The organism is Limimaricola soesokkakensis (assembly GCF_900172345.1).
Classification (GTDB): Bacteria; Pseudomonadota; Alphaproteobacteria; order Rhodobacterales; family Rhodobacteraceae; genus Limimaricola; species Limimaricola soesokkakensis.
The window spans coordinates 57,672-111,738 of the sequence record NZ_FWFY01000012.1; the positions used below are offsets into that span (position 1 = coordinate 57,672).

Annotated in this window: 57 protein-coding genes, 1 pseudogene and 1 riboswitch (2 of these 59 only partly in view); of the genes and pseudogenes, 32 read left to right on the forward strand and 26 right to left on the reverse strand. The window is 69.0% G+C overall.

Annotated features, from left to right (window positions below; genetic code table 11):
- Positions 1-102, reverse strand: partial view of a preQ(1) synthase gene (queF, locus tag LOS8367_RS16010; protein WP_085897549.1) — the start only. 366 nt of this gene lie to the left of the window's left edge; 102 of the gene's 468 nt are visible here — the first part of the coding sequence; its start codon is at positions 100-102; the stop codon falls past the left edge of the window.
- Positions 103-202: 100 nt separating this feature from the next.
- Positions 203-1,609, reverse strand: a complete 1,407-nt coding sequence (locus LOS8367_RS16015; RefSeq protein ID WP_085897609.1) for a phosphomannomutase — start codon at positions 1,607-1,609, stop codon at positions 203-205.
- A gap of 149 nt (positions 1,610-1,758) precedes the next feature.
- Here LOS8367_RS16015 and LOS8367_RS16020 point away from each other — a divergent pair, with 149 nt between their 5' ends.
- The 3 genes from LOS8367_RS16020 to LOS8367_RS16030 all read left to right on the forward strand — a co-directional run bounded on the left by LOS8367_RS16020 (position 1,759) and on the right by LOS8367_RS16030 (position 4,252).
- Positions 1,759-2,481: a hypothetical protein gene (locus LOS8367_RS16020; RefSeq protein ID WP_085897550.1), complete on the forward strand. Its 723-nt coding sequence runs from the start codon at positions 1,759-1,761 to the stop codon at positions 2,479-2,481.
- 80 nt (positions 2,482-2,561) lie between these two features.
- Positions 2,562-3,053 (forward strand): metal-dependent hydrolase, encoded by a 492-nt coding sequence (locus LOS8367_RS16025; RefSeq protein ID WP_207569281.1) that lies wholly within the window; start codon positions 2,562-2,564, stop codon positions 3,051-3,053.
- 77 nt (positions 3,054-3,130) lie between these two features.
- Complete coding sequence (locus tag LOS8367_RS16030; protein ID WP_085897552.1) at positions 3,131-4,252, forward strand: polysaccharide biosynthesis/export family protein; 1,122 nt, start codon at positions 3,131-3,133, stop codon at positions 4,250-4,252.
- Here the strand turns inward: LOS8367_RS16030 and LOS8367_RS16035 are convergent.
- Together LOS8367_RS16035 and LOS8367_RS16040 are read right to left on the reverse strand one after the other, a co-directional pair.
- Positions 4,249-4,629 carry a hypothetical protein gene (locus LOS8367_RS16035; RefSeq protein WP_133056351.1) on the reverse strand — a complete coding sequence of 127 codons (381 nt, stop codon included), beginning with the start codon at positions 4,627-4,629 and terminating at the stop codon, positions 4,249-4,251. The genes LOS8367_RS16030 and LOS8367_RS16035 overlap by 4 nt on opposite strands.
- Positions 4,626-5,588: a DUF2793 domain-containing protein gene (locus LOS8367_RS16040; RefSeq protein WP_085897554.1), complete on the reverse strand. Its 963-nt coding sequence runs from the start codon at positions 5,586-5,588 to the stop codon at positions 4,626-4,628. Before LOS8367_RS16040 ends, LOS8367_RS16035 begins: the two co-directional genes overlap by 4 nt.
- 239 nt (positions 5,589-5,827) lie before the next feature.
- Between LOS8367_RS16040 and LOS8367_RS16045 the strand changes: the two genes are divergently transcribed.
- The 3 genes from LOS8367_RS16045 to LOS8367_RS16055 are packed head-to-tail and all read left to right on the forward strand — an operon-like array spanning position 5,828 to position 7,763.
- Positions 5,828-7,060, forward strand: coding sequence for a urate hydroxylase PuuD (locus LOS8367_RS16045; protein WP_085897555.1), 1,233 nt, complete (start codon positions 5,828-5,830; stop codon positions 7,058-7,060).
- A gap of 53 nt (positions 7,061-7,113) precedes the next feature.
- Complete coding sequence (locus tag LOS8367_RS16050; protein WP_085897556.1) at positions 7,114-7,362, forward strand: type II toxin-antitoxin system Phd/YefM family antitoxin; 249 nt, start codon at positions 7,114-7,116, stop codon at positions 7,360-7,362.
- Positions 7,359-7,763, forward strand: coding sequence for a type II toxin-antitoxin system VapC family toxin (locus LOS8367_RS16055; RefSeq protein ID WP_207569282.1), 405 nt, complete (start codon positions 7,359-7,361; stop codon positions 7,761-7,763). Before LOS8367_RS16050 ends, LOS8367_RS16055 begins: the two co-directional genes overlap by 4 nt.
- Positions 7,764-7,767: 4 nt before the next feature.
- Here LOS8367_RS16055 and ocd read toward each other — a convergent pair whose 3' ends face one another.
- Complete coding sequence (gene ocd, locus LOS8367_RS16060) at positions 7,768-8,823, reverse strand: ornithine cyclodeaminase (RefSeq protein ID WP_085897557.1); 1,056 nt, start codon at positions 8,821-8,823, stop codon at positions 7,768-7,770.
- Positions 8,824-8,946: 123 nt separating this feature from the next.
- Here ocd and LOS8367_RS16065 point away from each other — a divergent pair, with 123 nt between their 5' ends.
- A complete protein-coding gene (locus tag LOS8367_RS16065; RefSeq protein WP_085897558.1) occupies positions 8,947-9,378 on the forward strand; it encodes an Lrp/AsnC family transcriptional regulator in 432 nt (143 codons plus the stop codon).
- 134 nt (positions 9,379-9,512) lie between these two features.
- Entirely contained in the window at positions 9,513-10,682 is a 1,170-nt protein-coding gene (locus LOS8367_RS16070; protein WP_085897559.1) for an acetyl-CoA acetyltransferase, read from the forward strand.
- Between the two features lie 53 nt (positions 10,683-10,735).
- Here the strand turns inward: LOS8367_RS16070 and LOS8367_RS16075 are convergent, their stop codons facing one another.
- A complete protein-coding gene (locus tag LOS8367_RS16075) occupies positions 10,736-11,179 on the reverse strand; it encodes a hypothetical protein (RefSeq protein ID WP_085897560.1) in 444 nt (147 codons plus the stop codon).
- Positions 11,180-11,581: 402 nt separating this feature from the next.
- Here LOS8367_RS16075 and LOS8367_RS16080 point away from each other — a divergent pair, with 402 nt between their 5' ends.
- Both LOS8367_RS16080 and LOS8367_RS16085 read left to right on the forward strand, forming a co-directional pair.
- A complete protein-coding gene (locus tag LOS8367_RS16080; RefSeq protein ID WP_242665624.1) occupies positions 11,582-12,157 on the forward strand; it encodes a hypothetical protein in 576 nt (191 codons plus the stop codon).
- A gap of 229 nt (positions 12,158-12,386) precedes the next feature.
- The gene (locus LOS8367_RS16085; RefSeq protein ID WP_085897561.1) at positions 12,387-13,073 is read left to right on the forward strand and encodes a hypothetical protein; all 687 of its coding nucleotides are present in this window, start codon (positions 12,387-12,389) and stop codon (positions 13,071-13,073) included.
- Between the two features lie 76 nt (positions 13,074-13,149).
- Here the strand turns inward: LOS8367_RS16085 and LOS8367_RS16090 are convergent, their stop codons facing one another.
- The gene (locus LOS8367_RS16090) at positions 13,150-14,778 is read right to left on the reverse strand and encodes an isocitrate lyase (protein ID WP_085897562.1); all 1,629 of its coding nucleotides are present in this window, start codon (positions 14,776-14,778) and stop codon (positions 13,150-13,152) included.
- Between the two features lie 66 nt (positions 14,779-14,844).
- Positions 14,845-16,368, reverse strand: a complete 1,524-nt coding sequence (locus LOS8367_RS16095; RefSeq protein ID WP_165761501.1) for an aldolase/citrate lyase/malate synthase family protein — start codon at positions 16,366-16,368, stop codon at positions 14,845-14,847.
- A gap of 158 nt (positions 16,369-16,526) precedes the next feature.
- Here LOS8367_RS16095 and LOS8367_RS16100 point away from each other — a divergent pair, with 158 nt between their 5' ends.
- The 12 genes from LOS8367_RS16100 (at position 16,527) to LOS8367_RS16155 (ending at position 26,273) form a co-directional block, all read left to right on the forward strand.
- Positions 16,527-17,963 (forward strand): helix-turn-helix domain-containing protein, encoded by a 1,437-nt coding sequence (locus tag LOS8367_RS16100; RefSeq protein WP_085897564.1) that lies wholly within the window; start codon positions 16,527-16,529, stop codon positions 17,961-17,963.
- 99 nt (positions 17,964-18,062) lie between these two features.
- A riboswitch (TPP riboswitch) is annotated at positions 18,063-18,163 on the forward strand.
- Positions 18,164-18,218: 55 nt separating this feature from the next.
- Positions 18,219-19,019, forward strand: coding sequence for a bifunctional hydroxymethylpyrimidine kinase/phosphomethylpyrimidine kinase (thiD, locus tag LOS8367_RS16105; RefSeq protein WP_085897565.1), 801 nt, complete (start codon positions 18,219-18,221; stop codon positions 19,017-19,019).
- Positions 19,016-19,990: an FAD-dependent oxidoreductase gene (locus tag LOS8367_RS16110; RefSeq protein ID WP_085897566.1), complete on the forward strand. Its 975-nt coding sequence runs from the start codon at positions 19,016-19,018 to the stop codon at positions 19,988-19,990. The genes thiD and LOS8367_RS16110 overlap by 4 nt, the downstream gene beginning before the upstream one ends.
- On the forward strand, positions 19,974-20,171 hold the full coding sequence (gene thiS, locus LOS8367_RS16115) for a sulfur carrier protein ThiS (RefSeq protein ID WP_085897567.1): 198 nt from the start codon (positions 19,974-19,976) through the stop codon (positions 20,169-20,171). The genes LOS8367_RS16110 and thiS overlap by 17 nt, the downstream gene beginning before the upstream one ends.
- A gap of 1 nt (position 20,172) precedes the next feature.
- The gene (locus LOS8367_RS16120; protein WP_085897568.1) at positions 20,173-20,943 is read left to right on the forward strand and encodes a thiazole synthase; all 771 of its coding nucleotides are present in this window, start codon (positions 20,173-20,175) and stop codon (positions 20,941-20,943) included.
- Positions 20,940-21,536, forward strand: coding sequence for a thiamine phosphate synthase (locus tag LOS8367_RS16125; RefSeq protein WP_085897569.1), 597 nt, complete (start codon positions 20,940-20,942; stop codon positions 21,534-21,536). The genes LOS8367_RS16120 and LOS8367_RS16125 overlap by 4 nt, the downstream gene beginning before the upstream one ends.
- Positions 21,533-22,495, forward strand: a complete 963-nt coding sequence (locus tag LOS8367_RS16130) for a HesA/MoeB/ThiF family protein (RefSeq protein ID WP_085897570.1) — start codon at positions 21,533-21,535, stop codon at positions 22,493-22,495. The genes LOS8367_RS16125 and LOS8367_RS16130 overlap by 4 nt, the downstream gene beginning before the upstream one ends.
- 82 nt (positions 22,496-22,577) lie before the next feature.
- Complete coding sequence (locus LOS8367_RS16135; RefSeq protein WP_085897571.1) at positions 22,578-23,762, forward strand: glycine C-acetyltransferase; 1,185 nt, start codon at positions 22,578-22,580, stop codon at positions 23,760-23,762.
- Complete coding sequence (gene tdh / locus LOS8367_RS16140) at positions 23,759-24,811, forward strand: L-threonine 3-dehydrogenase (RefSeq protein WP_085897572.1); 1,053 nt, start codon at positions 23,759-23,761, stop codon at positions 24,809-24,811. Before LOS8367_RS16135 ends, tdh begins: the two co-directional genes overlap by 4 nt.
- A gap of 157 nt (positions 24,812-24,968) precedes the next feature.
- Positions 24,969-25,187, forward strand: a complete 219-nt coding sequence (locus tag LOS8367_RS16145; protein ID WP_085897573.1) for a DUF1127 domain-containing protein — start codon at positions 24,969-24,971, stop codon at positions 25,185-25,187.
- Positions 25,188-25,348: 161 nt separating this feature from the next.
- Entirely contained in the window at positions 25,349-25,822 is a 474-nt protein-coding gene (locus LOS8367_RS16150; protein ID WP_085897574.1) for a hypothetical protein, read from the forward strand.
- Between the two features lie 139 nt (positions 25,823-25,961).
- The gene (locus LOS8367_RS16155; RefSeq protein WP_085897612.1) at positions 25,962-26,273 is read left to right on the forward strand and encodes a hypothetical protein; all 312 of its coding nucleotides are present in this window, start codon (positions 25,962-25,964) and stop codon (positions 26,271-26,273) included.
- Between the two features lie 19 nt (positions 26,274-26,292).
- Here the strand turns inward: LOS8367_RS16155 and LOS8367_RS16160 are convergent, their stop codons facing one another.
- Both LOS8367_RS16160 and LOS8367_RS16165 read right to left on the reverse strand, forming a co-directional pair.
- Entirely contained in the window at positions 26,293-26,967 is a 675-nt protein-coding gene (locus tag LOS8367_RS16160; RefSeq protein WP_085897575.1) for an SDR family oxidoreductase, read from the reverse strand.
- Between the two features lie 272 nt (positions 26,968-27,239).
- Positions 27,240-27,686, reverse strand: a complete 447-nt coding sequence (locus LOS8367_RS16165) for a hypothetical protein (protein ID WP_133056352.1) — start codon at positions 27,684-27,686, stop codon at positions 27,240-27,242.
- A gap of 297 nt (positions 27,687-27,983) precedes the next feature.
- On the opposite strand from LOS8367_RS16165, the gene LOS8367_RS16170 reads away from it, so the two are divergent.
- On the forward strand, positions 27,984-28,595 hold the full coding sequence (locus tag LOS8367_RS16170) for an autoinducer binding domain-containing protein (protein ID WP_165761502.1): 612 nt from the start codon (positions 27,984-27,986) through the stop codon (positions 28,593-28,595).
- Positions 28,596-28,673: 78 nt separating this feature from the next.
- On the opposite strand, the gene LOS8367_RS16175 is transcribed toward LOS8367_RS16170, so the two are convergent.
- From LOS8367_RS16175 to LOS8367_RS16200, 6 genes are all read right to left on the reverse strand, one after another.
- Complete coding sequence (locus tag LOS8367_RS16175) at positions 28,674-29,063, reverse strand: DUF1127 domain-containing protein (RefSeq protein ID WP_085897578.1); 390 nt, start codon at positions 29,061-29,063, stop codon at positions 28,674-28,676.
- Positions 29,064-29,104: 41 nt separating this feature from the next.
- Positions 29,105-29,683, reverse strand: a complete 579-nt coding sequence (locus LOS8367_RS16180; protein ID WP_085897579.1) for a hypothetical protein — start codon at positions 29,681-29,683, stop codon at positions 29,105-29,107.
- 43 nt (positions 29,684-29,726) lie between these two features.
- Complete coding sequence (locus tag LOS8367_RS16185) at positions 29,727-31,706, reverse strand: glycosyltransferase family 2 protein (RefSeq protein WP_085897580.1); 1,980 nt, start codon at positions 31,704-31,706, stop codon at positions 29,727-29,729.
- The gene (locus LOS8367_RS16190) at positions 31,706-32,926 is read right to left on the reverse strand and encodes an HlyD family secretion protein (protein ID WP_085897581.1); all 1,221 of its coding nucleotides are present in this window, start codon (positions 32,924-32,926) and stop codon (positions 31,706-31,708) included. The genes LOS8367_RS16185 and LOS8367_RS16190 overlap by 1 nt, the downstream gene beginning before the upstream one ends.
- A 162-nt stretch (positions 32,927-33,088) precedes the next feature.
- Positions 33,089-34,177: a HAMP domain-containing protein gene (locus tag LOS8367_RS16195; RefSeq protein ID WP_085897582.1), complete on the reverse strand. Its 1,089-nt coding sequence runs from the start codon at positions 34,175-34,177 to the stop codon at positions 33,089-33,091.
- A 247-nt stretch (positions 34,178-34,424) separates the two neighbouring features.
- Complete coding sequence (locus LOS8367_RS16200; protein WP_085897583.1) at positions 34,425-35,387, reverse strand: LysR family transcriptional regulator; 963 nt, start codon at positions 35,385-35,387, stop codon at positions 34,425-34,427.
- A 67-nt stretch (positions 35,388-35,454) separates the two neighbouring features.
- On the opposite strand from LOS8367_RS16200, the gene araD1 reads away from it, so the two are divergent.
- The 4 genes from araD1 to LOS8367_RS16220 are packed head-to-tail and all read left to right on the forward strand — an operon-like array spanning position 35,455 to position 40,628.
- Positions 35,455-36,438, forward strand: a complete 984-nt coding sequence (araD1, locus tag LOS8367_RS16205; protein WP_085897584.1) for an AraD1 family protein — start codon at positions 35,455-35,457, stop codon at positions 36,436-36,438.
- A 10-nt stretch (positions 36,439-36,448) separates the two neighbouring features.
- A complete protein-coding gene (araD, locus tag LOS8367_RS16210; protein ID WP_085897585.1) occupies positions 36,449-38,191 on the forward strand; it encodes an L-arabinonate dehydratase in 1,743 nt (580 codons plus the stop codon).
- Complete coding sequence (locus LOS8367_RS16215) at positions 38,191-39,135, forward strand: Gfo/Idh/MocA family protein (RefSeq protein WP_085897586.1); 945 nt, start codon at positions 38,191-38,193, stop codon at positions 39,133-39,135. The genes araD and LOS8367_RS16215 overlap by 1 nt, the downstream gene beginning before the upstream one ends.
- Positions 39,132-40,628 carry an aldehyde dehydrogenase (NADP(+)) gene (locus LOS8367_RS16220; RefSeq protein ID WP_085897587.1) on the forward strand — a complete coding sequence of 499 codons (1,497 nt, stop codon included), beginning with the start codon at positions 39,132-39,134 and terminating at the stop codon, positions 40,626-40,628. Before LOS8367_RS16215 ends, LOS8367_RS16220 begins: the two co-directional genes overlap by 4 nt.
- Positions 40,629-40,789: 161 nt before the next feature.
- Here the strand turns inward: LOS8367_RS16220 and LOS8367_RS16225 are convergent, their stop codons facing one another.
- A complete protein-coding gene (locus LOS8367_RS16225; protein ID WP_085897613.1) occupies positions 40,790-41,326 on the reverse strand; it encodes a GNAT family N-acetyltransferase in 537 nt (178 codons plus the stop codon).
- 182 nt (positions 41,327-41,508) lie between these two features.
- Here LOS8367_RS16225 and LOS8367_RS16230 point away from each other — a divergent pair, with 182 nt between their 5' ends.
- The 3 genes from LOS8367_RS16230 to LOS8367_RS16240 all read left to right on the forward strand — a co-directional run bounded on the left by LOS8367_RS16230 (position 41,509) and on the right by LOS8367_RS16240 (position 45,992).
- Entirely contained in the window at positions 41,509-42,666 is a 1,158-nt protein-coding gene (locus tag LOS8367_RS16230) for an MFS transporter (RefSeq protein WP_085897588.1), read from the forward strand.
- Between the two features lie 366 nt (positions 42,667-43,032).
- Complete coding sequence (locus tag LOS8367_RS16235) at positions 43,033-45,363, forward strand: mechanosensitive ion channel domain-containing protein (RefSeq protein ID WP_242665625.1); 2,331 nt, start codon at positions 43,033-43,035, stop codon at positions 45,361-45,363.
- 428 nt (positions 45,364-45,791) lie between these two features.
- On the forward strand, positions 45,792-45,992 hold the full coding sequence (locus tag LOS8367_RS16240; protein WP_085897590.1) for a DUF1127 domain-containing protein: 201 nt from the start codon (positions 45,792-45,794) through the stop codon (positions 45,990-45,992).
- Positions 45,993-46,011: 19 nt separating this feature from the next.
- On the opposite strand, the gene ureG is transcribed toward LOS8367_RS16240, so the two are convergent.
- The 9 genes and pseudogenes from ureG to LOS8367_RS16280 all read right to left on the reverse strand — a co-directional run bounded on the left by ureG (position 46,012) and on the right by LOS8367_RS16280 (position 51,542).
- The gene (gene ureG / locus LOS8367_RS16245; protein ID WP_085897591.1) at positions 46,012-46,647 is read right to left on the reverse strand and encodes an urease accessory protein UreG; all 636 of its coding nucleotides are present in this window, start codon (positions 46,645-46,647) and stop codon (positions 46,012-46,014) included.
- Positions 46,644-47,288 carry an urease accessory protein UreF gene (locus LOS8367_RS16250; RefSeq protein ID WP_085897592.1) on the reverse strand — a complete coding sequence of 215 codons (645 nt, stop codon included), beginning with the start codon at positions 47,286-47,288 and terminating at the stop codon, positions 46,644-46,646. Before LOS8367_RS16250 ends, ureG begins: the two co-directional genes overlap by 4 nt.
- The gene (locus LOS8367_RS16255) at positions 47,278-47,748 is read right to left on the reverse strand and encodes an urease accessory protein UreE (RefSeq protein ID WP_085897593.1); all 471 of its coding nucleotides are present in this window, start codon (positions 47,746-47,748) and stop codon (positions 47,278-47,280) included. Before LOS8367_RS16255 ends, LOS8367_RS16250 begins: the two co-directional genes overlap by 11 nt.
- A gap of 9 nt (positions 47,749-47,757) precedes the next feature.
- Entirely contained in the window at positions 47,758-49,467 is a 1,710-nt protein-coding gene (ureC, locus tag LOS8367_RS16260) for an urease subunit alpha (RefSeq protein ID WP_085897594.1), read from the reverse strand.
- A gap of 46 nt (positions 49,468-49,513) precedes the next feature.
- Positions 49,514-49,870, reverse strand: a pseudogene (locus LOS8367_RS19500) (lysozyme inhibitor LprI family protein).
- Between the two features lie 66 nt (positions 49,871-49,936).
- Complete coding sequence (locus LOS8367_RS16270) at positions 49,937-50,242, reverse strand: urease subunit beta (protein ID WP_085897596.1); 306 nt, start codon at positions 50,240-50,242, stop codon at positions 49,937-49,939.
- Positions 50,239-50,388, reverse strand: coding sequence for a hypothetical protein (locus LOS8367_RS19120; RefSeq protein WP_165761503.1), 150 nt, complete (start codon positions 50,386-50,388; stop codon positions 50,239-50,241). Before LOS8367_RS19120 ends, LOS8367_RS16270 begins: the two co-directional genes overlap by 4 nt.
- Before the next feature lie 25 nt (positions 50,389-50,413).
- Positions 50,414-50,716, reverse strand: coding sequence for an urease subunit gamma (locus LOS8367_RS16275; protein WP_085897597.1), 303 nt, complete (start codon positions 50,714-50,716; stop codon positions 50,414-50,416).
- Position 50,717: 1 nt separating this feature from the next.
- Positions 50,718-51,542, reverse strand: coding sequence for an urease accessory protein UreD (locus LOS8367_RS16280; RefSeq protein WP_085897598.1), 825 nt, complete (start codon positions 51,540-51,542; stop codon positions 50,718-50,720).
- A 368-nt stretch (positions 51,543-51,910) separates the two neighbouring features.
- Here LOS8367_RS16280 and urtA point away from each other — a divergent pair, with 368 nt between their 5' ends.
- Both urtA and urtB read left to right on the forward strand, forming a co-directional pair.
- The gene (gene urtA, locus LOS8367_RS16285) at positions 51,911-53,197 is read left to right on the forward strand and encodes an urea ABC transporter substrate-binding protein (RefSeq protein WP_085897599.1); all 1,287 of its coding nucleotides are present in this window, start codon (positions 51,911-51,913) and stop codon (positions 53,195-53,197) included.
- A 50-nt stretch (positions 53,198-53,247) separates the two neighbouring features.
- A protein-coding gene (gene urtB, locus LOS8367_RS16290) for an urea ABC transporter permease subunit UrtB (RefSeq protein ID WP_370737708.1) crosses the window boundary here: on the forward strand, positions 53,248-54,067 show its 5' end (the start). Its footprint extends 1,133 nt past the window's final position; only the first 820 of its 1,953 coding nucleotides appear in the window; its start codon is at positions 53,248-53,250; its stop codon lies off the right edge, out of view.

Below are 54,067 nucleotides of genomic sequence, written 5' to 3' on the forward strand. Positions count from 1 at the left end.
CGGGTTGGGCACGCGCTCGAGCACCGCCTCCTCGGGGGATTGCGGCTGCACGGTCTGACCGCCGAGCATGGTCAGGCCGTCATAGATGGACTTGTCGGACATGGGGGAACTCCTGCTGTCTTGCCCGCACGATATGGGGGCAGGGGGGCGCTCCGCCTAATGCCGGGCCATGCGCGGCCCGGCAAGTCCCCCGGAGCCGAGGTCAGGCGCGCGCGCCGAGCCTCTCGGCGAGGCGGGTCATGTGGGCCTCCAGAAGCGCCTGCGCCCGCTCGGCACTGTCGGCCTCGGTATAGAGCCGGCATTCGGGCGCGTTGCCCGAGGGGCGCAGATGCACCACCTCGCCATTGGCAAAGCCGACCCGCAGCCCGTCGGTCTCGTCGATTCCGGTCTCGTCGCTGCCGGTGTCGAAGAACGCGGCTCGCTCATCGGCGCTGGCGCGCAGCGCCTCGACCAGAGCCATGGAGCGATCCGACGGGATCTCCTGCACCCGGTCGGCGGCGGTAAAGCGCGGCGGCAGCTGCGCCGCCAGCTCTTCGAGACCGCATCGCTTGGCCCGCGCCGCGGCCAGAGGCGCCACGATCGGCAGCACCGCGTCGCGTGTCATCAGCGGCGCGATCGCTCCCTCGGGGCCCCGTGCCTCGAAGCCGAGCAGGAACCCGCCATTGGCCTCGTAGCCCACCACCTGCGCGGCGGGATCCTCCGCAAGGGCCTCTTCCATTCCGGCGATCACGAAGGGCGAGCCGATCTGGCTGCGCCGCACCTCGAAACCTTCCATCGCCTCGACCAGCGTGTTCGACGAGACCGGCGTGACAACGATCCGCGCGCCCAGAAGCTGCGCAGTGAGCGGCCCTAGCACGTCACCAGGTACGAGCGCACCGCGTGCATTGGTCACCATCGGCCGGTCGGCATCGCCATCGGTCGAGACGATCGCGTCGAGCCGATGCTCGGCGGTCCAGCCAGACAGCGCCGTTCGGGTCTCGGGGTCCACGGCCTCTGTATCGACGGGGATGAAGCTGTCGGATCGGGCGATCCGCACCACCTTGCCGCCGAGCGCAGCGACGATCTCGGCCAGGGTCTCCCGCGCGACGCTGCTGTGCTCGTAGACGCCGATCCGCAGCCCGGACAGCGCCTGCGCGCCGAAACCGTCGCGGTAACGCGCGACGTAGCGCGCGGCACAATCGGCGTCCTGCTCGAGCGCGCCCTCGGTGGCGCCGTCCGGCGCGCCGCCCTCGTTCAGCGCGGCGAGGATCGCGGCCTCGTCGGTCTTGGCGATCTCGCCGGAGGGCAGGTAGAACTTCAGCCCGTTGCGATCGGCCGGGATGTGGCTCCCGGTGACCATCACCGCCGCATGGCCGCGCGCCATCGCTGACATCGCCAGCGCCGGTGTCGGCACCGCACCGCAATCGACCGCCAGAAGCCCCGCGCCGCGGATCGCCGCGATCACCGTGGCGGCGATGCGCGGCGAGCTGTCGCGCAGGTCGCGGCCGACATGCACCGCGCCACCATGCGGGCAGGCCGCGAGGAAGGCCCGGACATGCGCATGGACGAGGTCATCGGTGAGATCGGTGACGAGGCCACGCAGGCCGCTGGTTCCGAATTTGGGAGGCATGTCCATCCTGCTCATGCTGCGAGAAATCGCGGCGACTATGTCAGCAGGGCGGGGGGCGGACAACCTCTGGCTGTGCTTGCCAGCCAACGGGGAACGAGAAGCCGGGTCACGCGATTGGTCCGCGAAGAGCCCTTCGAAGGAGCATGACGATGCACAAAGCGACCTTCCTCGCCCTCGGTCTCATGACGGCGATGCCGACCGGCCTGGCCGCCCAGCCATCCTTCGACTGCGACGACGCGCGCACCGCCACCGAGCGGACGATCTGCGCCTCACCCGGGCTGGCCGAACTCGAACAGCGCATGGTCGGCGTCTATGGCCAGCTCGTCGACCGGATCGGCGAGGCCGAGGCACGGCGCATCGCCGATATCCAGCTCGAACGGCGACAGGCCTGCGTGGGCGACGCCGCTTGCATCGAACGCCAACTCCTGACCTCGATCGGCATCTTCAGGGCCGAAGGTCAGGCTGCCATCGCCGCCGAAGGCGGAAACGACGAGGTGCTGAACGACCTGCGCGCCGCGCTGGGTCGCGAGGACACCGCGCCAGCCGTGGCGCCGCCGGAGAACGGGCAGGACGAGGATGAGACCAGCCGCGCCGAGGAGCGGGCACGCGGCATCGCCGAGGGCTTCGCTCGGCTGCCCGAATACCGCCGCCGCAACGTGCAAGGCCGGCTGCGCGACGCGGGGCTGCTCTCGGGGCCGGTCGACGGGGTCTGGGGGCCCGGCAGCGCGGCTGCCGTTGAGGCGGTGCTTTCGGCGGCACGCGAGAGCGGGCGCAATTTCCCGGTCCAGCGTCCGGAAGGCGCCGACGCGCTCTACCGCTTCATCGACAGCGACCCGTTCTATTACGAGTACATCCCGGTAGACGCGCGCTGACGCGGCGGTCCGCTGGCCTTCTTCGCCCGAGCCGCTACATGAGGCCATCCGGCGGAACGAAAAGGGAATCGGCGGCGATGATGGGACGCACGCATCTGGCGCTCGGCGCGGTCGCGGGGGTGCATCTGGCCGCCGCGACGCCGCGCCTCGGCCTGCCGATCATGGCGGCGGCGCTGATCGGTGCGATCCTGCCGGATGTCGATACGCCCTATAGCAAGCTCGGTCGCAGGCTCTGGCCGTTGTCGCGGATCATCCTGATGACCTTCGGGCATCGAGGCGGCACCCATTCGGCGGTGTTCCTGATCCTGGCGACGGCCGCGATGTGGATCGTCTCGCCGCCGGTGGGGCTGGCGTTCGGCGCGGGAATCGCGACCCATCTCGCGGCCGATGCGGTCAGCTTCGGACATGGTACCCGTTTCACCGCGCGCGGCGCCGGCGTGCCGCTGCTCTGGCCGCTCAGCGAACGCAAGGCCGGGCTGCGATTGGTCAAGGTCAACGGACCCTTGGAGAACCTCGTGATCCTGCCTTGGGTGACCCTCTATGCCGTTCAGTTGGGCTGGCGTCTCGTCTGATGCGCGCGTGCGGTGTTTCCTTGGGCACCCTGCTGCGGTAGGTTGGCGCAAAACAAGGCAGGCAACGGATCATCGGCATGGCATCAGCGCGTCTCCCCGTCCTGTTCGGGCTCGTCCTTCTGTTGGCGGCCTGCGGCTCTCTGCCGCGCGGCGCGGCGCTGCGCAGCGAGATCCTGCAGACCCAGACCCTCGGCGCGGAACAGGTGCGGGACTTCGAGGTCGCGCCGGTGACCCGGGCCTTGCTGCCGGTCTATGCGGCCTGGCCCGGCAATGGCGGCACCGGGCATTCCTGGATCGAGCGGGTCGACCAGCCGCAGACCCGGATCATCGCGCCCGGCGACAGCCTCAGCATCACCATCTGGAGCACCGAGGAGAACGGCCTGCTGACCGCCCCGGGGCAGCGCTTCGTGTCCTTGCCCGAGCAACGCGTCGGCGCCAATGGCACGGTGTTCCTGCCCTATGTCGGCACGATCAAGGTGTCTGGCATGAGCCCCGAGACCGCGCGCGACCGGGTCGAGGCAGAATATGCCGATGTCACGCCATCGGCGCAGGTGCAGCTCGGCTTTGCCGAAGGGCGACAGAACACGGTCAGCCTCGTTGCCGGCGTGGCGCAGCCCGGCAGCTATCCGTTGCCCGACAACGACTTCACGGTGATGGGGCTGATCGCCGAGGGCGGTGGTGTCGATAAGAGCCTGCGCAACCCGCAGATCCGGCTGACCCGCGACGGCCGCATCTACGGCACCTCGGTCGAGCGGCTGCTAGGTAACCCACGTCTCGACACCACGCTGAAGGGCGGGGACAAGATCCATGTCGAGGCGGACGACCGCAAGTTCCTGTCGCTCGGCGCGGCAGGCACCGAGTCCGTGCATTACTTCACCGAGGACCGGCTCGACGCGCTCGAGGCGATGGCAATCATCGGCGGCGTCTCCGATAGCCGCGCCGACCCGGGTGGCATCCTGGTGCTGCGCCGCTACCCGGCGCAGGCCGTGACCCCCGGCGCCGGGGGACCGGATCAGAGCCGGGTCGTCTTCACCATCGATCTGACCTCTGCCGACGGGCTGTTCAGCGCGGGCGAATTCGAGATCCTGCCCGGTGACCTCGTCTATGCGACCGAGAGCCCGGTAACCTCGGCGACGACGATCTTCGGCCTGCTCGGCACCAGCCTCGGGCTGGCGAGCCGGGTCGGCGTCAGCTTCTAACCGCCGGTCCAGCGACCGATCGCCAGAAGCCGCAGCCCCGCCACCTGCGCCCCGGCCGCGAAGCCGGCGGCGCCCGCGACGCGGGGCAATCGCAGCGCCGCCGAGGCGCTGCCGGTCTCCTGCATCAGCCCGCCGATATCGCCGGGGGCGAGCCCGGCATAGGCCGACTCAATCCCGGGCAGTGTCGCGCTGACCTGCGGCGTTGCGGAAAACGGGGCGGGAAAGCTCCAGACATGCTCCAGCCGCTCGGTCGAGACCCGGGCGAAGAGCGCCTCGTCGCACCAGGCGATCTGGGTGCCGTCGGCGAACCGCAGATAGCTGCCGCCCGGCGTGGTCCCGGTCTCGAACACCGCGCCGCTCGGCAGCCCGTCGCTCAAGCCCACCGGGCCCAGCAGGTCAGCCTGCCCGATCTCCCGGCGCCAGCCCTGCCAAACCCCGCCAGCCCGGGCGCGGCCCGCCCGGTGGCGGTCTCGCACAGGCGCTGCGCCACCTCCTGCGGCCCATGCGCCGAGACCGAGAGGATGGCCGGGCCGCTGCTTTCTGCCGGCGTGGCGGGGGCCGGCAGGTCCATTGCATAGAGCCCGGAGGCAAGGGCCGCATCGGCGTCGGCCACGCGCGGTGCCGCCGTCGCGCCGAGGCCGAAACCGCCCACGGCCACGAGCCGCCCCGGCGTCGCGTCGAGCAAATCCGACTGCACCGCCGCCCCTGAGGCGTGCCCGTCGGTCGAGGAGAGCCGCAGCGCGGTGATCCAGCCCGAACCGTCGGCGCTGGTCTTGATCGAGAAATCAGCCTCGCCGGCGAGCCCCATCTCGGCCCCGCCCGCAAAACCGGTCTGGAACAGCAGCGAGGCGGTGTCCGACGCGCCGGCACGATTGAGCTTCAGCCGGTGTCCCGCGCCATCGTGGTTGAGAAGCGTCGAAGGCGCCGAGACGCTGAGCAGATCATTCGCATCCGCTTCGGCATTGAGGCCGAGGCGTGCCGCTTCGAGCGGTCGCTCGGCCTGGCTCTCCCAGCCGGACGCGCCAAAGATCAGCTCGGTCGCCTCGGCGAGGCAATGGACGCGCCAGCCGGGCAGGGGGGTCTCGAACAACCAGGCGCCGCCATCCCAGATCGCGATGCGGCCCGATTGCCCGGCCCAGTCGCCGGCGGCGCCATCGGCCACGACGTGGCGCGCGCCCCTCTCGGGGATGGATGGCGGCGCGCCGCGATCGCGATCCGCCACGACCGGCTGCACCAGCGCGTCGAGGCGCTGGATCGCCTCGTTATGGGTGACGTGCTTTTGCGCCTGCCCGGGCTGGATGTAGGGCAGCGACAATATGGCCGAGATCTGGGGCATGGCGTCCTCTTTGAGCGGGGCGTGGCATGGGCGCGAGCATAGGATCGGGGTCGCAACGTCGCGTGACCGGGGCGCGCGTTGCACACTCGCGCGCGGCCGAGGCGGAACGCCCGAATATCGGGAACGGGCAGGGCGGTGCGGGATTGTCCGGTTTCGTTTGAAACTGCTCTGCCGCGCCATGGCTTGGCGTCGCGCGGCGCCTCTCGCTAGAGTGGCCCTCGCCATAACGAGAGGACGAGATGCACGATTTCGCAATCCTGTGGGACTGGGCCGGTTTTGCCGTGCGCTGGCTTCACGTCATCACCGCCATCGCCTGGATCGGCTCGTCCTTCTATTTCGTGGCGCTCGATCTCGGCCTGAGAAAGGCCCCCGACCTGCCGCCCGGCGCGCATGGCGAGGAGTGGCAGGTGCATGGCGGCGGTTTCTACCACATCCGCAAATATCTCGTGGCGCCCGACGCGATGCCCGAACACCTGACATGGTTCAAATGGGAGAGCTACGCGACCTGGCTTTCGGGCGCGGCGCTGTTGATGATCGTTTACTGGGTCGGGGCGGAGCTGTACCTGATCGACCCGTCCCGCGCCGATCTCGCGGTGTGGCAGGCGATCGCGCTCTCGGCGGGCTCGCTGACCATCGGCTGGCTGGTCTATGACCGGCTGTGCAAGTCCGGGCTGGGCAATCGTCCGACGCTGCTGATGGTGCTTCTGTTCGCGCTGCTCGTCGCGATGAGCTGGGGCTACAACCAGGTCTTCACCGGCCGCGCGGCGCTTTTGCATCTCGGCGCCTTCACCGCGACGATCATGACCGCCAACGTGTTCCTGATCATCATGCCGAACCAGCGCATCGTGGTCGCCGATCTCAAGGCCGGGCGCAAGCCGGATCCGAAATACGGCAAGATCGCCAAGCTGCGCAGCACGCACAACAACTACCTGACCCTGCCGGTCGTATTCCTGATGCTGTCGAACCACTACCCGCTGGCCTTCGCCACCGAGTATTCGTGGATCATCGCGTCGCTGGTGTTCCTAATGGGCGTCACGATCCGGCACTACTTCAACACCATGCACGCCACTGGCAAGGGGCCGCATTGGACATGGGGCGTCACCGTCATCCTGTTTCTGATCCTCGCCTGGCTCTCGACCGCCCCGATGTGGGGCAGCTACGAGGAGGCCGAGGCGCGGCCCATGACCGCCTATGAGCAGCGTTTCGCGGAGGCGGAGGGCTTCCACGAGGCGGAGCAGATCGTGGTCGGGCGCTGCTCGATGTGCCATGCGCGCGAGCCGGTCTGGGACGGCATCCGCTGGGCCCCCAAGGGGGTGGTGCTGGAGACGCCGCAGGACATTGCCCAGAATGCCCGCGCCATCTACCTGCAGGCCGGGGTCAGCCACGCGATGCCGCCCGCCAACGTCACCGACATCTCCGAGGAGGATCGCCGCGCTCTGGTGCGCTGGTTCAAGGCGGGGCAGGGGGCTTGAACCGCGCCGCATATACTCCTATCTAGACAGGTATCTAGACAGGAGTGGCGGTCATGTGGAGCCTCCAGGACGCGAAGAACCGGTTCAGCGCGGTGGTGGATGCGGCCCTCGCCGGTGCCCCGCAGGAGGTGACGCGGCGCGGCAAGCCCGCGGTGGTGGTATTGTCGGCCGCCGAATATGCGCGTCTCGTCGCGGCGGCGGGGGCCGAACGCGGCAGCTTCGCCGAGCACCTTCTCGACTTTCCCGGCATGGAAAACGGCGCGGAACGGCCGCAGGCGCGCCCGCGCGACGTGGCGTTTTGATCTATCTTCTCGACACCAACGTGATCTCGGCGGTGCGGCGGTCGGGCCGTGCCCCCGCCGTCGCGGCCTGGCTTCGGGCCCAGCCGGAAGAAGCGCTGTTCCTCAGCGCCGTGACCTTGGGCGAGATCGAGCGCGGCATCGCGCGCCAGGAAGGCCGCGATCCAGGCTTTGCCGCCGATCTGCGCGGTTGGCTCGACCGGACGGCGCGGCTGTTCTCGGATCGCATCCTGCCGTTCGGTGCCGAGGAGGCGCGGATCTGGGGGCGGCTTTCGGCCGGGATCGGCCATGGCGGCGCCGACCTGATGATCGCCGCCACCGCGCTGGCGCACGGGGCGACGGTGGTCACCGGCAACGTCTCGGATTTCGAGCCGACCGGCGTGCCGATCCTCGACCCGTTCTGACGCCTCAGCCCTTGGCGCGGCGCACCATGCCGTAGAGGTCGCGCGTGTCGTCGGGATCGGCGAGCAGGTCGAGCATCGTGTAATGCCCGGTCCGGTCGAGCTGATCGCGCACATAGCGCAGCGCCGAGAAATCCTCGGTGGCGAAGCCGACGCTGTCGAACAGCGTGATCTGGTCGGGCGCGCGCCGGCCTTCGGCCTTGCCGGTGATGACCTGCCACAGCTCGGTCACCGGGTGGTCGGGGTCGAGCTGCTGGATCTCGCCCTCGATCCGTGTCTGCTCTGGATATTCCACGAAGATGTCCGAACGCAGCAGGATGTCGCGGTGCAGCTCGGTCTTGCCGGGGCAGTCGCCGCCGATGGCGTTGATGTGCACGCCGCGCCCGACCATGTTGTCGGTCAGGATCGTCGCATACTGCTTGTCGGCGGTGCAGGTGGTGATGATCTCGGCGCCCGCCACCGCCTCTTCGCCGCTGTCGCAGGCGGTGATGTCGAGCCCGCTATCGGCGAGGTTGGCCACCGCCTTCTTCGTCGCCGCCGGATCGATGTCGTAGATCCGGACCTTCTCGATGCCGAGCATCTCCTGGAACGCCAGCGCCTGGAACTCGCATTGCGCGCCCGCGCCGATCATGGCGAGGGTCTTCGCCCCCTTGGGCGCGAGGTGGCGCGCGGCCACGGCCGAGGTGGCGGCGGTCCTGAGCGCGGTCAGCACCGTCATCTCGGACAGCAGGATCGGGTAGCCATTGTCGACCCGCGCCAGCACGCCGAAGGCGGTGACGGTCTGGAACCCGCGCTTGAGGTTGGAGGGGTGGCCGTTGACGTATTTGAAGCCGTAGGTCTCGCCATCCGAGGTCGGCATCAGCTCGATCACCCCTTCGGGCGAATGGCTGGCCACGCGCGGCGTCTTGTCGAACAGCTCCCAGCGGCGGAAATCCTCTTCGATGTAATCGGCCAGCTCGGCCATCATCCGGCGCGGCCCGATGCTGTTCACCATCTCCATCATCTGGGCCACCGAGACGAAGGGCACCATGGCGAGCTTGGACGGGGCGGGGGCGTCGGTCATCTGTCACTCCAATGCAGCGGTTATGCCCGATCCTGTAACATTCCTCGGGCGCTGAGGAGGGGGCGGATTGCGCATGACGCGCGGTTCTTCCTACAATCTGTCAAATCAACCGACGAAATGCGCATGGCCCAACTCGACCCGACCGATCGCCGCCTGCTGGCGCTGCTGCAGCAGGACGCCCGCATGCCCGTGGTGGCGATGGCCTCCGAGCTGGGCCTGTCGCGCGCCACGGTGAGCGCGCGGATCGAGCGGCTGTGCCGCGACGGCGCGATCCGCCGCTTCACGGTCGAGCTTGGCGCCCCCGATGCCGACGACCTCGTGCGCGCGGTGATGCTGATCGAGCTTCAGGGTCCGCAGGCGCGCGGTGTCGCGGCGCGGCTGCGGCGGATGCGGCAGGTGGCCGAGCTGCATTCGACCAATGGCGCCTGGGATCTCGTCGCACGGATCGAAGCGGCCTCTCTGGCGGAGTTCGACCGGGTTCTCGGCGACATCCGCGAGATCCCCGGCGTGCTCAATTCCGAAACCTGCCTGTTGCTGAGCCGGGCCGGCGGCTGAACCGGAGGGGCCCCGCGAGCCTACCCATCGGCGCCGCTCTCGCGATCGTGTCGCGCCCCTTGCCAATGCCGCCGCCCTGTCCGAGCATGGCGGCTGCCGCGGGAGGGCGGCGCAGATTCAAGGGAGGAGGCGTGATGGCCGAGGCGCAGATCGTGGGCTGGGCGCATAGCGTGTTCGGAAAGAGCGAGGCGCCGGACACCGCGGCGCTCATGGCCGAGGTGACGGCACCGGCGCTGGAGCATGCCGGGATCGGTGCCGAGGATGTCGACGGCGTTTTCGTCGGCGTCTTCAACAACGGCTTTTCGGACCAGGATTTCCAGGCCTCGCTGGTGGCGATGGGCCATGACGGGCTGCGATACACGCCGGCGACGCGCTACGAGAATGCCTGCGCCACCGGATCGGCGGCGATCAACGGCGCGATGGATTTCATCGCCTCGGGCCGGGGTCGGGTCGCTCTCGTCGTCGGGGCCGAAAAGATGACCGCGACGCCGGGGGCGCAGGTGGGCGACATCCTGCTCGGCTGTTCCTACCGCGCGGAGGAGGGCGACACGCCGGGCGGCTTCGCAGGGATCTTCGGGCGCATCGCGCAGAGCTATTTCCAGACATATGGCGACCGTTCCGAGGCGCTGGCCCGGATCGCCGCCAAGAACCACGCCAACGGCGTCGAAAACCCCTATGCGCATCTGCGCAAGGATCTGGGTTTCGAGGCCTGCAACGCCGTTACCGACCGCAACCCCTATGTCGCGGCACCGCTGCGGCGCACCGATTGCTCGCTGGTCTCCGACGGGGCGGCGGCGCTGGTGCTGGCGGATGCCGAGACCGCGAAGACGATGCGCCGCGCCATCGCGGTGCGGGCGCGGGCACATGTGAACGACATCCTCGCGATGAGCCGCCGCGACGTGCTGGCCTTCGAGGGGCCGAAGCGGGCCTGGGCCCGCGCGCTGGAGCAAGGCGGCGTGACGCTGGACGACCTGTCACTCGTGGAGACGCATGACTGCTTCACCATCGCCGAGCTTCTGGAATACGAGGCGATGGGCCTCGCCGCGCCGGGGCAGGGGCACCGGGTGATCGAGGAGGGCGTGACCCTCAAGGGCGGCCGGCTGCCGGTGAACCCGTCAGGCGGGCTTAAATCCAAGGGCCATCCGATCGGCGCGACCGGCGTGTCGATGCACGTCATGGCCGCGATGCAGTTGATGGGCGAGGCGGGCGGCATGCAGGTGCCCGATGCCGAGCTCGCGGGCGTGTTCAACATGGGCGGCGCGGCGGTGACCAGCTACGTCTCGCTGCTTGAACGGGTCAATTGAGCGGCGCGGCCCGTGATCGGGCCGCGCCATTATCCGAAGCCGGATCTTTGGTCTCAGACAGGTGTGGCGTGACGGACGGTTCCGGCCCGTCGCGCCATTTCGACCGTGTTGTCGATCATCTCGGTCTCGGCCTCGCTTGCTTCCCGCGCCAGGTGGCTGGCGCAGCTGGTGCACAGCCTCAGCCAGTCCTGCACGTCGGCATGCAGCCGTTCTCCGGCGCCTTCGTGCCAGCGCGACATCGCGTCCGAGATCCGCGCGCCGTCGGTGCCGGCATCCATGATCTCGTTGGCGAGGTCGCCCATGGCCTGGGTCATCCGGTGGCGCCGGTCGAACCAGGCGTCGAGGAAGGTCTGAGTCTCCTCCAGCAGCCGCGCCTGCGCCACCCGGAGATGTTGCATTTGCGGTGTCGCATAGGGTTCGAGCGCCTTTCGCGCCGTCGATGGACTTGTGCCGCGCGCCTCCGCGGTCGCCGTCTTCAGGTGGGGTGTTCGGGTCATCTCCAGCCTCCCGTGCGAGATTGACACGCGCCGACTGTGGCAGGGCGCTCGAAGTTTATCCACAGCATTGGTGGCGGGGCGCCCACATGGCGGGGAATGGCCGATGCGATCCGCCCGCATCAGGGCGATTGCCCGATTTCGCGGCATTCCGACCAAGGAGCAGATGCGCCGGAGCGAGCCTCTGCGCCACCGCCTCGAATCGCCGGAGCCGGGACCGGATGGCGGCGACTTGGGGCGCCAAACCCGAGGCCCTTGATCGCGCGTAGGAAAAACTCAGCGGTTGCAGGGCTTGGGCGAAACCTCGCCCAGTATCGGTCCAGCCGTGTTAGGCTTTGCAGATGTTTCTTCAGGAGGTGCGAAATGGTTATGAAACGACTCTTCACGGTCGCGGCCCTTGCTTGCATGGGAACAGCGTCCATGGCGCAGGATCAGGCGATGAGCTTCTTCGTGACCAGCGCCAATCCGGGGCAGGGGGCCGGGCTTGGCGGCCTCGAGGGCGCCGACGCGCATTGCGCCGACCTTGCCGCCGCAGCCGGGGCCGAGGGTGATTGGAAGGCCTATCTCTCGACAGATCAGGAGAATGCGCGCGACCGGATCGGATCGGGCCCCTGGTACAATGCCGACGGCGTCGAGATCGCCGCCGATGTCGAGACGCTGCACGGCGATGGCAACGCGATCTCGAAAGAGACTGCGCTCGACGAGATGGGCAATGTCGTGAACGGGCGCGGCGACGACCCGAACCGCCACGACATCCTCACCGGCACGATGCCGGACGGGACGGCGGCGGCCGAGACCTGCGAGAACTGGACCAATAGCGGCGAGGGCTCGGCCATGGTCGGGCATCACGACCGGATGGGGCTCGATGATTCGGATGCCGCGAAATCGTGGAATTCGTCCCACCCCTCGCGCGGCTGCAGCCTCGAAGCGCTCCAAGGCACCGGCGGCGACGGGCTGTTCTACTGCTTCGCCGCCAATTGATCGATTCCGTACGCGATGACGTCACGCGAGCCTGTCGTATGGCTCGCGTGACGGCTAAGATCTCGTAACTCCTTTCTGTTTTTCTCAGCGGAGACATACCTATCCCAAAGGCGAAGGCACCGCGCCCTTAGGTCATGGGACATGTGCTTTCGTATTGGCCAAATCCGGCGCCATTCTTGCCGCAATCGACGCCTCATGTCGGGTCATACGCACCCTCAAGAGGTTCGAAATGCCACTCACATTCAATGCCGGTTCCACCGGTTTCGACTGGAAAGCCGCCCTGTCCGCCCTGCTGGAAGCGCACGCCGCCAAGTCCGATAAGACGGTCGAGCAGAAGGCTCCCGTCCCCGCCAAAGAGCCCAAGCTTAAAACCACCACCACCGAGCCGGCCATCCGCATCGACATTTCCGAAGCGGCGAAAACGGCCAGCGCACCCGCTGCCACTGAGACGGCTGTCGCAGCCGTTGCAGAGCCCGCCGCACCGGCAACCCCCGCCGCCGCGTCGCCGGTCGTCGAGAAGGCCGCCGAGGCTGCAACTCAGGTGGCAGCGCCTATCGCGGATGCCGCGGAAGAGACTGCCAGCGAAGCCGTCGCCGTGACCGAGCAGGTCGTGGCGAAGGTCGCAAGCCTCGCGGGCCTCAAGGGTGCGACGGCCGCCGAAGATATCGGTTTTGCCGCCGCGACCGAGCCCGCAGAACCGGAAGTTTCGGACATCGCGGCCGCGCGCGCAGCCGCGATCCGGCTGCAGGAGCTGGACCGCATGCAGGGCCTCGTCTCCTCGATCGGCTCGGCCCCCGAAAGCGACGCGGCTATCGCGCCGATCAACCCGCAGAGCGCCGCGCGCGCCGGCGCGGCCTATGGCGCCAGCGCCGCATCGACGGCTTCGGCCGGCGAGCGCACCGACATCGCCGCCTGACGAAAACCGGGCCGGGGCTTCTCACCCCGACCCGGTTCCCGATAGCCCGCCGGTCAGGCCCGACCGGCGGGTTTCCTCATTCGGCCGCGAACTGATTCATCGTGTTCGCATGCCCCCCGGCCTTGAGCGCCCGGTCGCCGCCGACCATGACCTTGAAGCTGTCGCCCAGATCCGAGCCGACCTCGTGCTGGTGCTTGACCGCCGAGATGCCGCGCCGGATCTCCTCGCGCTGCACGGTGGCGACATAGGCTAGCATCCGGTCCTCGCCGAAATAGCCGCGCGACAGCTCGTCCACCGACTTGGCGGTCAGGTGGAAGGTGGGCAGGGTGATCAGGTTGTGGAACACGCCCGCCTTGGTCGAGATGTCGTATTGGAACCGCTTGAGCCGCGCATCGGCCTCGCGCCCCAGATCGGTGTCGTCGTAATCGGCCTTCATGAGCTGGGTGCCGTCCGGGTAGTCGGTCTCGGCGATCTTGCCCTCACCGATCCAGTCCTCGCGCACCTGCTTGCGCAGGTTCAGGGTCCAGTTGAACGAGGGCGAGTTGTTGTAGACCAGCTTGGCCTTCGGCGCCTTCTCGCGGATTTCGGCGACCATGCCCGCGATCTCGGCGACGTTGGGGGTGTCGGTCTCGATCCAGATCAGGTCGGCGCCGCCGTCGTTGAGCGAGGCCACGCAATCCTCGATGACCCGCGCGCGCCCGGTGCCTTCCTTGAAGCGCACGAGACCATTGGGCAGCCGCGCCGGTTTCGCCCAACCGCCATCGCGCCACATCGCAATCTCGCCCTCGGTCGGCTCGCCCTCGAAGCTCTCTGTCTCGACCCATTTGAGGTATTCGGCCGCGTGATCGCCGGGGGCCTGGCTCACGGGAAGCTTCTGGGTCAGCCCCGCGCCAAGGCTGTCGGTACGCGCGACGATCACGCCCTCGGTGACGCCCAGCTCCTCGAAGGCCATGCGGCAGGCGCGCAGCTTCTCGATGAAATCCTCGCGCGGGACGGTGACCTTGCCGTCCTGATGGCCGCATTGCTTGGCGTCGGAGACCTGGTTCTCGATCTGCAGGCAGCAGGCGCCGGCCTTGATCAGCTCCTTGGCGAGCAGGTAGGTCGCGTGCTCGTTGCCGAAGCCCGCATCGATATCGGCGACGATCGGCACGACGTGGCTTTCGAAGCTGTCGATCGCGGTGACGGCGTCGCGCTCGGCCTGCGCATCGCCGCTCTCGCGGGCTTTGTCGAGGGCGCGGAACAGGTCGTTGAGCTCGACCTCGTCGGCTTGGCGCAGCGAGACGTAGATCTCCTCGATCAGGTCGGCCACGGCGGTCTTTTCATGCATCGACTGGTCGGGCAGATGGCCCCAACGGTTGCGCAGCCCCGCGACCATCCAGCCCGAGAGATAGACATAGGCGCCCTTGGTAGTGCCGCGCAGCCGCTTGACCGCGCGGATCATCTGCTGCGCGTGAAAACCGGACCAGCAGCCAAGGCTTTGCGTGAAATGCTCGGGGTCGGCGTCATAGGCGGCCATGTCGGCGCGCATCACCTTCGCCATGTCGCGGGCGATGTCGAGATGGGTGTTGTAGGTGTTCTGCATTTGCAGCTGCAGAATGTCATCGATGCCGATGCCGCCGGGCGCGGCGCCTTCGGGGAAGCGCGAGGCGAGAGCGGCGCGGCGCTCGGCATAGGTGGTTCGGCTCTGCGGAGTCAGGTCGGTCATTCCGTTTGGTCCTTGTCGATGAATTGGGGGGAAGGGGCGGGGGGCCTGAGGCCCCTGCGCCGGGGATCAGTCGAGCGTGTCGAGCAGCGGCGCCGCGAGGCGAGCGACGTGGTCGGGTTGCGGGCTGGCACAGGCGGCCTCCTGCACGATCCGGGCGGCCGAGGCGTAGCGGCCGCGATGGAAGCTGTGCGGTCCGAGCCACTCGACCAGCGCCACGATCTCCTCGTGGATCAACTCGGCCAGCCAGTCGGCGGTCATGCGGCGCGACTCGCCCGCCTCCATCTCGACGCTGGCGCCATGGGCCAGCCACTGGCCCAGCCGGGCCCGGGCGAGATCGGCCGAGGCGAGGCCATGCAGGCTGTCCTCGATCCTCACCGGGCCGCGCCCGGCGATCCATGCGGCGAGCGCCGCGATGGCGACATGGATCGTGCCACGCAGCCCGGCCTCGGTGACGGGACCGGCATGGGGCTTCAGCAGCATCTCGGGGCTGATCCGGAAATACTGGCGCGGGCGGCCGATCTGGTGTGGCCCCGGCAACGCCCGGGCGATCGCCTCGCGCGCCGCGTCGATCCGGTCCGGCGCGTCGAGCCTGAGCCCGTCGCAGCCCTCGTCGAGCGGGCGGCGCAGCTGCGCTGGATCGCTACCCTCCGGCGCCTCGGCGATGGCATGGGTGCCCCGGCGATGCGCCACCTTGACCATGCGCGCGGCGCAGGTGCCAAGGAAGGCGGCTTCGGGGTCGAGCTTGGCCGGCAGCAGCGCGTCGCCATGAGCCCGCATCAGCCGTAGATAGGAGGCGGTGAGCGGCGCGCGGCGCATCGTCAGGCCGAGCGCGCGGCTCTTCAGCTCCCACAGGATCTCGTCCATTTCGAAACCGGCATTGACGGTCTCGAGCGACACCTCGACGCGGATCGTGCCCGGCGCCAGCCCGGTGCGCTCCTCGGCGATGGCGATGATTTCGGACCAGAGCCGCGCCTCGCGGTGGCTGTCGATCGCGCCGATCTGCAGATAGGGCCCCATGTCGCGGGCCGAGAGGCTGGCCCCGAAATGGGTGAAGATCAGCGCCAGATCGAACAGCCCGGCCGACACCGGATGCCCGCCGATGAGCAGCGCCGCCTCATCGCGATCGAGCGGACGCGGACGGAACAGCATCGGCGTGAGGTCGTCCGGCGTCTCGGTCAGCGCCGCGAAGCCCGCGATCAGATTGGCGAAGCCGGGCGCGGTGGCCTCGTCGAGATCGACGAGCAGCGCCGAGGCCCCGGCGGCGCGGGCGACGGCGAGCCCGCCCGCCTCGGCTGCGGTGGCGAGGCAGAGCCTGCGGTCCCGCAGCGCCTCGGGGGCCGGGTCGCAGGCCCAGACACCCTTGCGGATGCCGGTGGTCTCCTCGAGGTAATCGGGCAAGCGGCCTTCATCGGCGCGCTCCTGCCGGCGGTCGCGGGCGACCGAGAGCGCCTGCATCTTGGGATTGAAACGGGTCTGCAATTCGGCGGCAAGCGCCAGCGCGTCATCGGTCAGGACGCGGCCGGCACCCGGCACGTCACGCAGCAGGACCGGCTTGGGCGCTGCGGGGGCGGGGACGAGATCGAGTGGCATTTGCATGACCTTCCTGTTGCCGGCACCGAAGGGAGGATCGGCGCCTTTCTGTCTGTAAGGTTAGTGTGGTCATCGCGCAGGTGCAGCATAATTTTGTTGCTAACGGGTAACGATGTAATTTATGTAAGCCGTATGATTGAAACATTGTTAGTCATGAAATGAGCGATCGTAGCCAGAAACTCCTGATCGGCCCCCGGCTCAAGGCGCTGCGCGTCTCGCTGGGACTGACCCAATCGCAGATGGCGGGCCGGCTCGGCGTGTCGTCGAGCTACGTCACCCTGATGGAGGGCAACCAGCGCCCCGCCTCGGCCAAGCTGCTGATGCGGCTGGCCGAAGCCTTCGACATCAATGTGAGCGAACTTGCACCCGAGACCGACGCGCAGCTCGCCGCCGATCTCGGCGCGGCGCTGAAGGACCCGGTGCTCGAGGCCGAGGTGGGCCGGGTCGAGATCGAGCAGGCGCTCTCCGCCGCGCCGAACGTCGCCGCGGCGCTGGTGCGGCTGCATGACCGCTACCGGCAGCTGGTGCTGTCGCGCCAGACCGACACCAACCCGCTGGCGGATCGCGACAAGGTCGAGGTACTGGAGGAGGGCAGCCGCGCGGTGCAGGCGGTGCGGGCCTGGCTGTTCGAGCGGCGCAACCATGTCGACAGCCTCGACCGCGCCGCGGAGGCCATGGCCGAGGAGATGAAGCTGCACCGCAGCGAGCCGCACACCGCCTTGACCGAGCGGCTGCGCGCGCATGGCGTGCGGGTCCGCATCCTGCCTTCCGACATCATGGCGGGACGGCTGCGCCAGCACGTGGCGCATCGCGGCGAGCTGCGCCTGTCGGAGCTTCTGGGCCAGCCCAGCCGGCGGTTCCAGATAGCAGTGCTGCTGGCGCGTCTAGAGCGTGGCCAAGAGATCGCCGACGAGATCGCGGGTTCAGGGCTGACCGACCCCTCGGCCTTGGCGCTAGCGCGGGTCAGCCTCGCCAACTACTTCGCCGCGGCGCTCCTGATGCCCTATGGCCGCTTTCTCTCGGCCTGCGAGAGTGCGGGCTACGATGTCGAGCTGCTGTCGCACCGCTTCGGCACCAGTTACGAGCAGGTCGCGCACCGGCTGACGACGCTGCAGCGCGAGGGCGCGCGCGGCATCCCGTTCTTTTTCGTGCGCGTCGATCAGGCGGGCAACATCTCCAAGCGTTTCAGCGCCGGGCGCTTTCCCTTCTCCTCCTTCGGCGGCACTTGCCCCTTGTGGAACATCCACGCTGCCTTCGAGGCGCCCGACCGGGTGCAGACGCAGGTCATCTCGATGCCCGACGGCGCGCGCTATTTCTCGATCGCGCGCAGCGTCACCCGGCATGGCGGCACGCTGGGCCAGCCCGCGACCCGGCTGGCCATCGGTCTGGGCTGCGACGTCGCCTATGCGCCGCGCCTCGCCCATGCGCAGGGGCTCGATCTCGACCGGATCACGCCTACAGGCATCGGCATCAACTGCTATCTCTGCGAGCGGCCGAACTGCGCCAGCCGCGCCCATGCGCCGGTCAATCGCCGTCTCGAGATCGACGAGAACGAGCGCGGCCTCGCGATCTACCGTTTCGAGGGCGAGCGCTGATCCCCTTCATCTTTCTCCAAATACGCCGGGGGAGGCCCGCAAGGGCCGGGGGCGGAGCCCCCTCCCTTGCGTCAACCTGACCACGCCGCTAACGTCCGCTCGAATCCGTTGGGGTGCCCCGCTGGGGGCTGAGAGGCGCGAGCCGACCCATCGAACCTGATCCGGTTAGCACCGGCGGAGGGAACGGAGACGCGACCCGAGGCATGTCACGCCCGTGGTCCGTCCTGCGTCCCCCGCCCGGGGGAGAGCGAGACGATGCGCATCAAGACGGCCCTGACCATCGCGGGCTCGGATAGCGGTGGCGGCGCGGGCATCCAGGCCGATCTCAAGAGCTTTGCCGCCTTCGGCGTCTATGGCGCGTCGGCGATCACCGCGATCACCGCGCAGAACACCCGCGGCGTGTCCGGGGTGATGCCGGTCCCGCCCGAGATGGTCGCGGCGCAGATCACCGCCGTGCGCGACGACATCCCGCCCGACGCGATCAAGATCGGCATGCTTGGCCATGCCGGGATCATCGCGGCGGTGGCCGAGGCGCTCGAGGGATATGCCGGTCCTGTGGTGCTCGACCCGGTGATGATCGCGAAGTCGGGTGACGCGCTGCTCGACGACGCGGCGGTCGAAGCGCTGATCGCGCGACTGCTGCCCCGTGCCGCGATCCTGACGCCGAACCTCCCCGAGGCGGCCCGGCTGCTCGGCACCCCCGTGGCGACCCGGCCGGAGGAGATCGTGGCGCAGGGACGCGCGCTGCTCGAACTCGGGCCCGAGGCGGTGCTGATGAAAGGTGGCCATGCCATTGGCCCCTGCTGCACCGACCGGCTGGTGACCCGGACCGGTCTGCACGAGGTCTCGGGCCCACGCATCGACACTCGCAACACCCATGGCACCGGATGCTCGCTTTCCGCCGCGCTGGCGGCGCTGCTGGCGCTCGGTCGCGCGCCCGAGGCGGCGCTGGAGCGGGCACAGCACTGGCTCTCGGGCGCGATCCGCGCCGCCGACCGGCTGGGCATCGGGTCGGGCCACGGCCCGGTGGACCATTTCCATGAGGGCCGGCGATGACGCAGGACATCATCGGCGGCGGGGTGATGGGCCTTGCCATGGCGGCCGAACTCACGGCGCGCGGCCGGCAGGTCAGGGTCATCGACCGGCAGCACGGAGCCGGCCCGCACCATTGTTCATGGTGGGCTGGCGGCATGCTCGCGCCCGATTGCGAGGGCGAGACGGCGGAGGAACCGGTGGTGCGGCTCGGCCGCGAGGCCGCCGATTGGTGGCAGGCGCAGGGTGCGCAGGTGATGCGGCGCGGCACGCTGGTGGTGGCGCTGGGGCGCGACCGGGCCGAGCTGGATCGTTTCGCGCGCCGGGTGCCGGGCCGGTTGCTCGATGCCAATGCGGTCGCGGCGCTGGAGCCGGATCTCGCCGGGCGCTTCGGGCGCGGTCTGCACGTTGAAACCGAGGCGCATCTCGACCCGCGCGCGACCCTGTCCGGGCTGCGGGAGAGACTCGTCGAGCGTGGCGTCACCTTCGAAACCGGAGAGGGCCGCGTGATGGGGCCGGCGATCGACTGCCGCGGGCTGGCCGCGCGCGACGTGCTGGCGGATCTACGCGGCGTGCGCGGCGAGATGCTGGTGCTGCGGGCGCCGGAGCTTGCGCTGACGCGGCCCATCCGGTTGCTGCACCCGCGCTATCCGCTTTACGTGGTGCCGCGCGGCGGCGGTATCTACATGCTCGGCGCCACGCAGATCGAGAGCGCGGGGCGCGGCCCCGCCACGGTGCGCGCCGCGCTCGAACTGCTCAGCGCCGCCTACGCGTTGCACCCCGCCTTCGCCGAGGCCGAGATTCTTGAGATCGGCGCCGATGCGCGCCCCGCCTTTCCCGACAACCTGCCGCGCATCCGGCGGCGTGGCGGGATCATCCATGTCAACGGTCTGTTCCGCCACGGCTTTCTCCTTGCGCCCAGCATGGCGCGGATGGCGGCGGACTGGATCTGCGACGGCATCAAACCGGAGGTTTGCGATGAAGATCATGGTTAACGGCACGCCGCGGGAGGTGACGGCCACGACCCTGGCCGAGGCGCTGGCCGCGCTCGGGCGCGATGGCGAAACGGTGGCGACGGCACTGAACGAGGAGTTCGTTCCGGTCGGCGCCCGCGCCGCCACGCCGATCGCGCCCGGCGACCGGATCGAGATCGTCGCGCCGCGGCAGGGAGGCTGAGATGGTCAGCTTCTACGGCACGCCGGTCGCCTCGCGGCTGATGCTCGGCACGGCGCAATACCCGTCACCGAAGGTGCTGTCGGAGGCGTTCCGCCGGTCCGGCGCGGGCATCGCCACCGTGTCGGTGCGGCGCGAGGCGGCGGCGGGCGAGGGCGCGGATTTCTGGGCGCTGGTGCGCAAGCTGGGGGTGCGGCTCCTGCCCAACACCGCCGGTTGCCATTCCGCGCGGGAGGCGGTGACCACCGCACGCATGGCGCGCGAACTGTTCAGCACCGACTGGATCAAGCTGGAGGTGATCGGCCATGCCGACACGCTGCAGCCCGACCCATGGGGCCTGGTCGAGGCGGCGGCGATCCTGTGCGCCGAGGGCTTCAAGGTGTTCCCCTACACCACCGAAGACTTGGTGCTGGCGGAGAGGCTGCTCGACGCCGGCTGCGAGGTGCTGATGCCTTGGGGCGCGCCGATCGGTACCGGGCTGGGGCTTGCGAACCGCTACGGGCTGCGCGCCCTGCGGGCGCAGTTCCCCGACGTGCCGCTGGTGGTCGATGCGGGCCTCGGTCGTCCGAGCCAAGCGGCCGAAGCGATGGAGATGGGCTATGACGCGGTGCTTCTGAACACCGCCGTCGCGAAGGCCGACGACCCTGCTGCGATGGCCGAGGGCTTTGCGCGCGCAGTCGAGGCCGGTCGGCTGGGATTTGAGGCGGGCGCGATGGAGCCGCGCGACATGGCCGCGCCCTCGACACCGCTGATCGGCAAGGCGTTCCTCGCATGAGCCTCGACCGGTTCTACCCGATCTTCGACGACGTCTCGTGGCTGGAGCGGATGCTGCCCCTGGGCGTGAAGCTGGTGCAACTGCGGCTGAAGGATCGCGCCGACACCGAGATCCGCGCGCAGCTGGCGCGCGGCCGCGACCTCTGCGCGGTGCATGGCGCGACGCTGGTGGTCAATGACCACTGGCGCGCGGCGATCGATCTGGGCTGCGACTGGCTGCATCTGGGGCAGGAGGATCTCGACCATGCCGACCTGCCCGCGATCCGCCGCGCCGGGCTGCGGCTCGGGATCAGCACCCATGACCGGGCCGAGCTGGAGCGGGCGCTGTCGCTCGACCCCGATTACGTGGCGCTCGGGCCGGTCTGGCCGACGATCCTAAAGAAGATGAAATGGGAGCGGCAGGGAGTGGAGCGGCTCACCGAGTGGAAGCGGCTCGTGGGCGACATCCCCCTCGTCGCGATCGGCGGGCTCTCGGTCGCGCGGGCGGCCGAGGCCTTCGCCGCCGGGGCCGACATCGTTTCGGTGGTGACCGACATCACGCTGAACCCCGACCCGGAGGGCCGGGTGCGCAACTGGATCGGGGCCGTGCGATGAACCGCTACGCGCGACAGGTCGCGGTGCCCGGCTTCGGAGGCGCGGCGCAGGCCCGGCTGCGCGAGTCGCATGCGCTGGTGATCGGCGCGGGCGGGCTGGCGGCGCCGGTGCTGCAATATCTGGTCGGGGCGGGTATCGGCCATGTCCGACTGGTCGATCCGGACCGGGTCGAGGCGAGCAACCTGCACCGGCAGACCCTGTTTCGCATGGTCGATATCGACCGGCCCAAGGTGGTGGTCGCGGCCCGGCGCATGTCCGCGCTCAACCCCGAGACGGTGGTGGAGCCGCTAGTCGGGCGCTTTGACCCCGGCAATGTCGTGGCCTTGTGCGAAGGCGTCGATCTGGTGATCGACTGCGCCGACAGCTTTGCCGCGAGCTACGTCGCCTCGGATCACTGCCTCGCCACGGGGCTGCCGCTGATCAGCGCCTCGGTCACCGGCCTGTCAGGCTATGCTGGCGGGTTCTGCGGCGGCGCGCCGAGCCTGCGGGCGGTGTTCCCCGACCTTCCGGCGCGGATGGGCTCCTGCGCCGAGGAGGGGGTGCTGGGGCCGGTAGTGGGCGTCGTCGGCGCGCTGCAGGCGCAGATGGCTGTGGCGCAACTCTCGGGCATGGCGCCGTCGCCGCTGGGGCGGCTCGCGAGCTTCGACGCCGCGACATGGCGCTTCGGCGGCTTCGGCTTTTCGGCCGCCGCCGAGCCCGCGCGTGCGCCGCGCTTCATCGCCCCGGGGGACATCGCCGCCGATGATTTCGTCGTGGATCTGCGCGCCCCCGAGGAGGGCCCGCCGCCCTGCGGCCACGCGCGCCGCCACGCGGTGACCGCGTTCGGCCCCGATGGCCCGCGCCCGCCCGGCGGCGCGCGCGCCGTGATGTGCTGCCGGACCGGGCTGCGGGCGTGGCAGGCAGCCGAGCGGCTCGGCGCGACATGGGATGGCGAGATCCGGCTGGTGGCGCTCGGCTGAGCGCTGCCGTGGCGGCAGAGCTTGCAAGCCGCGCGGGCGGGCATAGAGTCGTGGCCTGCCCGTGCCCTTGAAAGGAGCCTCCATGAGCCGCTTTCTGCAAGACATCGAGACCCGCCTTTCGGAGATCCGCGAGGAGGGGCTGTGGAAGACCGAGCGCGAGATCACCTCGCCGCAGGGCGGGCGCGTCGATCTGAACGGCCGCGAAGTCATCAACCTGTGCGCCAACAATTATCTTGGCCTCGCCGATCATCCCGACCTGATCCACGCCGCCAAGGAGTCGCTCGACGGGCACGGCTATGGCATGGCCTCGGTGCGCTTCATCTGCGGCACGCAGGATCTGCACCGCAAGCTGGAGAAGCGCCTCGCCTCCTATCTCGGCCATGACGACACGATCCTCTTCGCCGCCTGCTTTGACGCCAATGGCGCGCTGTTCGAGCCGCTCCTGGGTCCCGAGGACGCGGTGATCTCCGACGCGCTGAACCATGCCTCGATCATCGACGGCATTCGCCTCTGCAAGGCCAAGCGCTACCGCTTCGCCAATTCCGACATGGAGGACCTCGAGGCCAAGCTTCGGGAGGCCCGCGAAGCCGGGGCGCGCCACGTGATGATCGCCACCGACGGCGTGTTCTCTATGGACGGCTATCTCGCGAAGCTCGACGAGATCCGGGCGCTTGCGGACCGCTACGACGCGCTGCTGATGGTCGATGACTGCCACGCCACCGGCTTCATGGGGCCCAAGGGTGCCGGTACGCCCGCGCATTTCGGGGTGAAGGCGGACCTGCTGACCGGGACGCTGGGCAAGGCGCTCGGCGGCGCGATCGGCGGTTATATCGCCGGGCCGCAGCCGGTGATCGACCTGCTGCGCCAGAGGGCGAGGCCCTATCTGTTTTCCAACGCGCTGCCGCCGATGGTCTGCGCCGCGGGGCTCGAGGCGCTGCACCTGATCGAGCAGAGCGACGATCTGCGCGCGAAGCTGTTCGAGAACGCCGCATACTGGCGCAAGGGTCTGACCGATCTGGGCTTCGAGATCCTGCCGGGCGAGCATCCGATCATCCCGGTCATGCTGCACGACGCCAAGCTCGCGCAGAAGATGGCCGCGCGCCTCGACGAGCTGGGCGTCTATGTCTCGGCCTTCTTCTTCCCGGTCGTGCCCAAGGGCAAGGCCCGGATCCGCACCCAGATGAACGCCGCGCTCACCCGCGAGGATCTCGACGCGGCGCTCGCGGCCTTCGCGCAGGCGGGCCGCGAGCTGGGCGTGATCGGATGAGCCGCCCCAACGGCATGACCGCGCTGGTCAAGGCGAAGGCCGAGCCGGGGCTGTGGCGCCAGACCGTGCCGGTGCCCGAGATCGGTCCCGACGACGTGCTGATCCGGATCAACAAGACCGGCATCTGCGGCACCGACGTGCATATCTGGAACTGGGACGAGTGGGCGCAGCATACCGTGCCGGTACCGCTGGTGACCGGGCACGAATTCGCGGGCGAGATCGTCGAGCTGGGCCGAAACGTCACCGATCTGGAGATTGGCCAGCGCTGCTCGGGCGAGGGGCACCTGATCGGCAAGCATTCGCGCCAGAGCCGGTCCGGCAAGTTCCACCTCGACCCCGAAACCCGCGGCATCGGCGTCAACGAGCAGGGCGCCTTCGCCGAGTACCTGCGGCTGCCGGCCTTCAACGTGGTGCCGCTTCCCGATGCCATCGACGACGAGATCGGCGCGATCCTCGATCCCTTGGGCAACGCCGTGCACACCGCGCTCTCCTTCGATCTGGTGGGCGAGGACGTGCTGATCACCGGCGCCGGGCCGATCGGCATCATGGCGGCGGCGGTGGCGCGGCATGTCGGCGCGCGCCACGTGGTGATCACCGACATCAACCCCGAGCGCCTCGCGCTGGCCGCGCAGGTGGCCGATGTGGTGCCGGTCAACGTGGCCGAGGAGGATCTGGCCGAGGTCGTCCCGCGACTCGGGATGAAGCAGGGATTCGACATCGGGCTCGAGATGTCGGGCAACCAGCGCGCGCTCGATCAGATGGTCGAGCGTCTGGTGATGGGCGGACGCATCGCCATGCTCGGCATCCCGCCGGGCAAGAGCCCGGTCGACTGGTCGCGCATCGTGTTCAAGGCGATCACCATCAAGGGCGTCTATGGCCGCGAGATCTTCGAGACCTGGTACAAGATGATCGCGATGCTGGAAAACGGGCTCGACGTGCGCGGCGTCATCACCCACCGGATGGGGATCGATGACTACGTCGCGGGCTTCGACGCGATGCGCTCGGGCTCATCGGGCAAGGTGGTGCTGGACTGGACCGGCGGGCGCTGATCGGCGCATGCAGTGGCTGCATGGCGGGGTTACGGCGAAGCGGGGTGGTGCTCGGCCGTTAACGCTACCAATTAGGGGTCAACGAGGCGGCGATGGGCGCCGCATCGATCAGGCCCGAGACAAGGGCCACACGGACCCGAAGATCAAGGATACTGACATGAGCTACGCCACCGTCGACCAGCGCACCACCTTCAACACCGAAACCAACGGCCTCACCGCGATCACCGCCCGCGTCAAGGCCGCCATCGAGCGCAACCGCGTCTACCGCCAGACCCAGCGCGAGCTGAGCCTGCTGACCGACCGCGACCTCGCCGATCTCGGCATTGCCCGCGGCATGATCAACCAGATTGCCCGCGACGCGGCCCGCGCCACCTGATCGCGACCCATCCATCCGCCCCCCTGACAGTGGGCAGATCGAAACGGCGGTCCCCTCGCGGGGGCCGCCGTTTCGCGTTTGCGCCCCGATGAGACCCTGTTCGTGATAGGCTGGGCCATGTTCCGCGCCCGCCGCGGGACCACCTTGTGGGAGGATTTATGATGAAGCGGCTTTTATCGATCATGGGTCTCGCGGCCCTAGTGACCGCATCCGGCGCGATGGCCGAGACGGTGATGGTCAAGGGCACCGGCATGGGCAGTTCGGACAGCATGCAGATGCCGGTCAGCGACGGCCTCGTGGTAGTGCACAACCGGACCAGCTATGACGGCTTCGAGACGGAGGATCCCGAGAGCCCCTTCGCCAGCCTGTCCGGCTCCTGCTTCGGCGCCACGCTGGTCGAAGCCGGCGCGGTGAGCGGCAGCGGCAATTGCCACTACACCGATGCGGATGGTGATCAGGCCGTCATGGCGTGGACCGCCACGGGGATGAGCGAGGATGGGCGCGTCTCGGGCGACTGGAGCGTCGTGGGCGGCACCGGCAAATGGGCCGAGGCCAGCGGCGGCGGCACCTTCGACGCTGGCGGCGAAGGCGCGGATTACACAAACATGGTCACGGGCGAAGTCGAGATGCCCTGACCCGGCGTGGGGCGTTCCGCATCAGTTGATGGCGCGTGTTGTGGACATCACGGCGGGACGCTCCATATATGGTATGAGGGGGCGTTGGTCTCCGCAGCATCTCCCCCTCTTCCTCCGCACTGCGGTATTGGAGGTCTGGATGTTCAAACGGCTCGTGACCACCGCGCTCCTGTTCGGCATGGCAGCCACCGCGCCGCCCGCGGCGGCAATGGGCTGTGCCCCGCGCGATCACATCGTGGAGCGGCTCAAGGATCGCTATTCCGAGACGCTCACCGCCGCCGGTCTCGAAACCACGAGCGAGACGCGGCAGCGGATGCTCGAGATCTGGTCGAACCCCGAAAACGGCAGCTACACCGTGCTTCTGACCGACCCAACGGGGGTCAGCTGCATCGTCGGCTACGGCTCCGAGTTCCACACCATCGCGGCGCCGCCCGAGGGCGAGCTGGGCTGAGCGCCGATCCCTTTCGGGATCAGCCGGTCGGCATGATGAACATCTCGCGCAGATCGGCGGTCTCGGACTGCTCGAGCGCGAAGACCACCGCCCGGGCGATGTCCTCGGGGCGGATCTTGCCGGGCTTGGGCTCGGAGAAGAACGGCGTGTCGACCATGCCGGGCGCGATCACCGTGCAGCGGCCGCCCCATTCGCGCATCTCCTCGCTCATGTTGCCCGCATAGCCATGCACGAACCACTTGGTCGCGCCGTAGATCGAACCCGCGATATGCCGCTTGCCCGCCGCCGAGCCGGTCAGCACCAGATGTCCCTTGCGCCGCTTCAGCTCGGGCAGCGCCACCCGTGCGGTATAGAGCAGCGCCATGATGTTGAGATCGATCATCCGGCGCCATTCCTCGGGATCTCCCGCCTCGGTGCCGGGCGTGTCGAGGCCGGTACCCGCATTGGCGAAGGCGGCGTCGAGCCCGCCCTTCGCGGCGACCAGCTTGGCCACTGCCGCCTCCTGCGCGCCCAGATCGGTGGCGTCGCCCGGAAGCGCGAGCGCGCGGTCGCCCAACTCCTCGGCCAAGGCCGCGAGCTTGTCCTCGCTGCGCGCCATCAGCCCGACATGCCAGCCCGCCGCCACGGCGGCGCGGGCGGTGGCGGCCCCGATGCCGGAGGACGCACCGGTAATGAAAAGGATGCGATCGGCCATGTGGTTCTCCCCTGTTGCGTAGGCAGCAAAGGGTGTGGCCGGAGCGGCGCGAGGCAAGCGCCATTCTGCGTGGGGTGCGGGGATCCGGATACCGAAGCGTTTCGCCTGCGGTTGCACAGGCGCTCCTGCCGCACCAGCCGCCATGCGGCGCTCTTCAGCTTCGAGCGGAACGGGACCAGCGCGCGGCATTGTCCATCCGCGCCCCCAGGTCGCCTTGGGGCGAGCAGGGGCTTCAGACCCTCAGATTGGGTGAGAGCTGCGACGTGCCTCGATCAGCTCGCCTGGGCCCAGTCCAGCAGCAGCGCGAGATCGTCGTCAAGATCGGGGGCGCTGAGATAGAGCTGCGTTACCTGTGCCTCGGCGGCGGCGGCGAAGCGCGCGCGGCGCGGCTGCGGCAGGCAACGGAGCAGATCGGCCGAAACCGCATCGCCGCGGTGGTGGGCATGGCTCAGTAGATCGGCGACGGCGCGGAGCAGGTCGGCATCGCGGCATTCGGAGATGTCCGAATCATCCAGCGCGCCGATCAGCGCCCTGCGACGCGCGATCCCCGCTTCGCCCACGGTCTGCATCTGCACAATTTCATACCATTCGGCGAGATCGCGGTGGCGAAAATAGACGAGCGATGTTTGCGGCTGGATCATGGTCTGCTCGTGTCCTCGTTTGGATCCGCCGGAAGGGGAGGCACATGCTCCGGGACTAACGTCCTTGGCTCGCAGCATCGCCCGACGGATCGCCTTATAATACCTACCATATTTAGCTGTTCCTGCTACGTGCGAAACCTAACCGGTGTGATAGGTGCCGCCCCATTCGGTAGAGCAGGTCGCCTCTTTCGAGCCGTCTTTGTTCCTCCTAGGGGAGATTGCAATTGGGAAACACACGTAAAACGTGTATTTGGTTGTGTTAGGATCGTAACTTGCTACTTCGTTCGGCCTAGCCTTTGCTAGAACTCAACCGGAGAGTGTATGTCCGGTAGCGTACCGATTTTACCCTTTCGGAGGGCTTTTTTGCCAATGACGATGCTGTTGCACAGCTATGCCCCGCACGACTTCTTCGAACTTGCCCAGCTGGCCCCGGCGGGGTTCTCGGCGGTGCTCCGGGTCAGCCGCGGCCGGGCCACCCATGTCGAGAACTGCCTGCGCCCGGAATGGCGCGATACCTACGAGCGCAAATCCTATTTCCTGCGCGATCCGGCGATCGGCTGGGCCCTGGGTCATGACGGGGTGGTGCACTGGGCCGATCTGGTGAGCCGCGACCATAGCGGCGTCATCGCGGATGCCCGGGCGCATGGTCTCGTACATGGCATGACCGTGGCGACCGGAAACGCCGAGACGCGCTCGTTCTGCGGGCTGGCCCGGCACGACCGCCCCTTCACGGATGCCGAGGGGCAGCGCGCGCTCGAGGTGATCATGCGGTTGCATGACGGCCCCCCGGGTACGGTCAGCCTCACCGATGCGCAGCGCGAGGCGTTGCGGCTCATGGCCGAGGGCGAGCGTCACACGCGGGCGGCGGCGATCATCGGGATCAGCGAGAGCGCCTTGAAGGCGCGGCTGAAATCGGCCCGGCTGTCGCTGGGCGCGCGCACCACCGCCGAGGCGGTGCATGCGGCGCAGATGCGCGGGCTTATCTGAACGGGCCGGATGTCGCCCGGGAATCAAGCGGCGCCCGCGAACGGGTCGCGAGCGCCGGTATCAGGTCGGGCCTTGATCTCAGTGGCGCAGCGCGGCCGAGGTCAGGAGGCCCAGCGGCGAGGTCCGGGGCATGATCGGTTCGGCGGGGCGCGGCGTGAAGGGCGCCTCGAAACGGGCGATGCGGCGGATGTCGCGGATCTCCCGGCTCGAAATCCCGAGATGCGCGAGATCCTCGTCCGAGAGCAGCGCAAGGTCGCAGACCGTCTGCCTCCGGGCGAACCAGCCGCGCAGCGCGGTGCGCAGGCGCGCGACGAAACCGGCGGGCGCGGCAGTGAGAACGGGGGTGGCGGTGACGGTGGCGGACACGGGCGTGATCCTTTGCGAAATCAGGTGGCTGGAGCCGGGCACATAGTCCCGTGCGATCGCCCTGTCACGGGATTCGCCCTGCCGATTGAACAGGGCTGTCATGCAGCCCGCTCATGCCCTCTCGGCCCCGGTGTGGACGCCCCTCAGAAGGTGTTCAGCGCCGCGCCCACGAAGATCTCCCGCGCATCGAAGCCATAGCCCATCCGCAGCCGCCAGTCCGACCGCCCGAGCCGCTTGCTCGCCACCAGGCTCTGTTCGGCATAGCCGGTGTCGTCGCCGGTCAACACCAGCGCCAAGCCGAGGCCGCTCGACTGGTGGGTGGCCTCGAGCATCGAGAAATAGGACCAGTCGATGCTGTTGATCTCGCCGATCGCGAAGACGCCGCCCCAGCCGGTGGAGGTGTAGCTTTCGGCCACCAGCTTGGCGCCGATCGAGGCACCGTCGTCGAAGCGCAGCGTTGGGCCGAGGCGCAGCGTCACCGGGCGGCCCCAAGGCGTCACCTGCCGCGATCCGGTAAGCGAGAAGGCTACCGCGCCCCCATCGGTATAGCGCGACCAGAGAGCCCCGGCCGAGACGCCGCTCCGCTCGAAGCTCACCACTGCGGTGCTGTCCTTGGGGCCAAGGTCGAACTGCAGGTATTCGCCGTCGGCGTGGGCCGCGAAGGGAGCCAGGCCACAGCCGAGCAGCAAAGAGAGGGCGGTGCGGCGGAGGGTGCGAAGCATGGGGTTTCCTTGGGTCTGGGGGAGTGGCGGTCTGCGGAAGGGTCTAATCCCGGCTGCTGAAGCTCAGCCGCCGCGCGATGTCGCCGATGAGCCGGCCGATCCTGACATCGACCACGCCCGGCGCGGCGCCCTCGGTGTAGAACCGGCGCAGCAGCGCGGTGTGCACCTCGTCCTCGGGCCACAGATGCAGCCTTGCGCCGTCGGGCGTGGCGGCGATCACCGTGGCACGCATGTCGCCGACCCCGGGGATGCGCAGCACGCCGCGCGTGCCGGGCGTGTATACGGTACCGCGGATTCGCGCCGTGTCGCGGGTGAGCGAGGCGAGCCAGAGCCGCTGCGGACGCTCGCCCGCCGCGAAGATCACCCGCTCGGGCCGGTCCGCGACATGGCGCTCGTGGCGCGGCAGCTCGATGCAGGCGATCACCGTCAGCGCCAGCACGAAGATGTTGTAGATGGTCCAGAACAGCACCACCCGCATGCCATCGCCGGCCTCGGCCCGGTTCAGCCCGTCGAAGGCGCTGCCGAGCATCAGCCCGACCAGAGTCAACACAAGCAGCACGAGGAACGGCATCATCAGCCGCCATTGCACCACGATGCGGCTGCGGTCGCCGCCCTTGGCGGTGACCTTGAACTTGTGCCCCTTGGGGCGCAGCAGCCCATGCAGCGCGGCGCGGGTGATCGGGATCGCGCCGACGATCTGGCTCACGTCGTGCAGCACCGGCACGACCGTCCCGCGCGACAGGATGTTCAGCACCCCGAGCGACCAGACGTAGTAGACCCCGAAATAGGACAGGACCTCGGCCACCTCCGCATCGACGACGATCACGCCGAAATACCAGTAGAGCAGCGGAAAGCTGAGCCCGGCGATGCGGAACGGAAAGCTGCCGATCCAGTAGAGCATGGTGTCGATCACGCTCCAGCGGTCGCGCAGCCGCAGCCCGTTGCGCGAAAAGGGCCCGAGCCGGCCGCGCGCGATCTGCATCAGCCCGAGACACCAGCGGGCGCGCTGGGTGATGTATTCGCCCACCCCCTCCGGCGCGAGCCCCTCGGTCAGCGGCTCGTTCAGATAGACGGTGCGGATGCCGCGCTCCTGCAGCGTCAGGCTGAGCAGGTAGTCCTCGGTGATGCTGTCGGTCGGAAAGCCGCCGATCTCGCGCAGCGCGCTCCAGCGCATCACCGAGGAGGTGCCGCAGCAGATCGCGATGCCCCAAGCGTCGCGCGAGGATTGCACGTGATCGAAGAAGAAGCGCTGCTCGTCAGGATAGGAACGCGCGAGGCCGAGATTGTGCTGGATCGGGTCGGCGTTGAAGAAGTGCTGCGGCGTCTGCACCAGCCCGACCGTAGGGTCGTGGAACAGCGCCACGGCGCGGCGCAGGAAGTTGCGATGCGGTACGAAATCGGCGTCGAGGATCGCCACGAAGTCCGGCGGCCGGTCTTCCTTGGCGAGCAGGTCGAGCGCGTGGTTGATGTTGCCGGCCTTGGCATGGGCATTGTCGGGGCGGGTGACGTGCCGCACCCCATGCGCGGCGCAGAACGCCCGGAGCCAGTCGCGCTTGCCATCGTCGAGCACCATCACCTCGGCATCGGGCCAGTCGACCGAAAGCGCGCCGACGATCGAGCGTTCGAGGATCTCGCGATCCTCGTTGTAGGTGGCGATCATCAGCGCCACCTTGGGCGCGCGGCGGCCCCACCACGTGGCATTGGCGGTGGCCTCGCGGTGCCGGTCGAGGCGCCGCGACAGCATCACGGCGGCGTTGACCGAGCCGAGCATGGCGATGACCTCGAGCAGGTAGAGCGTAAGGCTGGCCGCGAAATCGAGGTCGAGGCCGACCGGGGCCAGCGTCGCCGCGCCGCGCCACCAGATATAGCGCAGCGCCAGCGCGATCATGGCCCCGAGCATCAGCGACCGATGCCATGTGCGCCGCGGATCGACCCAGAAGGGCAGCAGCAGCACCATCCCGTAGCTCAACAGCATCAGCGCCAGGCTCGACTGCGCCTCGCTCAGCCAGGCATGCGGCGCCATCACAGCAGGCCGCGCAGCCAGTCGAGCGGCCGGTTCTCGAAGAACAGCCGGCCGGTACGCCCGACCGGGCAGGCGCCGCCGTCGAGATCGCGCAGCCCCGGCACGCTGACGGCCACGTCGTAGCGCTCCAGATGCTCGCGCCCGGCCGCCACCGCGAGCGTGTCGTAGAGTGAGGCCGCGCCCGCCCCCGCGAGCCGTTCGACCGTGCCCTCGAACACCTCGCCCGATCCCGAGAGCCGGAACTGCGCGCCATCGCCCGGCCGCAGCGCGTTGAACACGCTCTCGCTAACCGAGCCGGTGACGATCAGGCTCTCGCAGTTCAGCAGCCGCAGCACCGGCTCGCCGCGCTGCAGGTTCTCGCCGTCATGCGCCAGCACCTCCCACAGGCGGCCCTCGAAGCCCGCGGCGAGGGGGGCCTCGCCGAGTCGATTGACGCTGACCCGCTCTTCGGTGATGCGCGAGGCGAGCGCGCGTACCTGCCGGACCTGCGCGCGATAGGCCGCCTCAAAGCCGTCGTTCCGGGCCCGAAGCTCGGCCAGCCGCTGGCTCGCGAAGGGGCTGTCATTGACCCCGTCGACGAGGAACACGCCGTCGCGCGCCGCCGAAAGCGCCGATTGCAGCACGCCCACCTCCTCGCGCGCATGTTCGAGCGCGATGGCGAGACCGGTGGGCAGGTCGGGCAGGAGGATCTCGGGCGCGGCGTCGGTGGTGGCCTCTGACCCTGTGCCCGTGCCCTGCGGCTCCTGCGGCAGCTCGGGCTCCAGCGCGGCGACGCGCGCCGCACCGTCATTCGCCTGGCGTTCGAGCAGGGCAAGGCGGGCGCGCGCATGGGCGAGGCGGATCTCGACCTCGCGGGTCTTGCCGCGGCCGAAGCGGGCGGCGCGCACCGAGAGCGTCTCGATCGCCTGCGCCGTCTCGTCGATCACCTCGCGCAGCCGGTCGCGCTCGGCCTGCGCGTATTGCCATTCCAGCACCAGATCGTTCAGCCGGATCTGGTCGACATGCGGGTCGTTCACAGAGGCCAGCTCCTCGCCGGGCCGGATCGTCGCGCCGAGGGCGAGATCGGGCATAGTGACGGTGCCGGCGATCGGGCTGCGCAGCGTCGCCAGCCGGGCGTTGACCATGGCGTTGGCGCTGGTGCCGCCGAGCTGTTCCCCAAGGATCACCCAGATCGAGACGAGGATTAGGATCAAGCCCAAGACGAGGCGGGTGAGGCGCATGGGGGGCATCCTTGTCGATGGCGACCCGGCCGGATCGGCGGTGATCCGGGCCAGTCGCGTTGCCGATATTTCGGAGGGGTCTTTCGAAGCCGGAGGCAGAGGACAATCGCGACGGTGCGTCGCCGCGCCGATCCGCGGCGCGGCGTCACCCATCGGCGACGATCAGGCCCTCTGAATCCGGACGATGGCGCTGGCGAGGGTTTCCGCCTCGCGGCTGCTGTGCTGCTCGGCCGGATAGGTATCGCGGCCCTCGGCGATGGCCTGCGCCTCGCGCGAGAGCACCCGCAGCGGCCGCAGGAAATAGCGGCTGAACAATGCCGTGCCCAAAAGCAGCGCCGTGCCGAAGCCCAGAAGCAGCCACAGGATATCGGCCGAGAGCACGAAGCTGCCGAGGCCGAAACCGGCGATCCGGGTCGGCACCCGCGCCACCAGCCGCCAGTCGAGCGAGGCCATCTCGCCGGTCACCACCTTGGGCAGCAGCGCCAGGAAGGCGTCGTGATCCGCGTCCTGGGCGACCCGGAAGGTGCCCTGCTGGCCCGAGGCCACGACCTGCCGCGCCCGGGGCGACAGCGGCTGGTCGAATTCCTCGGTATGTTCGAATAGCACCCGCCCGCGCCCGTCGACCATGAACAGGTCGAGATCGAGGACTTCGGCGCTTTCGACGAGGTAGTTCTGGACCCAGGCCACGTTGAGCCGGTAGATCAGCACGCCCTCGGCGCGCCCCTCATCGTCGTGGATGGCGACGGAGAGGTCGAGATATTGCACTGGTCCCTCGGTCTCGGCCGGGACCAGCCGCGCCAGCCGATCATCGGTTTCCGCCGCGCCGATGAAGTTGCCCCCCAGCCCGCGCCGGAACCACAGCGATCCGGACACGTCCTGCCCCTCGAGAAGCGGCCGCGACGAGGCGACCAGCTTTCCGCTCGCATCCGCGATACCGGCCCAGGCGATCGAATCCGAGATGCGCGAGATCGCGGTCAGTCGCGGCCGCGCCGCGTCGATCGACTGCATCCGCAGCGTTCCCGCCACGGCCTTGACCGAGTTCCATTCCCGGCCGAGCGCCTTGGCGAAGTTCATTCGCAGCGCCTCGCCCCGCAGATATACGGATTCGGACTGCACCCCGCTTTCCACGGATTCGAGGCGGCGCTCAGCGAGCAGCGCCATGGCCGCGAATCCGACGAGGGCAAAGAAGGTGACGAAGGCGAAGAGGGCGGTGGACAGGCTGGGCAGTCGGAAGCCGGGGTTGCGATGCATTCTGCAAAGACCTCATGGGGGTGGGTTACCCTCTGCATCTAGGCACGCAGTGTGGCGGGTTGCGGACAACGGCATGGCGATGCCGTGACCGGGCCGCAAGAGGGCCCCATTCCGGGGCGGCTCGCGATCCGGTTCCTGTGCGGAGGTCAGGATTGTGCGCGAAACCGGACCGTCGGGGGTGGCCGAAATCCGGCCGTTGCCGCCCGGCTGCCATAATGGTCGGGGAAGGCCGCCTCAGGTTGTGGGACTAGTCGATGCCGGGCGCATCCGGTACCGCCTGCACCAGCAGCTCGGCCATGCGTTGCGCCGCCCGGGGCAGCGCCGCCCCGGCCCGGGTCATCAGCCCGTAGGGCAGCACCGAGATGCCAAGCTCGATCGGCAGGATCGCGCAGGCCCCGCCCGCGAAACGCGACGCCACCGCCCGCGCCAGCGGCGCCACGGCGTTGCTGCGCTGCACCAGAGCCAACGTCAGGAGAAACGAGGAGGTGGTGACGCCGACCCGCGGCGCGGGCAGACCGAGCCGCTCCAGCCGGTGCTGTACCGTGTCGTGAAGGATCGATCCGCGCGCCGGCAGGATCCAGTCGTAGTCGAGGAGGTCGGCGGGTGCGAGTTCCGGCATCGACAGCAGCCGGTGGCCGGGCCGTACCACCAGCGCGACCGGCTCGTCGCTGAGCGGCGTGACGTCGAACAGCGCGGCCGAGCGGTCGTCGGGCAGCCGGGCGAGGGCGAGGTCGAGCCTGCCATCGAGCAGCGCCTCGGCCAACTCACCGGAATTGCCCACCTCGACCTGGATCCGCAGCTTCGGCATCGACAGGCGCGCGTTGCGCAGCGCCGGCAGCACCCGGTCCATCGCAGGGCCGGTGACGGCGCCGATGCGCACTTCGCCCGAGAGGCCGGCGGCGATCTCGGACAGCTCGCGCTCGGCGTCGTTGAGCTCGCCGATCACCCGCCCCGCGCGCCGGGCCAGTGCGACGCCCTCGGCTGTCAGCTGGATCCCGCGCCCGTCGCGCCGCCGCAGCGGGCAACCGGCGATGCGTTCGGCCTCCGACAGCAGCCGCGACGCGGCAGGCTGGGCGATGCCGAGCGCCTCTGCGGCCATTCCAAGCTGACAGCCCCGCTCCAGTAGCGCCAGAAGCTGCAGGTGCCCGAGCTTCAGCCCGCGCCGCAGCAGCCGGTCCGCCGATTCATCACGGTTTTGATATGCTCCCATTAGAAAGCATTATTTGTTCGATATCACTCCAATTGGCAAGTTAGCCCCCGAACCGGGAGGGGCTGGCATGCTGCTGTCGCAGGTAAGGACGGATGAGGGGGTTGTGGTAGTGGCCCGCGAGGGCAGCGAGGCGGCGATCGTGCAAGGCGCGGCCTCGACCTACGCGCTGGCTTGGGAGGCGATCGAGACCGGGCGCGGCATCGCCGAGGTGATTGCCGTGCGGGGACTGGGTCCGGCGGTCGATCTTGCCGGGCTTGTCGCCGAGGGCCGGCTCATGCTGCCGATCCAGCACCCCGATCCGAGCCATATGCATCTTACCGGCACCGGACTCACGCATCTGGGCTCGGCGACGACGCGCGACGCCATGCATGCCGAGGCCGACCCCGAGACCATGACCGACAGCATGAAGATGTTCCGCATGGGGCTCGAGGGTGGCAAGCCCGCGGGGGGCGGCATCGGCGCGCAGCCGGAATGGTTTTACAAGGGGACCGGCCATTCCGCCGTGGCGCCGGGCGCTCCGTTGGTCTCGCCCGGCTTCGCAGACGATGGCGGCGAGGAGCCCGAGATCGCCGGCATCTACCTGATCGGCCCGGACGGCCAGCCGGCGCGGCTTGGCTGGGCGCTGGCCAACGAGTTTTCGGACCACGTGACCGAGCGCGTCAATTACCTGTGGCTGGCGCATTCGAAGCTGCGCCCGGCGAGCTTCGGCCCCGAGATCCTCGTCGGCGAACTGCCGCGCGACATCGCCGGCAGCAGCCGGATCCGCCGCGACGGCACGGTGATCTGGGAAAAGCCCTTCGTCTCGGGCGAGGCGAACATGTCGCACAGCTTCGCCAACCTCGAACACCACCACTTCAAGTACGACATCTACCGGCAGCCCGGCGATCTGCACGTCCATATGTTCGGCTCCGCGACGCTGAGCTTCGGCGACGGCATCCGCGCGCAGGTAGGCGACGTGTTCGAGATCGAGGCCGCGCCCTTCGGCCTGCCGCTCATCAACCCGCTCGCGCAGGCCCCCGATACGGGCATGGCGCGCGTTACCCCGCTCTGAAAGGCCCCCCATGAGCTTCACCCCCGCCCCCTGGCCCCGGAAACTGCGTTCGCAGGAATGGTTCGGCGGCTCGTCCAAGGACGCGATCTATCACCGCGGCTGGATGAAGAACCAAGGCCTGCCCGCGGACCTGTTCGACGGGCGGCCCGTGATCGGCATCTGTAACACCTGGTCTGAGCTGACGCCCTGCAACGCCCATCTGCGCGATCTCGCGGAGCGTGTGAAGTTCGGCGTCTACGAGGCGGGCGGGCTGCCGGTCGAGTTCCCGGTGTTTAGCCCGTCGGAGTCCACCCTGCGCCCCACGGCGATGATGTATCGCAACCTCTGCGCGATGGATGTCGAGGAGGCGATCCGCGGCAAATGCATGGACGGCGTGGTGCTTCTCGCGGGCTGCGACAAGACCACGCCGGCGCTGCTGATGGGCGCGGCCTCGGTCGATCTTCCGGCGATCCTCGTCTCGGGCGGGCCGATGCTCAACGGCCATTTCCGGGGCGAGAAGGTCGGCTCCGGCACGCATCTGTGGCGCTTCTCCGAGGCGGTGAAGGCGGGCGAGATGACGGCGGAGGAATTCGTCGAGGCCGAGGCCTCGATGTCGCGCTCGCCCGGCTCGTGCAACACCATGGGCACCGCCTCGACCATGGCATCGATGGCCGAGGCGCTCGGCATGGCGCTGTCGGGCAACGCCGCGATCCCGGCGGTGGACGCGCGCCGCCGTGTCATGGCCCATCTGACGGGGCGGCGCATCGTCGACATGGTCAAGGACGACCTGAAGCCCTCGGACATCATGACCAAGGATGCCTTCGAGAACGCGATCCGCACCAACGCCGCGATCGGCGGCTCGACCAACGCGGTGATCCACCTCCTAGCGGTGGCCGGGCGCGTCGGCATCAACCTGACCCTCGACGATTGGGACCGCTGGGGCCGCGACGTGCCGACGGTGGTGAACCTGATGCCCTCGGGCAAGCACCTGATGGAGGAGTTCTTCTACGCCGGTGGTCTGCCGGTCGTCATCAAGCGGCTCGGCGAGGCCGGGCTCTTGCATCGCGAGGCGCTGACCGTGTCGGGCGGCACGATTTGGGACGAGGTGCGCGAGGTGCACAACTGGAACGAGGACGTGATCCTGCCGGTGGAGAAGGCGCTCGCGAAATCCGGCGGCATCGCGGTGCTGAAGGGCAACCTCGCGCCGCTGGGGGCGGTGCTGAAGCCCTCTGCCGCCACGCCGTCGCTGATGCAGCACCGGGGCAGGGCGGTCGTGTTCGAGGACATCGACGACTACAAGGCGCGGATCGGGGACGAGGACCTCGACATCGACGAGACCTGCGTGATGGTGCTCAAGAATTGCGGCCCGCGCGGCTATCCGGGCATGGCCGAGGTCGGCAACATGGGGCTGCCGCCGAAAATCCTGCGCAAGGGGATCACCGACATGGTGCGGATCTCGGACGCGCGGATGTCGGGCACGGCCTATGGCACGGTGGTGCTGCATACCTCGCCCGAAGCGGCGCGGGGCGGACCGCTGGCCGTGGTGCGCTCGGGCGACATGATCGAGCTGGACGTGGCGGCGCGGCAGCTGCATCTCGACATCTCGGACGAGGAACTGGCGGCGCGTCTCGCGGATTGGACACCGCACACGCAAGCCCCGGCCTCGGGCTATGCCAGCCTCTACCATGAGCGGGTGATGGGGCCCGAGACCGGGGCAGATTTCGATTTTCTCGTCGGATGCCGCGGCAACGCCGTCGGCAGGGAGAGCCATTGATGAGCTACGCGAACCCGCCCCGCAAGATCGCCCTCGTCGGCATCGGCAAGATCGCCCGAGACCAGCACGTGCCGGCCCTGCAGGCCAGCTCTGAGTGGGAGCTCGCCGCGACGGTGAGCCGGTCAGGCTCGGTCGAGGGGGTCGAGGCGCATGATGATTTCGACGCCTTTCTCGCGGCGCGCCCCGATATCGATGTGATCTCGCTCTGCCTGCCGCCACAACCGCGCTTCGACTATGCCCGCAAGGCGCTGATGGCGCGGCGGCACGTGATGCTGGAAAAGCCGCCGGGCCAGACGCTGGCCGAGGTGCACGCGCTGCAGCGGCTCGCCGCAACACAGGGCGTCACGCTCTTTGCCAGCTGGCACAGCCGCATGGCGGCGGGCGTTGCGGCGGCGAAATCGCGGCTGGTCGAGCGGGTGGTGCGGGGCGCGCGCATCACCTGGAAGGAGGATGTCCGCAAGTGGCATCCGGGTCAGGACTGGGTGTTCGAGCCGGGCGGCATGGGGGTGATGGATCCGGGCATCAACGCGCTGTCGATCCTGACCGAGATCCTGCCCGAGCCGGTGCATCTCGTCGCCGCCGAGCTGGAGTTTCCCGAGAACCGCCACACGCCGATCGCGGCCCGGCTCGACTTCACGGGCAATGTCCGCGCCGTCTTCGACTGGCGGCAGGAAGGCCCGCAGACATGGGACATCGAGATCGAGACCAGCAAGGGATCGTTGGCGCTGCGCGACGGCGGCGCGCGGCTCGAGGTCGATGGCGTGGCCGAAGATCTGGCTGACCACCCCGGCGAATACCCGTCGCTTTACGCCCGCATGGCGGATCTGGTCGCGCGCGGCCAGAGCGATGTCGACCTCGCGCCGATGATCCACGTGGCCGATGCCATGACGCTCGGGCGGCGGGTGACCACCGCCCCGTTCGAATTCGACAAGGAAAAGACATGACCGGAGCCCATCTCATCGCGGGTGACACCGTCACGGGCGGCGACAGCTTCGCCACTGCCCCGGCCGAGGGCGCGCCGCGCGACTATCCCAAGGGAACGCCCGAACTTATCGACCGCGCGGTGCGCGCGGCCGAGGACGCCTTTGCCGTCTTCGCCGCCACCACACGCGAGGAGCGCGCCGCGCTTCTGGAGAAGATTGCCGAAGAAATCGAGGCGCGCGGCGACGAGATCACCGCCATCGGTGCCGCCGAGACCGGCCTGCCCGAGGCCCGACTGACCGGCGAGCGCGGTCGCACCTGCGGCCAGCTGCGGCTGTTCGCGGAGCATATCCGCAAGGGCGACTACCTCGACCGCCGGCACGACACAGCGCTGCCCGACCGGGCGCCGCTGCCGCGTCCCGATCTGCGGATGATCCAGCGCCCCGTGGGTCCGGTGGCCGTGTTCGGCGCCTCGAACTTTCCGCTCGCCTTTTCGGTGGCGGGGGGCGACACCGCCTCGGCGCTGGCCGCCGGCTGCCCTGTCGTCGTGAAGGGCCATCCCGGCCATCCCGGCACCTCGCAGATCGTGGCCGAGGCCATCACCGCGGCCGTCGCGGCCTCCGGCCTTCCGGGCGGGGTCTTCTCGATGGTGCATGATGGCGGGCTCGAAGTCGGGCGGGCGCTGGTCGAGCACCCGCTGATCAAGGCGGTGGGCTTCACGGGCTCGCTCAAGGGTGGGCGCGCGCTCTTTGATCTGTGCGCCGCGCGGCCCGAGCCGATCCCCTTCTTTGGCGAGCTGGGCTCGATCAACCCGGTCTTCTGCCTGCCCGCGGCGATGGAAGCCCGCGCCGAGCAGATCGGCCGCGACTGGGCTGGCTCCCTGACGATGGGCGCCGGGCAGTTCTGCACCAATCCCGGCGTCGTCTTCGTGACCGAAGGCGAGAAGGCCGAGGCGATGGTCGCCGCCGCCACCGAGGCGATGGGCGCCGGCGCGCCGCAGGTGATGCTGACCGACGGCATCGCGAGAGCCTTTCATGAGGGCGCGGAGCGCATGGCCCGGGCCGCGAAGAAGAGCTTCGGCCAAGCCTGCGAGGGGCGCAACGCCATGCCGTGGCTGATCGAGACCGACCTCGCCGCCTGGGAGGCGAACGAGGATCTCGCCGACGAGGTGTTCGGGCCTCTGGGCATCGTGGTGCGAGTGCCGGACGCCGCCGACATGACCCGTGCCGCCACCGGTCTGCACGGCCAGCTCACCGCGACGCTCCAGATGGAAGAGGCCGACACCGATCTGGCACGGGCGCTGATGCCGGTGCTGGAGCGCAAGGCGGGCCGGATTCTCGTCAACGGCTATCCCACCGGGGTCGAGGTGGCCGATGCGATGGTGCATGGCGGGCCATACCCGGCTTCGACCAATTTCGGCGCCACCTCGGTCGGCACGCTGGCGATCCGTCGCTGGCTGCGCCCGGTGAGCTACCAGAACATGCCCGAGGCCCTGCTGCCGAGCGACCTGAAGTAAGCGCGGAGGGCATCGCCGCCGCGCGGCGATGCCCTTGTTGAATGCCGCGATGTCGGCGGCCTCGACCGCTTCGTCCGGGAGCCCATGCGATCGGCGTGGGGCGGAGTTTCAGCTAAACAGGTTTCATTCCGGGCGCCTTGCAGGGCCAAGGCTCTCCGGAGTTATCGGCCCGAGCGATCCGGTTCAGGGGCCGCCTTCAATCGACCCATGATATGCGAGTCGATCAGCACGCCGGCCCGCAGGACATCGTGCCGCCTCGTCCCTTCCACCTCGAAACCATGCCGCTCGTAGAGCCGGATGGCGGCGTGGTTGTCGACGTTCACGTCGAGCTCCAGTCGGCGCAGCCCGAGCCAGTTATCCGCGAGGTCAAGCAGCGCCCGGAGCATGGCCGTGCCGTAGCCCTGTCCGACATGGTCGTCATGCACGATCAAAAGTACTTCGCCGACATGGGCCCGGCGTCTCCTAGACGGCATGAGCCCCGCATGGGTGACGATTTCACGCCCGCCCCCCTCGGTATCGATGACCCCGACGAGAAAATGATCGCCGGACTCCGTGGCAAGGCGACGCTCGATCCTGCTTTGCGGATCGAAGGGCAGGCGCAGCGTGCCATGTCTCACGCCGGGCAGGTTCGCCATGACCGTGAGGGCTGCGGCGTCGCCCGGTTCGGCGGCACGGATATGCAGGTTCGGAGCGTCCATCATGGCATTGGCCTAACCCAAACGGATGGGGGCGGCCATGGATTTGCGGATGAGGCCGATCCGCTCCGGGGCCCGCGGCGGCCCGCCGCTCGGTTGTCGTCCCGCCTATGGTACTTCCGCGTGCGGGGCCTATCCTTGCAGAAATCGATTTGAACGACGCCCGAACGGGCCGGAGGGACCGAATGGCCGAGATCATCACGCCGTGGCGCAGCGTCGCCGCGGCATTCGCCTTGAACGGCGTGCTTCTGGGCTGCTGGGCCTCGCGGGTTCCGGCGGTCGCCTCGGGCTTCGGTCTGGGCGAGGCCGCGCTCGGGCTGCTGCTTCTGATGATGGGGATGGGGGCGCTGGTCTCCTTCCCGATCGCGGGCAAGCTTGCCGATCGCTTTGGCGCGGTGCGGGTAACGCGCTGGATCGCGGCGGTCTATCTCGTCTCGATCGCTCTGGTCGGGCTCGCCCCCGTGGTGCCGGCGCTCGGGCTGGCGCTGTTCCTCTTCGGCATGTGCCACGGGGCAATGGACGTGGCGATGAATTCCTGGGCCGCCGAGGTCGAGCGGCACATGGGGCGCTCGGTGATGTCGTCCTTCCACGCGATGTGGAGCCTCGGCGCCGGGCTGGGCGCCGCCGGCGGTTTCGCGGCCGCAAGCCTCGCCGCCCCCGTCTCGTTGCATTTCGTGCTGACGGCCCTGCTCGCGGCGTTGCTGTTCGGGCCGTTCCTGCGGATCGACTGGACCTCGCGCGTCGCCACCGGCGGCGCGGGCGACCCGGTCTTCGCCTTTCCGCGCGGCGCGCTGGTTTTCGTGGGCCTTATCGCGCTTGGGGCGGGTCTGGGCGAAGGCGCCGCGGTGGATTGGAGCGCGGTGTTTCTCGCAGATGTGCTGGGCGCCGCCGAGGCGCATGCGACGCTGGGCTACGCAGTGTTCTCTGTCACCATGGTGGCGATGCGGCTTTGCGTCGATCGGTTGATCACCCGCCACGGGCCGCGCCGTGTGGCGCTGGCCAGCGGGCTGCTGGCGGCATCGGGCTACCTGACCTGCGCGCTCGCGAGCAGTCTCGCGGTGGCCCTCGCGGGCTTCGTTCTGATGGGGCTGGGCTACGCGGCGGTGATCCCGCTGGCCTTCAGCCGCGCCGCCGCCGATCCCGAGATCCCGGCCGGACAGGCGATCGCCTCTGTGGCGACGCTGGGCTATGGCGCGATGCTGCTGGGGCCGCCGGTGATCGGCTTCGTCGCCGATATCAGCTCGCTTCGGGTCTCGTTCGTTCTGGTCGGTCTCTTCGCGCTCCTGATCGCGGCGCTGTCGCCGGTGCTGGGGCGCGTGCGCCCGGCGCCGCAGGCGGCCTGACGCGGTCGTGAAGCCGATGCCGCCGCCGCGCTGTTGCGGGTCCGCGCGCGTGCCCAAGGCCCATGCAATGCTCGCCTATTCCCGCCCGGGGCCCGCCCGCCGCTGCCGCGCCGGACCGCCCCATGCCGGGGAATGCCAGCGGTTTCACCGCTGTATCCCCCTTTCTTCATCCGCGGTGCCGCGATAGGCACTGCCTCCGAAACGGCGTCGTGCCACGGGTGCGGGCCGAGACATGATCCCGGGCGCCCCGTCGGGCGCTTCGACCGCAATGCCAGCCGCCCGGCCGCCAGACGGTGCTTGGGCCCGTCCGAACGACCAGGAGGAAGGCCGCCGATGCCGCGACCCTTTGCCCAACTGATACACGCCATGACCCTGATGCTGGGCCTGATCCTCGGCCTCGCCCTGCCGCATCAGGCCCTCGCCCAGATCCTGCCCGCCGAAGCCGCGGCTACCGAAGAAGCAACGACCGAGGCCGAAGCGGGCCCGCTCACCGGTCTTCTCGAGGTGCTGCGCGACGAGACCGCGCGCGAGGCGCTGATCGCCGAGCTGGAGCGCGTGACCACCGAGGCCGAGCCGATCGAGGCGCTGGCCGCGACCGCCGAGGAGGTGCAGGAGATCGAGCCCCGCGTTTCCATCGGGTCGCGTATCGCCCAGGTCACGCAGGACATCGCCGAGGGGTTGGCCGTGCAGGCCGACCAGATCGTTCGCAGCTTCTCCGGCAACGGCAATCTGCTGGGCGGTCTCGCGAGCCTCGACCTGCCGGTGTTGTGGGAGACCTTCCAGAGCCTGATCCTCGTCATCGTCATCACCGTGGCGGTCTGGATGGGCCTGCGCGCGCTGGCGAAACCGGTCTACCGCCGCATGGGCGAACGCGCGCTGCATGCGAATTTCCTGCGCACGATCTTCATCTTCATCGGCTCCACCCTCCTCGACGCCGCCGTGGTGGTTGCGGCCTGGGCGCTGGGTTACGCGATCTCGCTGATGGCGCTGGGGGAATATGCTGAGGTCGGATTCCGGCAGGCGCTCTATCTCAACGCCTTCCTGCTGGTCGAACTGGTCAAGGTGGCGATCCGTGCCATCGTCTCGCCCACCACCGGCGGGCTGCGGCTGGTCAACCTGTCGAACAGCGCCGCGCTACGGCTGAACCGCCACGTGAACGTGGTCGTGAGCGTGCTGGGCTACGGCCAGCTTCTGGTGCTGCCGCTGGTCAACCGCAACGTCTCCTTCGCCGCCGGTCTCGGTGTCTCGGCGCTGCTGTCGGTCTTCGTGCTGGTTTATCTGGTGGTGCTGGTGATCCGGCATCGCGACGACGTCGCGAACTGGATCGCCCGCCGCCTGATGGCCGAGAAGGTCGAGGATGAGCAGGACCTCCCCGAAGACCATGCGGACGTGGTCGTCCCCGAAACCACCCCCGGGGCGCCGCTCGGCGCGGGTCCGGCGGCCACGCCGCCGGCACGCAAGCAGCTTGGCGGCACGCTGGGCACGCTGACCCGGACCTGGCACTGGTTCGCGCTGGCCTATCTGGGCTTCATGTTCGTGGTGGTGATCTCGCGCTCGGCCGATGTGGTGGCGGGCTACCTGATCGCTTCGGGCAAGGTGCTGGCCGCGGCGCTGATCGGCTCGCTGATCATCGGCGCGATCGGCCGCGCGCTGCGCCATGGCGTGGTGCTGCCCACCGAGATGCGGACCAAGCTACCGCTGCTCGAGCCGCGCCTCAACGCGATCGTGCCCAAGGTGCTGATCGCGCTGCGCCTCGTCGTCACGCTGGCGGTGGTGATCTACACGCTCGACGTAATCGGGCTTTACGATCTCGGCGGCTGGTTTGCCTCGCCGGTCGGTCTCGAGGCCACGGGCCGCATCGTCTCCCTAGCGCTGATCCTGCTGGTGGCGGCGATGATCTGGCTCGCGGTGAACAGCTGGATCGATTACCGGCTCAACCCGGAGGTCGGCAAGATCCCGACCTCGCGCGAGACCACGCTGCTGACGCTGCTGCGCAACGCCTTCGCGATCGCGCTGCTGATCTTCACGCTGATGTTCGCCCTGGCCGAGATCGGGCTCGACATCGGGCCGCTGCTGGCCTCGGCCGGTGTGCTGGGCCTCGCCATCGGCTTCGGTGCGCAGAAGCTGGTGCAGGACATCATCACCGGCGTCTTCATCCAGTTCGAGAACGCGATGAACGTGGGCGATGTCGTCACCGTCGGCGGCACCACCGGCGTGGTCGAGAAGCTGACCGTGCGCTCGGTGTCCCTGCGCGACGTGCAGGGCACCTTCCACATCATCCCCTTCTCCAGCGTCGACATGGTGTCGAACTTCATGCGCGATTTCTCGTATTTCGTCTGCGACATGGGGATCGCCTATCGCGAGGATGTCGACGAGGCGAAGCAGGCGATGTTCGACGCCTTCGAGGAGCTCAAGCAGGATCCCGATCAGCGCGCCAACATCATCGGCGACATGGAGTGGTTCGGCGTCAACAGCTTCGCCGACAGCGCCGTGGTGGTGCGGGCGCGGATCAAGACCGTGCCGGGCACGCAATGGGGGCTGGGCCGGGCCTATAACGGCATCCTAAAGCGGATCTTCGACGCGCGCGGGATCGAGATTCCCTTCCCGCACCAGACGATCTTCTTCGGTGAGGCCAAGGATGGCCGGACCCAGGCGCTGCGGCTCAAGCAGGTCGGCGACGCGCAGGCCGAAGGCTGAAACGGCCTTTACGGGGATCGGGGATAGGCGGCGCCTATCCCCGATGAGACACTGGCTCGAACCGACCCGGGTTCGATCTGGGCCCGCGACCGCAATGCGCTGAAAGCCCCTGACCTGACCGTGGGGCGGGGGATGATTCGCCTCCGCATGGCCGGGCCAGCGCGCCGGACGAGACGGGCGGTTCCGTCGAAATCGGCCCCTGCCGGGGCATTCGCACGGCGAATGATCACCCCGCAGACAAGTCCGAAGCTGCCTGCCCGATCGGCCGGCAGGAGGAAAACTCAGCCCGGTCAAACCACTGATGCTGCGTTGCAGCAATTGCATGGCAGGGTACAGCCTGACGGCACTGGTGCATGCTGCGTCGAGACGCCAATCTCGTATCAAGCAGCGTGAGAGCGCCTGTTCAGATCATGTCAGGAGATACCGTCATGAGACTCGCAGTACCGTCCCAGGCCCGTACCGATGTCGCGGGATACCTTGCCTCGGCCACGACGCGGTGGCGCGTCTACCGCCGCACCGTGTCCGAGCTGTCGCGGCTGAGCGATCGCGACCTTGCCGATCTCGGCTTCGCGCGGTCGCAGATCCGCGAGATCGCCCGCGACGCCGCCACGCGCGCAGTCGCGCGCTGATCCACCGGACCGTGGGGCGTCAGGCGACGCCCTGCGGCACGAGGCCGCCCATCTCGCGCAGATGTGACAGCACCTCGTCGACACCGCGCCCGTGGCGCAGCGCGCAGAACACGAAGGGCCGCGATCCCCGCATCCGCGCCGCGTCGCGCTGCATCACCTCGAGCGAGGCGCCGACATGCGGCGCCAGATCGGTCTTGTTGATCACCAGAAGGTCCGAGCGGGTGATCGCCGGGCCGCCCTTGCGCGGGATTTCCTCGCCCGCCGCCACGTCGATGACGTAGATGGTCAGGTCGGCGAGTTCGGGTGAGAAGGTGGCCGAGAGATTGTCGCCGCCGCTCTCGATCAGCACCACCTCGATGCCGGGATGCCGCCGTTCCAGCTCGGCCACGGCGGCGAGGTTGAGACTCGCATCCTCGCGGATCGCGGTATGCGGGCAGCCCCCGGTTTCCACGCCGATCACCCGGTCACCGGGCAGGATCTGCATCCGCATCAGCGCCTCGGCATCCTCCTGCGTGTAGATGTCGTTGGTGATGACGCCGATCGAATGATCTGGCGCCAGCGCGCGGGCGAGCTGGGCGGTGAGCGTGGTCTTGCCGGCGCCGACGGGGCCGCCGATGCCGATCCGCAGGGGTCCGTTCATCGTGCTGATGCTCATGTGGCGAAGATCCTCGGTTGCTGGGTTTCGTGGCGCATCGACGCGATGTCGCCCATGAAGGTGGTGGAGGAGAGATCGTCGAGCGTGCCGTGCTCGACCTCCTCGGCGATGCGCGCGCAGAGCGGCGCGAGCGCGGATTGCAGCTGCTGCCCCTCGGTCTGGCCCAGCGGCATCAGCCGCTGCGCCGCCGAGACGAGATTGGCCGCAAAGGCCTGCAGGTAGAGCGCGCAAGTGGATCGCAGCGGCAGCCCGTGTCGCGACGCCGCCGCACCGATGGCGACGGGATAGGCGAGGGGGGTGGCCGCAACGCCCGAGACCTGCGCCTCGGTCCGCGCGAAGGCCGTGCCCTGCCGCTCCGTCTCGATCACCCTCTCGCGGCTTGCGGCCAGAGCGCGAGCGGTGGCGTCGATGCCAGTCAGGTCGGCCTCATCCGCGCGCCATGCGGCGACGAGCAGCAGCGCGTCGTTGCGACCCGCGCCGAACTCCAGCGTATCGCGCAGCCAGTCCTCGAGCGTCGCGCAGTCGAGGACGCGGCCATCCGCGATCGCCTGTTCCAGCCCGTGCGAGTAGGCGAAGGCCCCGACCGGGTAGCCGGGCGAGAGCCAGCGCGCCAGCGTCAGGGCCTGCAGCTCAGTGAGCATGGGCCGTCGCGACATGTTCATGCGCGTGGGTGCGACCGTGACCATAGGCGCCGCCCTCGGGGGTGAAGGGGCCGGTGGTGTCGCGCAGCTCGGCGCCCAGATGCGCCAGCATATGCGCGATCACGTGGTCGCGGCGGATCACGAGGCAGTCGGGCCGGATCTCGCAGGGGGTATGCCGATTGCCGACATGCCAGGCGAGCCGGACGAGGTCACCGCGCGCCTCGGTCAGCGGCTCGGGCGCGGCCTCGATCGCCACGTGGCTGCCATCCGACAATTCCAGCGCGTCGCCCGCATCCAGCGAAGTCGTCTGCGGCAGATCGACGAGAAAGGCGCGGCCCGAAGCGGTCACGAGCCGCTTGCGGCGCAGGAAGCGGCCCTCGTAGTCGAGCGCGCAGGTCTCATGCGGGCCGGACCAGTGCCCCTTGCGGTGCAGTTGCCGGGCGGTGGGAAGATCACTCATCGCGTCACCTCAGAACAGGAAGTAGCGCTGCGCCATCGGCAGCACCTCGGCAGGTTCGCAGGTCAGCAGCACGCCGTCGGCGCGGACCTCGTAGGTCTCGGGGTCGACCTCGACTTCGGGCAGCGCGTCGTTGAGCTTCAGGTCGCGCTTGGTCACGTGGCGGGTGTCTTCGATGGCGACGGTCTGCTTGGCGAGGCCGAGCCGTTCGCGCAGCCCGTCCTCCTGCGCGGCCTTCGAGACGAAGGTGACGCCGGCATGTTCGACCGCCCGGCCATAGGCGCCGAACATCGGGCGCAGATGCACCGGCTGCGGGGTGGGGATCGAGGCGTTGGGATCGCCCATCTGCGCTATGACGATCTGCCCGCCCAAGAGCACCATCTCGGGCTTCACCCCGAAGAAGGCCGGATGCCAGAGCACCAGATCGGCGCGCTTGCCCGGCTCGATCGAGCCGATCTCGTGCGCGAGGCCATGCGCCAGCGCCGGGTTGATCGTGTATTTCGCGACATAGCGGCGAGCACGGAAGTTGTCGTTCTCACCGGCCTCCTCGGCCAGCCGCCCGCGCTGGCGCTTCATCTTGTCGGCGGTCTGCCAGGTGCGGATCAGCACTTCACCGACCCGGCCCATCGCCTGGCTGTCGGAGGCGATGATCGAGAAGGCGCCCATGTCATGCAGGATGTCCTCGGCGGCGATGGTCTCGCGCCGGATCCGGCTTTCGGCGAAGGCGATGTCCTCGGGCACCCGCTTGTCGAGGTGGTGGCAGACCATCAGCATGTCGAGATGTTCTTCGACCGTGTTGATGGTGAAGGGCCGCGTCGGGTTGGTCGAGGCGGGCAGCACCGACATCTCACCGCAGATTTTTATGATGTCGGGGGCGTGGCCGCCGCCCGCGCCCTCGGTATGGAAGGCGTGGATGGTGCGCCCGGCGATGGCCTTCACGGTGTTCTCGACGAAGCCCGCCTCGTTGAGCGTGTCGGTATGGATCATCACCTGCACGCCGGTCTCGTCGGCGACCCGCAGGCAGCAGTCGATGGCGGCGGGCGTCGTGCCCCAGTCCTCGTGTAGTTTCAGCGCGCAGGCCCCCGCGAGGATCTGCTCGTGCAGCGCGCCCGGAAGCGAGGCGTTGCCCTTGCCCGCGAAGGCGAGGTTCATCGGGAAGGCATCGGCCGATTGCAGCATCCGGGCAAGATGCCACGGCCCCGGCGTGCAGGTGGTGGCCAGCGTACCATGCGCCGGGCCGGTGCCGCCGCCGAGCATGGTGGTGACGCCGGACGCGAGCGCCTCCTCGATCTGCTGCGGGCAGATGTAGTGGATGTGGCTGTCCATGCCGCCTGCCGTGAGGATCCGCCCCTCGCCCGCGATCACCTCGGTTCCGGGGCCCACGACGATATCGACATTCGGCTGGGTGTCGGGGTTGCCCGCCTTGCCGATGGCGGCGATGCGTCCGTCCTTCAGCCCGACATCCGCCTTGTAGATGCCTGTATGGTCGAGGATCAGCGCGTTGGTGATCAGCGTGTCGACCGCGCCTTCGGCGCGCGAACGCTGGCTCTGGCCCATGCCGTCGCGGATCGTCTTGCCACCGCCGAACTTCACCTCCTCGCCATAGGTGGTGAGATCGCGCTCGACCTCGATCACGAGGTCGGTATCGGCGAGCCGGACCCGGTCGCCGGTGGTGGGGCCGTACATGGCGGCGTAATCGCCGCGCGGAATGGTCACGGGCATCGGATGGCCTCCATGAGTTGGGTCGCAGGGCTCATGGAGGCGCGGTTCAGCGCATCGCGCGCAGCTCCGCGTTGCGGCGCAGCGTCAGCTCCTCCATGCATTTCCAGTAGAACATCGGCGCGGCGCTGCCGCCGCCCTGGTGCTCCGGCTCGCAGGTCGCGTCGCGCCGCGCGAGTCAGGCGCGCTGTTCGTTCAGAAGCGCCTGCCCGGTCCCCCGGGCATCGGCGCGCGGTTTCACCACGCCCCACAGGCGGTTCAACTCGGCATCGGCGGCCATCCATTCCTCGTGGGCGCAGAAGTTGATGCCAATCTGCGTGGACGGATCGCAGCGATGATAGTCGTTCCGCGCCGTGGCGGGCAGGGAATGCAGGAGAAGGAGCGGGAACAGGTAGACGAAACGCATGGCAAACCTCCGGTCCGGTCCGCAGCCAGCCTAGCATACGAAGCCGATTCTCCCCATGCGCGACCATCACAGCTCCCCCATCACGCCGCCCTGGAAGCCGAAGACGCGCCGATCGCCGCCGATTTCGATCAGCCGCACCTCGCGGCGCTGGCCCGGCTCGAAGCGCACTGCCGTTCCCGAGGCGATGTCGAGCCTGCGGCCGCGCGCAGCCGCGCGGTCGAAGTCGAGACCGGGATTGGCTTCGGCGAAGTGGAAATGGCTGCCGACCTGCACGGGTCGGTCGCCGGTATTGGCGACCATCAGCGTGATCGCCTCGGACCCCGCGTTCAGCTCGATATCGCCGCCCTTGGGCATCACCTCGCCGGGGATCATGCGCGCAGCCCCCGGACCAGGGCCACGGCAACGAGCGCGAGGCCGAGGAGGGGCCCGGCCCAGCCGGCATGGAGATGCGCCGCGCCCGCATGCGCGAGCGCCGGGGCGGGAAGGACGAGCGGGGTGGCGAAGAGGATGCGGGTCATCATCGGTCCTTTCGGCGATTGGGGCTCAGCGGATCGGGTCGTGCACGGTGACGAGCTTGGTGCCGTCGGGAAAGGTTGCCTCGACCTGCACCTCGGGGATCATCTCGGGCACGCCCTCCATGCATTGCGCGCGGGTGATCACCTCGGCGCCCATCTGCATCATCTCGGCCACGCTGCGGCCGTCGCGCGCGCCTTCGACCACCGCGTCGGTGATCAGCGCGATCGCTTCGGGATGGTTGAGCTTGACGCCTCGGGCAAGGCGGCGACGCGCCACCTCGGCGGCCATGGCGACCAAGAGCTTGTCCTTTTCGCGGGGGGTGAGGTTCATCCTAGAGTCTCCATGAGGCGGGCAGGGTGCCGCCGGTCAGCAGGTCGAGCACCGGCAGAAGCGTCTGGCGCAGCACGAAGCCGTCCTCGGCCAGAAGCCGCAGCACCAGAAGGTCAGGGGCGATGAGCGTCGCGCCGGCCGTGGCGGGCAGCAGTGCGCGGATCGGCGCGAGATGCGCCTCGGCCTCGGTGGCGGCGAGGATCACGCTGGCCATCGCGCCGGCGCCGTTCGCCACGGCGGGGCGTGCGAGATGCGCGGCGACGTTTCCTTCGAGCCGCATCGCGTCGAGATAGAGCGGCGCGCCGTCGCGGCGGATCTCGATGCGGTCGCGGAACCGCGCCTCGTCCAGCACCTCGCCCATCAGCGCCCGGCCGAAGATCACCGGCTCGACCAGAAGCGCCCGGGCGCCGGGAGCGAGATCGAGCGTGAGCGCCCGGTCGAGATCGCAGCCGCGATAGAGGATCGTCTCCTGCGGCAGCCAGTCGAGCCGCGCGCCGGTCTCGGCGGCGAGCCGGTTGCGGATGCGCGCCGCCGGTCCGCCCGAACTGCGATAGGCCCGCTCGGCGGCCTGGGTGGTGAGCCGCAGATGCCCTCCGCTCCGCGCCCGCGCCTCGATCTCGAGCCGGTCGCCTCCCGTGGCGCCGCCGGAAGTGTTGAGGATCACCGCCTCGACATGGGGCTTGCGCGGGAACAGCGCCCGCAGCGCCCCCTCTTGGCGCAGCAGCGACAGCCCGCCCGCCCCGGCCTCGATCCGCAGGGCGCCCTTCGCACGGGGTGGGGTGGCATATGGCAGCTGGTGCAGGATGGCGGTTCTCCCCCGAGGCATTTCCTGCCGTTTTCCTGCGCCGTTCGGATATGAAGATGCCAGACCGGGCGCCGGGATCGCCGGGCCCGCCGCGCCATTGCGGTCAGGATTGCGGCACGGTCCCGGGCATTTGCACAAAATGTCGGCAATGGCCGCAATCCCGCTGCGCCGCGGCGCCCGGAAGTTTGCCACTTCGGCCGCGCTGCTCAAACGATGAGCGCATCCGCCACCGGGCCGTTCGGCACCGGGCAGGGGCGGGAGATGGGGACAGCCGCAGGAATTGCAGCTCTCGACGGCCGCCCCCGGGTGCAACGATGTTGCGGGACGAGATCTAGAACCGGCGGGCCCAGCGGGCAACGCCGACGCCGCGTCCCGCGGGAGACAGTGACATGAAAACGCGTATTTCCACCCTCGCCCTGACCGCGGCGCTCGGCCTCTCGGCCGTCTCCGCCATGGCGCAGGACACCGCCTGCCCGATCAAGGTCGGCGTGCTCCATTCGCTCTCGGGCACCATGGCGATTTCCGAGACGACGCTGAAGGACACGGTGCTGATGCTGGTCGAGGACCAGAACGAGAAGGGCGGCCTGTTGGGCTGCGATCTCGAAGCGGTGGTGGTCGACCCGGCTTCCGACTGGCCGCTCTTCGCCGAAAAGGCGCGCGAGCTGCTGACCGTGCACGAGGTCGACGTGATCTTCGGCAACTGGACCAGCGTGTCGCGCAAGTCGGTGCTGCCGGTGATCGAGGAGCTGAACGGGCTGCTGTTCTATCCGGTGCAGTACGAGGGCGAGGAATCCTCGAAGAACGTGTTCTACACCGGCGCCGCGCCGAACCAGCAGGCGATCCCCGCGACCGACTACATGATCGAGGAGATGGGCGTCGAGAAGTTCGCGCTTCTGGGCACCGACTACGTCTATCCGCGCACCACCAACAACATCCTCGAGGCCTATCTCAAGGATCAGGGCGTCGCTGACGCTGACATCTTCGTCAACTACACCCCCTTCGGCCATTCCGACTGGTCGAAGATCGTCTCCGACGTCGTGGCGCTCGGCGCCGACGGCAAGAAGGTCGGCGTGATCTCGACCATCAACGGTGACGCCAATATCGGCTTTTACAAGGAGCTCGCGGCGCAGGGCGTCTCGGCCGAGGACATCCCCGTCATCGCCTTCTCGGTGGGCGAGGAGGAGCTGTCGGGCCTCGACACCTCGAACCTCGTCGGCCACCTCGCGGCGTGGAACTACTTCCAGTCGGCCGAGGGCGAGGCGAACGAGGCCTTCGTCGCCAAGTGGAAGGAGAAAATGGGCACCGAGCGGGTCACCAACGACCCGATGGAGGCGCATTACATCGGGTTCAACATGTGGGCGCAGGCGGTCGAGGATGCCGGCACCACCGATGTCGATGCGGTGCGCGAGGCGATGTACGGCCAGACCTTCGACAACCTGACCGGCTCCACCGCCGAGATGCTGCCCAACCATCACCTGACCAAGCCGGTGCTGATCGGCGAGATCACCGAGAACGGGCAGTTCGACATCCTGAGCGAGACCGATCCGGTGCCGGGCGACGCCTGGACCGACTACCTGCCCGAGAGCGCGGTGCTGACCTCGGATTGGCAGGAACTCGATTGCGGCATGTACAACACGCAGACCGAGACCTGCGTGCAGACCAAGTCGAACTACTGAGCATGGTCGGACCGGGGGCCGTGCCCCCGGTCCCCCTCGGGGGCGGGATGATGAGACGGACAATCAAGACGGCGCTGGCGGCGCTCTGGCTGGGCCTCGGCGCGGGCATGGCGCAGGCCGGGCCGGTGCAGGACCTGCTGCAGGCGCAGGGCGCGCTGATCGAGGAAAGCTCGCGGCGCACCATCGGCCCGGCGATCGAGGCGATCGTCGAAAGCGGTCTGCCACGGGTGCAGCCGGTGCTGCAGGCTTGGCAGGACAAGGCGCTCTGGATCGACGCGGAGGGCCGTTTCTGGCGGGTGATCGAGAAGGACGGGGAAGAGATCCTCGTCGATGTCGATACCGGCGAGGAAGCGGGCCCGGCCGAGACGGACGCGATGGAGCAGATCAAGCCCAACAGCGGCATCCGCGCGCTGATCGGCACCGCGCTGGTGCAGTTCCAGCTCACCGATCCCGAGCCGCGCCGCAGGCGGGCCGCGTTGGAATCCATCACCCGCGATCCCGAGCCCGAGCTGCTGGCGCCGCTGCGCGCCTCGATCGAGTCCGAGGATGATGCGGATCTTCTGGCCCGCAAGATCCGGCTGGAGCGGCTGCTCACCGCGCGCTTCGGCACCGACGAAGCCGAGCGCGTCGCCGCCATCGAGGCGCTGTCCACCGACACCGCCGTCGAGACGCGCGCCGCCATCAACCCGCTGCTGGCCAGCCGCATGGTGGCGCTGCCCGAGGGCGAGACCCCCGAGGGCAACGTCGCGCGCGAGCTGTCGCCCGGCGGCGAAAGGCTGTCGCGCGCCGCCGCCTATGGCGCGTTGGTCGATGCCGGGCTGGCGCCGCCGCGCCCGAGCGCCGACGAGATCCGCGCCGCGCTCGAGGCCA

Bases quoted from the DNA above. Each gene is read 5' to 3' on its own strand.
- LOS8367_RS16015 (WP_085897609.1), bottom strand. From the start codon at position 1,609: ATGCCTCCCAAATTCGGAACCAGCGGCCTGCGTGGCCTCGTCACCGAT.
- LOS8367_RS16020 (WP_085897550.1), top strand. From the start codon at position 1,759: ATGCACAAAGCGACCTTCCTCGCCCTCGGTCTCATGACGGCGATGCCG.
- LOS8367_RS16025 (WP_207569281.1), top strand. From the start codon at position 2,562: ATGGGACGCACGCATCTGGCGCTCGGCGCGGTCGCGGGGGTGCATCTG.
- LOS8367_RS16030 (WP_085897552.1), top strand. From the start codon at position 3,131: ATGGCATCAGCGCGTCTCCCCGTCCTGTTCGGGCTCGTCCTTCTGTTG.
- LOS8367_RS16040 (WP_085897554.1), bottom strand. From the start codon at position 5,588: ATGCCCCAGATCTCGGCCATATTGTCGCTGCCCTACATCCAGCCCGGG.
- LOS8367_RS16045 (WP_085897555.1), top strand. From the start codon at position 5,828: ATGCACGATTTCGCAATCCTGTGGGACTGGGCCGGTTTTGCCGTGCGC.
- LOS8367_RS16050 (WP_085897556.1), top strand. From the start codon at position 7,114: ATGTGGAGCCTCCAGGACGCGAAGAACCGGTTCAGCGCGGTGGTGGAT.
- ocd (WP_085897557.1), bottom strand. From the start codon at position 8,823: ATGACCGACGCCCCCGCCCCGTCCAAGCTCGCCATGGTGCCCTTCGTC.
- LOS8367_RS16065 (WP_085897558.1), top strand. From the start codon at position 8,947: ATGGCCCAACTCGACCCGACCGATCGCCGCCTGCTGGCGCTGCTGCAG.
- LOS8367_RS16070 (WP_085897559.1), top strand. From the start codon at position 9,513: ATGGCCGAGGCGCAGATCGTGGGCTGGGCGCATAGCGTGTTCGGAAAG.
- LOS8367_RS16075 (WP_085897560.1), bottom strand. From the start codon at position 11,179: ATGACCCGAACACCCCACCTGAAGACGGCGACCGCGGAGGCGCGCGGC.
- LOS8367_RS16080 (WP_242665624.1), top strand. From the start codon at position 11,582: ATGGGAACAGCGTCCATGGCGCAGGATCAGGCGATGAGCTTCTTCGTG.
- LOS8367_RS16085 (WP_085897561.1), top strand. From the start codon at position 12,387: ATGCCACTCACATTCAATGCCGGTTCCACCGGTTTCGACTGGAAAGCC.
- LOS8367_RS16090 (WP_085897562.1), bottom strand. From the start codon at position 14,778: ATGACCGACCTGACTCCGCAGAGCCGAACCACCTATGCCGAGCGCCGC.
- LOS8367_RS16095 (WP_165761501.1), bottom strand. From the start codon at position 16,368: ATGCCACTCGATCTCGTCCCCGCCCCCGCAGCGCCCAAGCCGGTCCTG.
- LOS8367_RS16100 (WP_085897564.1), top strand. From the start codon at position 16,527: ATGAGCGATCGTAGCCAGAAACTCCTGATCGGCCCCCGGCTCAAGGCG.
- thiD (WP_085897565.1), top strand. From the start codon at position 18,219: ATGCGCATCAAGACGGCCCTGACCATCGCGGGCTCGGATAGCGGTGGC.
- LOS8367_RS16110 (WP_085897566.1), top strand. From the start codon at position 19,016: ATGACGCAGGACATCATCGGCGGCGGGGTGATGGGCCTTGCCATGGCG.
- thiS (WP_085897567.1), top strand. From the start codon at position 19,974: ATGAAGATCATGGTTAACGGCACGCCGCGGGAGGTGACGGCCACGACC.
- LOS8367_RS16120 (WP_085897568.1), top strand. From the start codon at position 20,173: ATGGTCAGCTTCTACGGCACGCCGGTCGCCTCGCGGCTGATGCTCGGC.
- LOS8367_RS16125 (WP_085897569.1), top strand. From the start codon at position 20,940: ATGAGCCTCGACCGGTTCTACCCGATCTTCGACGACGTCTCGTGGCTG.
- LOS8367_RS16130 (WP_085897570.1), top strand. From the start codon at position 21,533: ATGAACCGCTACGCGCGACAGGTCGCGGTGCCCGGCTTCGGAGGCGCG.
- LOS8367_RS16135 (WP_085897571.1), top strand. From the start codon at position 22,578: ATGAGCCGCTTTCTGCAAGACATCGAGACCCGCCTTTCGGAGATCCGC.
- tdh (WP_085897572.1), top strand. From the start codon at position 23,759: ATGAGCCGCCCCAACGGCATGACCGCGCTGGTCAAGGCGAAGGCCGAG.
- LOS8367_RS16145 (WP_085897573.1), top strand. From the start codon at position 24,969: ATGAGCTACGCCACCGTCGACCAGCGCACCACCTTCAACACCGAAACC.
- LOS8367_RS16150 (WP_085897574.1), top strand. From the start codon at position 25,349: ATGAAGCGGCTTTTATCGATCATGGGTCTCGCGGCCCTAGTGACCGCA.
- LOS8367_RS16155 (WP_085897612.1), top strand. From the start codon at position 25,962: ATGTTCAAACGGCTCGTGACCACCGCGCTCCTGTTCGGCATGGCAGCC.
- LOS8367_RS16160 (WP_085897575.1), bottom strand. From the start codon at position 26,967: ATGGCCGATCGCATCCTTTTCATTACCGGTGCGTCCTCCGGCATCGGG.
- LOS8367_RS16165 (WP_133056352.1), bottom strand. From the start codon at position 27,686: ATGCTGCGAGCCAAGGACGTTAGTCCCGGAGCATGTGCCTCCCCTTCC.
- LOS8367_RS16170 (WP_165761502.1), top strand. From the start codon at position 27,984: ATGCTGTTGCACAGCTATGCCCCGCACGACTTCTTCGAACTTGCCCAG.
- LOS8367_RS16175 (WP_085897578.1), bottom strand. From the start codon at position 29,063: ATGACAGCCCTGTTCAATCGGCAGGGCGAATCCCGTGACAGGGCGATC.
- LOS8367_RS16180 (WP_085897579.1), bottom strand. From the start codon at position 29,683: ATGCTTCGCACCCTCCGCCGCACCGCCCTCTCTTTGCTGCTCGGCTGT.
- LOS8367_RS16185 (WP_085897580.1), bottom strand. From the start codon at position 31,706: ATGGCGCCGCATGCCTGGCTGAGCGAGGCGCAGTCGAGCCTGGCGCTG.
- LOS8367_RS16190 (WP_085897581.1), bottom strand. From the start codon at position 32,926: ATGCGCCTCACCCGCCTCGTCTTGGGCTTGATCCTAATCCTCGTCTCG.
- LOS8367_RS16195 (WP_085897582.1), bottom strand. From the start codon at position 34,177: ATGCATCGCAACCCCGGCTTCCGACTGCCCAGCCTGTCCACCGCCCTC.
- LOS8367_RS16200 (WP_085897583.1), bottom strand. From the start codon at position 35,387: ATGGGAGCATATCAAAACCGTGATGAATCGGCGGACCGGCTGCTGCGG.
- araD1 (WP_085897584.1), top strand. From the start codon at position 35,455: ATGCTGCTGTCGCAGGTAAGGACGGATGAGGGGGTTGTGGTAGTGGCC.
- araD (WP_085897585.1), top strand. From the start codon at position 36,449: ATGAGCTTCACCCCCGCCCCCTGGCCCCGGAAACTGCGTTCGCAGGAA.
- LOS8367_RS16215 (WP_085897586.1), top strand. From the start codon at position 38,191: ATGAGCTACGCGAACCCGCCCCGCAAGATCGCCCTCGTCGGCATCGGC.
- LOS8367_RS16220 (WP_085897587.1), top strand. From the start codon at position 39,132: ATGACCGGAGCCCATCTCATCGCGGGTGACACCGTCACGGGCGGCGAC.
- LOS8367_RS16225 (WP_085897613.1), bottom strand. From the start codon at position 41,326: ATGGACGCTCCGAACCTGCATATCCGTGCCGCCGAACCGGGCGACGCC.
- LOS8367_RS16230 (WP_085897588.1), top strand. From the start codon at position 41,509: ATGGCCGAGATCATCACGCCGTGGCGCAGCGTCGCCGCGGCATTCGCC.
- LOS8367_RS16235 (WP_242665625.1), top strand. From the start codon at position 43,033: ATGACCCTGATGCTGGGCCTGATCCTCGGCCTCGCCCTGCCGCATCAG.
- LOS8367_RS16240 (WP_085897590.1), top strand. From the start codon at position 45,792: ATGAGACTCGCAGTACCGTCCCAGGCCCGTACCGATGTCGCGGGATAC.
- ureG (WP_085897591.1), bottom strand. From the start codon at position 46,647: ATGAGCATCAGCACGATGAACGGACCCCTGCGGATCGGCATCGGCGGC.
- LOS8367_RS16250 (WP_085897592.1), bottom strand. From the start codon at position 47,288: ATGCTCACTGAGCTGCAGGCCCTGACGCTGGCGCGCTGGCTCTCGCCC.
- LOS8367_RS16255 (WP_085897593.1), bottom strand. From the start codon at position 47,748: ATGAGTGATCTTCCCACCGCCCGGCAACTGCACCGCAAGGGGCACTGG.
- ureC (WP_085897594.1), bottom strand. From the start codon at position 49,467: ATGCCCGTGACCATTCCGCGCGGCGATTACGCCGCCATGTACGGCCCC.
- LOS8367_RS16270 (WP_085897596.1), bottom strand. From the start codon at position 50,242: ATGATCCCCGGCGAGGTGATGCCCAAGGGCGGCGATATCGAGCTGAAC.
- LOS8367_RS19120 (WP_165761503.1), bottom strand. From the start codon at position 50,388: ATGACCCGCATCCTCTTCGCCACCCCGCTCGTCCTTCCCGCCCCGGCG.
- LOS8367_RS16275 (WP_085897597.1), bottom strand. From the start codon at position 50,716: ATGAACCTCACCCCCCGCGAAAAGGACAAGCTCTTGGTCGCCATGGCC.
- LOS8367_RS16280 (WP_085897598.1), bottom strand. From the start codon at position 51,542: ATGCCTCGGGGGAGAACCGCCATCCTGCACCAGCTGCCATATGCCACC.
- urtA (WP_085897599.1), top strand. From the start codon at position 51,911: ATGAAAACGCGTATTTCCACCCTCGCCCTGACCGCGGCGCTCGGCCTC.